General features: G+C 68.1%; 57 protein-coding genes (2 of these 57 only partly in view). 15 read left to right on the top strand and 42 right to left on the bottom strand.

The window, feature by feature from the left end:
* Positions 1-1,284, bottom strand: the 5' portion of a protein-coding gene (locus tag AC3FMM_RS27040) for a M16 family metallopeptidase (RefSeq protein ID WP_115708033.1). Its footprint begins 99 nt before the window's first position; only the first 1,284 of its 1,383 coding nucleotides appear in the window; the start codon lies at positions 1,282-1,284; its stop codon lies off the left edge, out of view.
* Between the two features lie 10 nt (positions 1,285-1,294).
* Positions 1,295-2,842 (bottom strand): M16 family metallopeptidase, encoded by a 1,548-nt coding sequence (locus tag AC3FMM_RS27035; protein ID WP_326347020.1) that lies wholly within the window; start codon positions 2,840-2,842, stop codon positions 1,295-1,297.
* 227 nt (positions 2,843-3,069) lie between these two features.
* Between AC3FMM_RS27035 and ftsY the strand changes: the two genes are divergently transcribed.
* On the top strand, positions 3,070-4,263 hold the full coding sequence (ftsY, locus tag AC3FMM_RS27030; RefSeq protein WP_116312106.1) for a signal recognition particle-docking protein FtsY: 1,194 nt from the start codon (positions 3,070-3,072) through the stop codon (positions 4,261-4,263).
* 69 nt (positions 4,264-4,332) lie between these two features.
* On the opposite strand, the gene maiA is transcribed toward ftsY, so the two are convergent.
* Both maiA and AC3FMM_RS27020 read right to left on the bottom strand, forming a co-directional pair.
* Positions 4,333-4,980: a maleylacetoacetate isomerase gene (maiA, locus tag AC3FMM_RS27025; RefSeq protein WP_116312105.1), complete on the bottom strand. Its 648-nt coding sequence runs from the start codon at positions 4,978-4,980 to the stop codon at positions 4,333-4,335.
* A gap of 3 nt (positions 4,981-4,983) precedes the next feature.
* Positions 4,984-5,685, bottom strand: a complete 702-nt coding sequence (locus tag AC3FMM_RS27020) for a fumarylacetoacetate hydrolase family protein (protein ID WP_488687722.1) — start codon at positions 5,683-5,685, stop codon at positions 4,984-4,986.
* A 207-nt stretch (positions 5,686-5,892) separates the two neighbouring features.
* On the opposite strand from AC3FMM_RS27020, the gene AC3FMM_RS27015 reads away from it, so the two are divergent.
* From AC3FMM_RS27015 to ybiB, 5 genes are all read left to right on the top strand, one after another.
* Positions 5,893-6,537 carry an ANTAR domain-containing response regulator gene (locus AC3FMM_RS27015; protein ID WP_115708025.1) on the top strand — a complete coding sequence of 215 codons (645 nt, stop codon included), beginning with the start codon at positions 5,893-5,895 and terminating at the stop codon, positions 6,535-6,537.
* 374 nt (positions 6,538-6,911) lie between these two features.
* Positions 6,912-8,240, top strand: coding sequence for a CmpA/NrtA family ABC transporter substrate-binding protein (locus AC3FMM_RS27010; protein ID WP_414249815.1), 1,329 nt, complete (start codon positions 6,912-6,914; stop codon positions 8,238-8,240).
* 31 nt (positions 8,241-8,271) lie between these two features.
* Positions 8,272-9,162: a nitrate ABC transporter permease gene (gene ntrB / locus AC3FMM_RS27005; RefSeq protein ID WP_115708022.1), complete on the top strand. Its 891-nt coding sequence runs from the start codon at positions 8,272-8,274 to the stop codon at positions 9,160-9,162.
* Positions 9,163-9,180: 18 nt separating this feature from the next.
* Positions 9,181-9,984 (top strand): ABC transporter ATP-binding protein, encoded by an 804-nt coding sequence (locus AC3FMM_RS27000; protein WP_116312101.1) that lies wholly within the window; start codon positions 9,181-9,183, stop codon positions 9,982-9,984.
* 85 nt (positions 9,985-10,069) lie between these two features.
* Positions 10,070-11,062, top strand: a complete 993-nt coding sequence (gene ybiB / locus AC3FMM_RS26995) for a DNA-binding protein YbiB (protein WP_116312100.1) — start codon at positions 10,070-10,072, stop codon at positions 11,060-11,062.
* A 19-nt stretch (positions 11,063-11,081) separates the two neighbouring features.
* Here ybiB and AC3FMM_RS26990 read toward each other — a convergent pair whose 3' ends face one another.
* Positions 11,082-11,957, bottom strand: coding sequence for a pirin family protein (locus tag AC3FMM_RS26990; protein ID WP_115708016.1), 876 nt, complete (start codon positions 11,955-11,957; stop codon positions 11,082-11,084).
* A 345-nt stretch (positions 11,958-12,302) separates the two neighbouring features.
* Here AC3FMM_RS26990 and rpoH point away from each other — a divergent pair, with 345 nt between their 5' ends.
* Positions 12,303-13,232: an RNA polymerase sigma factor RpoH gene (gene rpoH / locus AC3FMM_RS26985; protein WP_488687721.1), complete on the top strand. Its 930-nt coding sequence runs from the start codon at positions 12,303-12,305 to the stop codon at positions 13,230-13,232.
* 104 nt (positions 13,233-13,336) lie between these two features.
* Here the strand turns inward: rpoH and AC3FMM_RS26980 are convergent, their stop codons facing one another.
* The 5 genes from AC3FMM_RS26980 to AC3FMM_RS26960 form a co-directional block, all read right to left on the bottom strand.
* A complete protein-coding gene (locus AC3FMM_RS26980; RefSeq protein ID WP_115708014.1) occupies positions 13,337-13,957 on the bottom strand; it encodes an SCO family protein in 621 nt (206 codons plus the stop codon).
* Positions 13,958-14,070: 113 nt separating this feature from the next.
* Positions 14,071-15,015: a heme o synthase gene (cyoE, locus tag AC3FMM_RS26975; protein ID WP_473703499.1), complete on the bottom strand. Its 945-nt coding sequence runs from the start codon at positions 15,013-15,015 to the stop codon at positions 14,071-14,073.
* Positions 15,012-16,115, bottom strand: a complete 1,104-nt coding sequence (locus tag AC3FMM_RS26970; RefSeq protein ID WP_488687720.1) for a COX15/CtaA family protein — start codon at positions 16,113-16,115, stop codon at positions 15,012-15,014. The genes cyoE and AC3FMM_RS26970 overlap by 4 nt, the downstream gene beginning before the upstream one ends.
* Positions 16,116-16,124: 9 nt before the next feature.
* Positions 16,125-16,775 carry an SCO family protein gene (locus AC3FMM_RS26965; RefSeq protein WP_116313223.1) on the bottom strand — a complete coding sequence of 217 codons (651 nt, stop codon included), beginning with the start codon at positions 16,773-16,775 and terminating at the stop codon, positions 16,125-16,127.
* A 71-nt stretch (positions 16,776-16,846) separates the two neighbouring features.
* Positions 16,847-17,602 carry an SURF1 family protein gene (locus tag AC3FMM_RS26960; RefSeq protein ID WP_116312099.1) on the bottom strand — a complete coding sequence of 252 codons (756 nt, stop codon included), beginning with the start codon at positions 17,600-17,602 and terminating at the stop codon, positions 16,847-16,849.
* A 90-nt stretch (positions 17,603-17,692) separates the two neighbouring features.
* Between AC3FMM_RS26960 and AC3FMM_RS26955 the strand changes: the two genes are divergently transcribed.
* A complete protein-coding gene (locus tag AC3FMM_RS26955; RefSeq protein ID WP_012351630.1) occupies positions 17,693-17,902 on the top strand; it encodes a twin transmembrane helix small protein in 210 nt (69 codons plus the stop codon).
* A gap of 144 nt (positions 17,903-18,046) precedes the next feature.
* Here AC3FMM_RS26955 and AC3FMM_RS26950 read toward each other — a convergent pair whose 3' ends face one another.
* The 8 genes from AC3FMM_RS26950 to AC3FMM_RS26915 form a co-directional block, all read right to left on the bottom strand.
* Positions 18,047-18,907: a cytochrome c oxidase subunit 3 gene (locus AC3FMM_RS26950; protein ID WP_115705699.1), complete on the bottom strand. Its 861-nt coding sequence runs from the start codon at positions 18,905-18,907 to the stop codon at positions 18,047-18,049.
* 144 nt (positions 18,908-19,051) lie between these two features.
* On the bottom strand, positions 19,052-19,276 hold the full coding sequence (locus tag AC3FMM_RS26945) for a DUF2970 domain-containing protein (protein ID WP_062796590.1): 225 nt from the start codon (positions 19,274-19,276) through the stop codon (positions 19,052-19,054).
* A 37-nt stretch (positions 19,277-19,313) separates the two neighbouring features.
* Positions 19,314-19,937, bottom strand: coding sequence for a cytochrome c oxidase assembly protein (locus AC3FMM_RS26940; RefSeq protein WP_414249818.1), 624 nt, complete (start codon positions 19,935-19,937; stop codon positions 19,314-19,316).
* A gap of 17 nt (positions 19,938-19,954) precedes the next feature.
* Positions 19,955-20,086 (bottom strand): cytochrome oxidase small assembly protein, encoded by a 132-nt coding sequence (locus tag AC3FMM_RS26935; protein ID WP_217449847.1) that lies wholly within the window; start codon positions 20,084-20,086, stop codon positions 19,955-19,957.
* Positions 20,087-20,161: 75 nt separating this feature from the next.
* The gene (ctaD, locus tag AC3FMM_RS26930; protein ID WP_018008672.1) at positions 20,162-21,769 is read right to left on the bottom strand and encodes a cytochrome c oxidase subunit I; all 1,608 of its coding nucleotides are present in this window, start codon (positions 21,767-21,769) and stop codon (positions 20,162-20,164) included.
* 38 nt (positions 21,770-21,807) lie between these two features.
* Positions 21,808-23,070 carry a cytochrome c oxidase subunit II gene (coxB, locus tag AC3FMM_RS26925; protein ID WP_115708004.1) on the bottom strand — a complete coding sequence of 421 codons (1,263 nt, stop codon included), beginning with the start codon at positions 23,068-23,070 and terminating at the stop codon, positions 21,808-21,810.
* Between the two features lie 58 nt (positions 23,071-23,128).
* A complete protein-coding gene (locus AC3FMM_RS26920) occupies positions 23,129-23,638 on the bottom strand; it encodes a DUF2244 domain-containing protein (protein WP_018008670.1) in 510 nt (169 codons plus the stop codon).
* Between the two features lie 269 nt (positions 23,639-23,907).
* Positions 23,908-24,861: a methyltransferase domain-containing protein gene (locus AC3FMM_RS26915; protein WP_172581716.1), complete on the bottom strand. Its 954-nt coding sequence runs from the start codon at positions 24,859-24,861 to the stop codon at positions 23,908-23,910.
* Here AC3FMM_RS26915 and AC3FMM_RS26910 point away from each other — a divergent pair.
* Together AC3FMM_RS26910 and trmL are read left to right on the top strand one after the other, a co-directional pair.
* Positions 24,850-25,707, top strand: a complete 858-nt coding sequence (locus tag AC3FMM_RS26910; protein WP_414249819.1) for a ComF family protein — start codon at positions 24,850-24,852, stop codon at positions 25,705-25,707. The genes AC3FMM_RS26915 and AC3FMM_RS26910 overlap by 12 nt on opposite strands.
* Before the next feature lie 86 nt (positions 25,708-25,793).
* On the top strand, positions 25,794-26,264 hold the full coding sequence (gene trmL / locus AC3FMM_RS26905) for a tRNA (uridine(34)/cytosine(34)/5-carboxymethylaminomethyluridine(34)-2'-O)-methyltransferase TrmL (protein WP_115708000.1): 471 nt from the start codon (positions 25,794-25,796) through the stop codon (positions 26,262-26,264).
* A 15-nt stretch (positions 26,265-26,279) separates the two neighbouring features.
* Here trmL and AC3FMM_RS26900 read toward each other — a convergent pair whose 3' ends face one another.
* From AC3FMM_RS26900 to AC3FMM_RS26880, 5 genes are all read right to left on the bottom strand, one after another.
* Entirely contained in the window at positions 26,280-27,257 is a 978-nt protein-coding gene (locus tag AC3FMM_RS26900) for a Bug family tripartite tricarboxylate transporter substrate binding protein (RefSeq protein ID WP_414249820.1), read from the bottom strand.
* Between the two features lie 39 nt (positions 27,258-27,296).
* Positions 27,297-28,313, bottom strand: a complete 1,017-nt coding sequence (locus AC3FMM_RS26895) for an NAD(P)H-dependent glycerol-3-phosphate dehydrogenase (RefSeq protein WP_115707996.1) — start codon at positions 28,311-28,313, stop codon at positions 27,297-27,299.
* Positions 28,314-28,427: 114 nt separating this feature from the next.
* Entirely contained in the window at positions 28,428-28,949 is a 522-nt protein-coding gene (gene secB, locus AC3FMM_RS26890; RefSeq protein WP_062796574.1) for a protein-export chaperone SecB, read from the bottom strand.
* 205 nt (positions 28,950-29,154) lie between these two features.
* The gene (gene grxC / locus AC3FMM_RS26885; RefSeq protein WP_012351615.1) at positions 29,155-29,412 is read right to left on the bottom strand and encodes a glutaredoxin 3; all 258 of its coding nucleotides are present in this window, start codon (positions 29,410-29,412) and stop codon (positions 29,155-29,157) included.
* Between the two features lie 79 nt (positions 29,413-29,491).
* A complete protein-coding gene (locus tag AC3FMM_RS26880; protein ID WP_115707994.1) occupies positions 29,492-29,905 on the bottom strand; it encodes a rhodanese-like domain-containing protein in 414 nt (137 codons plus the stop codon).
* A 200-nt stretch (positions 29,906-30,105) separates the two neighbouring features.
* On the opposite strand from AC3FMM_RS26880, the gene gpmA reads away from it, so the two are divergent.
* The 3 genes from gpmA to AC3FMM_RS26865 all read left to right on the top strand — a co-directional run bounded on the left by gpmA (position 30,106) and on the right by AC3FMM_RS26865 (position 33,468).
* Entirely contained in the window at positions 30,106-30,852 is a 747-nt protein-coding gene (gene gpmA / locus AC3FMM_RS26875; protein WP_115679271.1) for a 2,3-diphosphoglycerate-dependent phosphoglycerate mutase, read from the top strand.
* 179 nt (positions 30,853-31,031) lie between these two features.
* Positions 31,032-32,639 (top strand): S41 family peptidase, encoded by a 1,608-nt coding sequence (locus AC3FMM_RS26870; protein ID WP_326347025.1) that lies wholly within the window; start codon positions 31,032-31,034, stop codon positions 32,637-32,639.
* A gap of 31 nt (positions 32,640-32,670) precedes the next feature.
* Positions 32,671-33,468 (top strand): HesA/MoeB/ThiF family protein, encoded by a 798-nt coding sequence (locus AC3FMM_RS26865; protein WP_115705679.1) that lies wholly within the window; start codon positions 32,671-32,673, stop codon positions 33,466-33,468.
* A gap of 83 nt (positions 33,469-33,551) precedes the next feature.
* Here AC3FMM_RS26865 and mnmH read toward each other — a convergent pair whose 3' ends face one another.
* From mnmH to AC3FMM_RS26805, 12 genes are all read right to left on the bottom strand, one after another.
* Positions 33,552-34,658, bottom strand: coding sequence for a tRNA 2-selenouridine(34) synthase MnmH (gene mnmH, locus AC3FMM_RS26860; protein ID WP_326347026.1), 1,107 nt, complete (start codon positions 34,656-34,658; stop codon positions 33,552-33,554).
* Between the two features lie 11 nt (positions 34,659-34,669).
* Positions 34,670-35,713, bottom strand: coding sequence for a selenide, water dikinase SelD (gene selD / locus AC3FMM_RS26855; protein WP_115707988.1), 1,044 nt, complete (start codon positions 35,711-35,713; stop codon positions 34,670-34,672).
* A gap of 185 nt (positions 35,714-35,898) precedes the next feature.
* Positions 35,899-36,378, bottom strand: a complete 480-nt coding sequence (gene bfr / locus AC3FMM_RS26850) for a bacterioferritin (protein WP_012351604.1) — start codon at positions 36,376-36,378, stop codon at positions 35,899-35,901.
* A 123-nt stretch (positions 36,379-36,501) separates the two neighbouring features.
* Complete coding sequence (locus tag AC3FMM_RS26845) at positions 36,502-36,807, bottom strand: (2Fe-2S)-binding protein (RefSeq protein WP_026164535.1); 306 nt, start codon at positions 36,805-36,807, stop codon at positions 36,502-36,504.
* Between the two features lie 214 nt (positions 36,808-37,021).
* The gene (gene ptsP / locus AC3FMM_RS26840) at positions 37,022-38,734 is read right to left on the bottom strand and encodes a phosphoenolpyruvate--protein phosphotransferase (RefSeq protein ID WP_488687719.1); all 1,713 of its coding nucleotides are present in this window, start codon (positions 38,732-38,734) and stop codon (positions 37,022-37,024) included.
* A gap of 49 nt (positions 38,735-38,783) precedes the next feature.
* Positions 38,784-39,053 carry an HPr family phosphocarrier protein gene (locus tag AC3FMM_RS26835; RefSeq protein ID WP_115679265.1) on the bottom strand — a complete coding sequence of 90 codons (270 nt, stop codon included), beginning with the start codon at positions 39,051-39,053 and terminating at the stop codon, positions 38,784-38,786.
* Entirely contained in the window at positions 39,022-39,477 is a 456-nt protein-coding gene (locus AC3FMM_RS26830; RefSeq protein ID WP_012351600.1) for a PTS sugar transporter subunit IIA, read from the bottom strand. Before AC3FMM_RS26830 ends, AC3FMM_RS26835 begins: the two co-directional genes overlap by 32 nt.
* Before the next feature lie 78 nt (positions 39,478-39,555).
* The gene (gene gshB, locus AC3FMM_RS26825; protein ID WP_115707984.1) at positions 39,556-40,521 is read right to left on the bottom strand and encodes a glutathione synthase; all 966 of its coding nucleotides are present in this window, start codon (positions 40,519-40,521) and stop codon (positions 39,556-39,558) included.
* Between the two features lie 8 nt (positions 40,522-40,529).
* Positions 40,530-41,825 (bottom strand): glutamate--cysteine ligase, encoded by a 1,296-nt coding sequence (gshA, locus tag AC3FMM_RS26820; RefSeq protein ID WP_062802025.1) that lies wholly within the window; start codon positions 41,823-41,825, stop codon positions 40,530-40,532.
* 557 nt (positions 41,826-42,382) lie between these two features.
* Positions 42,383-43,942 carry an ammonium transporter gene (amt, locus tag AC3FMM_RS26815; RefSeq protein ID WP_115707983.1) on the bottom strand — a complete coding sequence of 520 codons (1,560 nt, stop codon included), beginning with the start codon at positions 43,940-43,942 and terminating at the stop codon, positions 42,383-42,385.
* A gap of 32 nt (positions 43,943-43,974) precedes the next feature.
* Complete coding sequence (locus AC3FMM_RS26810) at positions 43,975-44,313, bottom strand: P-II family nitrogen regulator (protein WP_115679261.1); 339 nt, start codon at positions 44,311-44,313, stop codon at positions 43,975-43,977.
* A 52-nt stretch (positions 44,314-44,365) separates the two neighbouring features.
* Positions 44,366-45,148 (bottom strand): TorF family putative porin, encoded by a 783-nt coding sequence (locus tag AC3FMM_RS26805; protein WP_115707981.1) that lies wholly within the window; start codon positions 45,146-45,148, stop codon positions 44,366-44,368.
* A 389-nt stretch (positions 45,149-45,537) separates the two neighbouring features.
* Here AC3FMM_RS26805 and AC3FMM_RS26800 point away from each other — a divergent pair, with 389 nt between their 5' ends.
* Complete coding sequence (locus tag AC3FMM_RS26800; protein ID WP_012351595.1) at positions 45,538-45,816, top strand: accessory factor UbiK family protein; 279 nt, start codon at positions 45,538-45,540, stop codon at positions 45,814-45,816.
* A gap of 88 nt (positions 45,817-45,904) precedes the next feature.
* The gene (locus tag AC3FMM_RS26795) at positions 45,905-47,446 is read left to right on the top strand and encodes a YifB family Mg chelatase-like AAA ATPase (protein WP_116313221.1); all 1,542 of its coding nucleotides are present in this window, start codon (positions 45,905-45,907) and stop codon (positions 47,444-47,446) included.
* Between the two features lie 30 nt (positions 47,447-47,476).
* On the opposite strand, the gene AC3FMM_RS26790 is transcribed toward AC3FMM_RS26795, so the two are convergent.
* The 7 genes from AC3FMM_RS26790 to AC3FMM_RS26760 all read right to left on the bottom strand — a co-directional run.
* Positions 47,477-48,613 carry a porin gene (locus AC3FMM_RS26790; protein WP_414249823.1) on the bottom strand — a complete coding sequence of 379 codons (1,137 nt, stop codon included), beginning with the start codon at positions 48,611-48,613 and terminating at the stop codon, positions 47,477-47,479.
* A 194-nt stretch (positions 48,614-48,807) separates the two neighbouring features.
* Positions 48,808-49,308, bottom strand: coding sequence for an aromatic-ring-hydroxylating dioxygenase subunit beta (locus AC3FMM_RS26785; RefSeq protein WP_326347032.1), 501 nt, complete (start codon positions 49,306-49,308; stop codon positions 48,808-48,810).
* Positions 49,305-50,639: an aromatic ring-hydroxylating dioxygenase subunit alpha gene (locus AC3FMM_RS26780; RefSeq protein ID WP_115707978.1), complete on the bottom strand. Its 1,335-nt coding sequence runs from the start codon at positions 50,637-50,639 to the stop codon at positions 49,305-49,307. The genes AC3FMM_RS26785 and AC3FMM_RS26780 overlap by 4 nt, the downstream gene beginning before the upstream one ends.
* A gap of 16 nt (positions 50,640-50,655) precedes the next feature.
* The gene (locus tag AC3FMM_RS26775) at positions 50,656-51,645 is read right to left on the bottom strand and encodes a PDR/VanB family oxidoreductase (protein ID WP_488687718.1); all 990 of its coding nucleotides are present in this window, start codon (positions 51,643-51,645) and stop codon (positions 50,656-50,658) included.
* On the bottom strand, positions 51,642-52,979 hold the full coding sequence (locus tag AC3FMM_RS26770) for an aromatic ring-hydroxylating dioxygenase subunit alpha (RefSeq protein ID WP_488687717.1): 1,338 nt from the start codon (positions 52,977-52,979) through the stop codon (positions 51,642-51,644). The genes AC3FMM_RS26775 and AC3FMM_RS26770 overlap by 4 nt, the downstream gene beginning before the upstream one ends.
* Positions 52,976-53,518: a V4R domain-containing protein gene (locus tag AC3FMM_RS26765; RefSeq protein WP_473703505.1), complete on the bottom strand. Its 543-nt coding sequence runs from the start codon at positions 53,516-53,518 to the stop codon at positions 52,976-52,978. The genes AC3FMM_RS26770 and AC3FMM_RS26765 overlap by 4 nt, the downstream gene beginning before the upstream one ends.
* Before the next feature lie 16 nt (positions 53,519-53,534).
* On the bottom strand, positions 53,535-54,361 hold the 3' portion of the coding sequence (locus AC3FMM_RS26760; protein WP_115707971.1) for an MFS transporter. It continues 511 nt past the right edge of the window; the window shows 827 of its 1,338 coding nt (coding positions 512-1,338); its start codon lies off the right edge, out of view — the gene reads right to left on this strand; its stop codon occupies positions 53,535-53,537.

Below are 54,361 nucleotides of genomic sequence, written 5' to 3'. Positions count from 1 at the left end.
CTGTTCGCGCGTGACCTTGCCGATCTGCGCGGTCCAGGTATCGAGGTAATCGAGCGGCAGCCCGTACCAGCCGATATTGGCGACGTTGGTCAGCAGCTTGCGGTTGTTGTCGATGCGCAGCGGAAAGCCGTTGATCAGGTTGTCCTTGGCCGCGCGCAGCTCCTTTTCGCTCGGGCCTTCGGCGACAAAGCGCGTCAGCACCTGGCGCACCAGCGCCAGCGCCTCGTCGGTCTGGGCCTTCTTGGTCTGCAGGCTGATGCCGAACGGCCCCGGCTGCTTGGACGGTGCGAAGTAGCTGTCCACGCCGTAGGTCAGGCCGCGCTTCTCGCGCACTTCGTCGGTCAGGCGCGAGCTGAAGCCACCGCCGCCCAGCACGTAGTTGCCCACCAGCAGCGCGAAATAGTCGGGGTCGCCGCGCGCGATCGCCGGCTGGCCCAGCGCCACGCTGGACTGCTGCGCCGGGTGCGGCAGGCGCTGCTCGCTGGGCGCGATCTTCAGTTTCACCTGCGGCAGCGCCGGTGCGGCGCGGCCGGGCGGCAGCCCGCGCGTCAACTGCTCGGCGATGGCCTCGGCCTGCTTGCGGTCGACCGCGCCGATCAGTGTCACCACCGCGCGCTGCGCGCCGTAGTTGTCGCGCCAGAAACCGACGATGTCGTCGCGCGTGATCGACGCCACGCTCTCGGGGGTCGCGGCGACGCCGTAGGGATGGTCGGGATACATGGCCCGGGCCAGCGCCTTGTCGGCGATCACGCCCGGCTTGGTGTCGGCTTCGCGGATGGCGGTGATCAGGCGCTGCTTCTCGCGACCGACCACGGCATCCGGGTAGGTCGGCGCCTTGATCAGCTGCGCGGCCAGCGCGACCGACTGGTCCAGTTCCGGCTGCGCGGTCAGGGTGCGCAGCCCGATGCCGCCGCGGTCGCCGCCGGCCGCGCCGCCGAAGGCGGCCCCGGTATCGGCAAAGGCATCGGCGATCCTGGCCTCGTCGCGCGCCGGCTGGCCGTCCTGCGCGGCCGCGCCCTTGTCCAGCAGGGCCGCGGTCAGCGTGGCCAGCCCGGCCTTGCCCTGCGGGTCATAGCGGCTGCCGGCGTCGAAGTCGATATTGATATCGAGCATCGGGATTGACGGGCTGTGCACGAGGAATACCCGGGCGCCGGTGGATGCGGTCCAGTGTTCGATCGGGATCGCTGCCTGCGCCAGTTGCGCGGCCAGCAGCACCACGGCGCCCAATGCGGCGCCGGCCAGTTTGCGCAGCGGACGCGGCGCGGAAGTGACGGACTGGGTCATCGCCTTGTTCTCAGTGGCGCAGGCCCGAAGGGGCCTGCGACTTGGGCTTGTTCGGATCGATCGGCTGCGGCACCAGGGTGGCCACGGTCAGGTTGTCGTCGTTGAAGTACTTGGCGGCGACGGCTTGCACCTGCGCCGGCGTGACGGCCTTGATCTTGTCGAGCATGCGATCGATCTGGCGCCAGGAGATCTCCGAGATCTCGGACACGCCGATCTCCATGCCCTGCCCGAATACCGAATCGCGCTTGTAGATCTGGCCGGCCACCACCTGCGCCTTGACGCGCTTGAGCTCCTCCGGCGACACGCCCTCGCGGGCGATGCGCTGGATCTCCGCGCGCAACGCGCGCTCGATCTCGTCGGTGTTGTGGCCCGCCGCCGGCGTGCCGTCGAGCACGAACAGCGACTCGCCGCGGTTGATGCTGTCGTAGCCGACATTGACGTCGTCGGCCAGGCGCTGCTCGCGCACCAGTTCGCGGGTCAGGCGCGCGTTGTCGTAGCCGTTGAGCACGGCCGCCAGCACCTCGAGCGCATAGGGGTCGACGTCTTTCTCGACGTCGCGCAGGCGCGGCACCTTGTAGGCCATCACCATGTACTGGTTCTCGGCGGGTGCCTTGACCCAGATGCGCTTGATGCCCTTCTGCGCCGGCTCTTCCTGGTCCTTGCGCACCGGCAGCGCGCGTGGCTTGAGCTTGCCGTAGTAGCGCTCGGCCAGCGCCCTCACTTCCTCGGCCTTGACGTCGCCCGTGACGATCACCGTGGCGTTGTTGGGCACATACCAGTGGCGATACCAGTCCTTGACGTCGTCCACGCGCATGTTGACCAGGTCGTCCATCCAGCCGATCACCGGGTGCCGGTAGGCGGCCGCGGTGTAGACCGTCGCCAGCAGCTGCTCATAGACCGTACCGCGCGCGGAGTCGTCGGTGCGCAGGCGGCGTTCTTCCATCACCACCTTCATCTCGCGCTCGAACTCGTCCTTGGTGATGACGAGGTTGGCCATGCGGTCGGCTTCCAGCTCCATCATCTTCGGCAGGTACTGCTTGCCGATCTGCTGGTAGTACATGGTGAAGTCGCGGTTGGTCATGGCGTTCTCGCGCCCGCCCAGGGCCGCCACCTGCTTCGAGAACTCGCCCACGCCGACCTTGGGCGTGCCCTTGAACATCATGTGTTCCAGCATGTGGGCCACGCCAGTGGTGCCACTGACCTCGTCGATGCCGCCCACGCGGTACCAGACCTGGTGTGCCACGGTCGGGGCGCGGTGGTCTTCCTTGACGATCAGCCGCAGCCCGTTGGACAGGCGGTACTCGGTCGTGCCGTGGGCGGTGGCGCCGGCGGGCGCGGTCTGCGCCGCCGGCATCGGCGAGGCCACCACGCCCTGCGCCGCCGCGGGCAGCGACCACGGCAGCAGCGCCAGCAGCAGCGTGGGAATGACACGCCGCGCCAGTCGCGCGGCGGGGGTGGATGGCGCCTGCAAGGGCGGTGCGTGGCGTTGGCTGCGCGTTTGGGCGGTGGCGTTGCTGCCCGGTACGCCCGTTGCGGTCATGACAGCGCAATGGTTCATGCGACCCCGTCTGCTAAAATTTTGCCGATCGATTCGCGTGCGCGACGCTGCGCGCGAATCTGCCATGTAGTGAACTCATGTAGCGAACTATACGCAATCGCCGGCGGGGACCACAACGGTTTCTCCCCTGCCATCGCGAAGCCTGCGTAACCCATTGATTAATCACCGGTTGCCTGCGGCAGTGGCTGCCGCCAGGGTTTCGGCCCCGGTATTGACCCCGTTCCCCAATGTTTAGTTTCTGGAAGAAGCGCAAGGCCGAGCCGGCGCCCGTCGAGGCGCCAGTGGAGGCCGCCGTCGAGGCGCCCGCGCCAGCCCCGGCCCCCGCGCCGGAGGTCCCCGCACCCGCCCCGGCACCGTCCCCGACACCAACGCCAACGCCCACGCCCACGCCCACGCCAGCCCCCGCGACCGTGCCGGTTCCCGTGCCCGTCCCGGTGCCGGCACAAGTGCCTCCGCCCGCGCCGGCGCCGGTGGCTGCCGAGGCGCTGGAACTGGTGCCGCCGCCCGCCCCCAGCGCAGAAGCCAGGCAGGGCTGGATGCAGCGCCTGCGCACCGGCCTGTCCAAGACCAGCCGCAACCTCGGCACGCTGTTCGTCGGCGTCAAGGTCGACGAGGACCTGTTCGAGGAACTGGAAACCGCGCTGCTGATGGCCGACGCCGGCGTCGAGGCCACCGAATACCTGCTGGGCGAACTGCGCAAGCGCGTCAGGTCCGAACGCATCGAAACCGCCGAGGGCGTCAAGGCGGCGCTGCGCGAGCTGCTGACGCAGCTGCTGCGCCCGCTCGAAAAGACCATGGCGCTGGGCCGCGAGCAGCCGCTGGTGATGATGATCGCGGGCGTCAACGGCGCCGGCAAGACCACCAGCATCGGCAAGCTGTGCAAGCACTTCCAGCGCTATGACCAGAAGGTGCTGCTGGCCGCCGGCGACACCTTCCGCGCCGCCGCGCGCGAGCAGCTGGCGATCTGGGGCGAACGCAACAACGTCACCGTGGTGGCGCAGGAAAGCGGCGATCCCGCGGCGGTGATCTTCGACGCCGTGAACGCCGCCAAGGCGCGCGGCATCGATATCGTCATGGCCGACACCGCCGGGCGCCTGCCGACGCAGCTGCACCTGATGGAAGAGCTGAAGAAGGTCAAGCGCGTGATCAGCAAGGCCATGCCCAGCGCCCCGCACGAGGTGCTGCTGGTGATCGACGCCAATACCGGACAGAACGCCCTGCAGCAAACCCGCGCCTTCGACGACGCGCTCGGGCTCACCGGCCTGATCGTGACCAAGCTCGACGGCACCGCCAAGGGCGGCATCCTGGCGGCGATCGCGCGCCAGCGCCCGGTGCCGGTCTATTTCATCGGCGTGGGCGAGAAGGTGGAAGACCTGCAGCCGTTCAAGGCGGAGGAGTTCGCCGAGGCGCTGCTGGGTTAAATCCCGACGTCCTCCAAGACAAAACACCCCGGCAGTGCCGGGGTGTTTGCGCTTTGCCGGGGTGCAATACTATTCCGCGTCAGGTTGCGACTTCGGCTCCGCCTTCTGGAACGCCGGCAGCGCCATGCACGCTTCATAGATCTTCGCGATCGCCGGATAGCGCGCCACGTCGATATTGAAGCGTTGAGCGTTGAACACCTGCGGCACCAGGCACAGGTCGGCCAGCGTGGGCGTGTCGCCGAAGCAGAAGCGCCCGGCCTTGCCGCTGCGCTCGAGGTTGGCTTGCAGCGAGGCGAAGCCCAGCTCGATCCAGTGGCGGTACCAGGCGTCCTTGACCTCGTCGGCCACGCCCACCGTGTGCTTCAGGTACTTCAGCACGCGCAGGTTGTTCAGCGGATGGATCTCGCAGGCGATCTCCTGCGCCAGGCCACGCACATAGGCGCGGTCCAGCGCCGTGCCGGGCAGCAGCTTCGGCTCGGGATGGACCTCGTCGAGGTACTCGACGATGGCCAGCGATTGCTGCAGCACGTGCTCGCCGTCGGCCAGCGCCGGTACCAGCCCGTCGGGGTTCACCGCGCGGAACTCCGGCTTGAGCTGCTGGCCGCCTTCCTTGAGCAGGTGCACCGGCACGTAGTCATAGGACAGGCCCTTGAGTTCCAGCGCGATACGCACGCGGAACGAGGCCGAACTGCGGAAATAGCTGTAAAGCTTGAGCATCGGTCAGACTACCTTGATGGTGAGATCGCCCACGCCGCCGACGTGGCACTGCATGACATCGCCCTTGACCACCGGGCCCACGCCCTCGGGCGTGCCGCTGAAGATCAGGTCGCCGGGCTGAAGCTCGAACAGCTTCGACAGGTACGACACCATCTCCGGCACCGACCAGATCAGGTCCGACAGGTCGCCGCGCTGCTTTTCGACGCCGTTGACCGACAGCGTGACCTCGCCCTTTTGCGGATGGCCGATGGCCGAGACCGGCACGATCGGGCCGATCGGCGCAGAACGGTCGAAGGCCTTGCCGGTCTCCCACGGGCGGCCGGTCTTCTTCGATTCGTTCTGCAGGTCGCGGCGCGTCATGTCCAGGCCCACGGCATAGCCGAACACGTGGCCGGCGGCCTGCTCGACCGGGATGTCGCGGCCGCCCTTGCCGATCGCCACCACCAGCTCCACTTCATAGTGGCAGTTGCTGGTGCCCGGCGGATAAGGGAACGCGCCCTCGGTGCCGTCGGCGACATAGCTGACGGCATCGGACGGCTTGCAGAAGAAGAACGGCGGCTCGCGGTCCGGGTCCGAACCCATTTCCCGGGCATGGGCGGCATAGTTGCGGCCGACGCAGTACACGCGCCGGACCGGAAAGCTGGCGTGGCTGCCGCGCACAGGCACGCCAACGGGCGCGGGCGGGGCGAACACGAATTCGGTCATGCATCTCTCCAGATAGGTCAGATCGGTGCTGCGACGGGGCCCGGTGCCGGGCGCAGCAGGCCAACAGGATACACCGCGCGCTGTGCCCTGCGTACGGCCGCATACAATGGATCCAGGCACGCTTGCAAACGCCGCCGCACCGGACTGGCGCACCATCCGAGGCCCCCCGGCGCGAATCTTGCATGGCGCACTGCAACAGAGCCAGCCATGACAAGACGCCATCCGCCCCCCTCGCCCACGCCAGCGAACCCGGCCACCCCCGCCGCCGGCCGGGTGCTGCGTATCCTGCTCGTGCGCGACCCGCTCGACGCCGATCCCCTGAACGTCGAGACCATCCGCAGCGGGCTGGTGAACGCTGGCTTCACCGAGATCCAGGTAGTCGACGCGGACCTGCGGCTGCCCGACGTGATCAACGCCAGCCAGCCTGACATGCTGATCATCGCGTCCGAGTCCGCGGCGCGCGACACCATCGAGCACGTGTGCGTCTCGACCCAGCATGCCCCGCGCCCGATCGTGCTGTTCACCGACAATGACGACAGCCAGCGCATCAAGGCCGCACTCAGCGCGGGCATTACCGCCTATATCGTCGACGGCCTGCGCGCGGAGCGCGTCAAGACCGTGCTCGACGTCGCCTATGCACGCTTCGAGCTGGACCAGCAGTTGCGCGCCGAACTCGACGCCACGCGGCTGAAGCTGGCCGAGCGCAAGGTGGTGGAGCGCGCCAAGGGCCTGCTGATGCAGGCGCGCGGGCTGAGCGAGGAAGACGCCTACAAGCGCCTGCGCAGCATGGCGATGGAACGCGGGCTGAAGCTTGTGGATGCCGCGCAGCGCGTGATCGACGTCATGGGCTGAGCCCTGCCATCGCCGTCGCGGTGCAACGCCGCACGCGGCTGGTGCGCTGCACCCTCCTGGCGCCGCCCTCCTTCCCGCCTCGCCGGTCCATCTCCGCCAGAGTGCGGCGGCTGTGTCCGGACCGCGTCACGTACGCACCGACCTCGCCCATTTCGCCCCGCTCCGGCACCACGTTCCCCGAAATGCTGCACCGCATGATGCTGGCATACGGCTTGCGTCATGCTGGTATCGGCCAACGGCGGCCGATCGACAATTCAGGCGGACATGGCCAACGCGGGCCGCGTCACGCCACGGACAACGGCGTCCCCGCAGCGCACCGGTCTTCTGGCGAAGCCGGCGGCGGCAGGGGACGCTTTTTTTCTTGGAGCCAAGCAATGCCCACTCGCCTCAGCCATGCCAGGCCGCTGCACGCAGCCGTCCAGAACGCCGACGCCGCTGCCGACGCGGTACCGGCCAGCAGCGGCCGGCGCCGTGCGCTGGCCACCATCGCCGGCGCCAGCGTGATGACGCTGGTCGATCCGCTGGTGCGCGCCGGCGCCTGGGCGGCGGGCTCCGACGCGCCGGAGAAGACCGAGGTGCGCATCGGCTTTATTCCGCTGACGGACTGCGCCTCGGTGGTCATGGCGGCCACGCTCGGGCTCGACAAGAAATACGGCATCAAGATCACGCCGACCAAGGAAGCCTCCTGGGCGGGCGTGCGCGACAAGCTGGTCAATGGCGAGCTGGACGCCGCCCACGTGCTCTACGGCCTGGTCTATGGCGTCCAGCTCGGGATCGGCGGGCCGAAAAAGGACATGGCCGTGCTGATGAGCCTGAACCACAACGGCCAGGCCATCACGCTGTCGTCCAAGCTGGCCGAGAAGGGTGTGCGGGACGGCGCCAGCCTGAAAGCGCTGATGGCAAAGGAAAAGCGCGACTACACCTTCGCCCAGACCTTCCCGACCGGCACGCACGCGATGTGGCTGTACTACTGGCTGGCGGCCAACGGCATCAACCCGATGCAGGACGCCAAGGCCATCACGGTGCCGCCGCCGCAGATGGTGGCCAACATGCGCGTGGGCAATATGGATGGTTTCTGCGTGGGCGAGCCGTGGGGCGCGCGCGCGATCGCCGACAAGATCGGCTTTACCGCCGAGACCACGCAGGCGATCTGGAAGAACCATCCGGAAAAGACCCTGGGCACCACCGCGGAGTTCGTGCAGAAGCATCCAAACACGGCGCGCGCGATGGTGGCGGCGGTACTCGAGGCCTCCAAGTTCATCGATGCATCGGCCTCCAACCGCCGCAAGACCGCCGAGACCATCGCCGCCAAGTCCTACGTCAACACCGACATGGACATCATCCTCGACCGCATGCTGGGCCGCTACACCAACGGGCTGGGCAAGACCTGGGACGACCCCGACGCGATGAAGTTCTACCAGGACGGCAATGCGAACTTCCCGTTCCTGTCCGACGGCATGTGGTTCCTGACGCAGCACAAGCGCTGGGGCCTGCTCAAGGCCCACCCGGATTACCTCGCCGTGGCCAGGCAGGTCAACCGCATCGACATCTACAAGCAGGCCGCCACTGCCGCGCAGGTGCCGCTGCCCAAGAGCGACATGCGCAGCTCGAAGCTGATCGACGGCGTGGTCTGGGACGGCAAGGACCCGAAAGCCTACGCCGACGGTTTCAAGATCAAGGCCGCCGGCACGCCCGCCGCCTGATCCGCTGTGCCCCTGACCAAAGGAGCCCGACATGAATGCCATTGCCTCCACCACGCCCGATGCCGCAGCCGACCCCGACACCAAGGAACGGACACGCCGGCGCGAACAGGAAATCTCCGCGCAGGCCCGGCGCGCGGCACGCCGCGAGACCGCTGCCGCGCTGGTGCTCAAGGCGGTGCCGCCGCTGCTGGGCTTCGCCCTGTTCGTACTGGCCTGGCACGGCATCGCCAGCATGATCCCGGCCATCCCCACGCCGGGCGCGACATGGAACGCCGCGGTGCCGCTCTTTGCCGACCCGTTCTACCGCAACGGTCCCAATGACCAGGGCATCGGCTGGAACGTGCTGGCGTCGCTGGCGCGCGTGGCAGCAGGCTTCGGCCTGGCCGCGCTGGTCGGCATCCCGGCCGGCTTCCTGATCGGGCGCTTCGCCTTCCTGAACGCCATGACCGCGCCGGTGATCAGCCTGCTGCGGCCGGTTTCGCCGCTGGCATGGCTGCCGATCGGGCTGCTGCTGTTCAAGGCGGCCAATCCGGCCGCGATCTGGGCGATCTTCATCTGCTCGATCTGGCCGATGGTGATCAACACCGCGGTGGGTGTCACGCGCGTGCCGCAGGACTACCTGAACGTGGCGCGCGTGCTCGACCTGTCGGAATGGAAGGTGTTCACGCGGGTGCTGCTGCCCGCGGTGCTGCCCTACATGCTGACCGGCGTGCGGCTGTCGATCGGCACCGCGTGGCTGGTGATCGTCGCGGCCGAGATGCTCACCGGAGGCACCGGCATCGGCTTCTGGCTGTGGGACGAATGGAACAACCTGAAGGTCGAGCACATCGTGATCGCGATCTTCGTGATCGGCATCATCGGGCTGCTGCTGGAGCACGCGCTGCTGGCGCTGGCCCGGCGCTTCAGCTACGGCACCAACTGATACGCGGGGAGAATCGCCATGGACAAGTTCGTCAGCATCGAAAACGTCGGCCAGACCTTCAAGACCCGCAAGGGACCGTTCGTCGCCCTGCGCGATATCAACCTGCATATCGCCGAGGGCGAGTTCATCACGCTGATCGGCCATTCCGGCTGCGGCAAGTCCACGCTGCTGAACCTGGTCGCGGGACTGGCCACGCCCACCGCGGGCGCGCTGATCTGCGCCGGGCGCGAGATCGCCGGGCCGGGGCCGGAGCGCGCGGTGGTGTTCCAGAACCATTCGCTGCTGCCGTGGCTGACGTGCTTCGAGAACGTCTACCTGGGCGTGGAGCGCGTCTTCGCCACCAGCGAGAGCAAGCCGCAGCTCAAGGCGCGTACGCACGACACGCTGGCGCTGGTGGGCCTGACGCACGCCGAGAACAAGTATCCGCACGAGATCTCCGGCGGCATGAAGCAGCGCGTGGGCATTGCCCGCGCGCTGGCGATGGCGCCCAAGGTGCTGCTGATGGACGAGCCCTTCGGCGCGCTAGATGCGCTCACGCGTGCGCACCTGCAGGACGAGCTGATCAAGATCGTGGCAGGCACCCGCAGCACGGTGGTGATGGTGACGCACGATGTCGACGAGGCCGTGCTGCTGGCGGACCGCATCGTGATGATGACCAACGGCCCGGCGGCCACCATCGGCGAAATCCTCAAGGTGGACCTGCCGCGCCCGCGCGACCGCGTGGCGCTGGCGGACGATCCGGCCTACCACCGCTGCCGCACCGCGGTGCTGGACTTCCTCTACCGCAAGCAGCGCAATCCGGCGCTGCTGCAAGCGGCGTAGCGGCGCGGTGGCGTGCCCGGCGGCCATGGGCGAGGCCGCCGCGCTCCGCTATCATGAACCCAGAACACACTACCCCCACGCCACCATGACCACGACCGCCGCCCCATTTCCCGCCGCCCGCTTTATCAAGGAGATCGGCCGCGGCGTCAACGGCGCGCGCGCGCTGCCGCGCGAGGACGCGCAGGCCCTGTTCGACGCCATGCTGGCGGGCCGCGTGTCCGACCTGGAGCTGGGCGCCATCCTGATGGCTTATCGCATCAAGGGCGAGGCCCCGCACGAGCTGGCCGGCATGCTGGAGGCCGCGCATGCGCACTGCGAGCCGCTGCCGGCGCCGCCGGACCGGCAGGTGGTGGTGATCCCCAGCTACAACGGCGCGCGCAAGCAGCCCAACCTGGTGCCGCTGCTGGCGCTGTTGCTGGCCCGCGAAGGCGTCCCCGTGCTGGTGCACGGCACGCGCGAGTTCGAGGGGCGCGTGACCAGCATGGCGCTGTTCGAGGCCCTGGGCGTGCCCCTGTGCGCGAGCACCGCCGAAGCCGCGGCCAGGCTGCGCGATGGGGACGGCAATGGCCCGCTGGCGGTGCTGCCGGTGGATGTGCTGTCGCCCGGGCTGTCGCGGCTGCTGGAGCGGCGCACCGTGATCGGCCTGCGCAATTCGTCGCATACGGTGGCCAAGATGCTGCAGCCGGTGGGCGAGCACTCGCCCGCCGAAGGCCTGCGGCTGTACAGCTACACGCACCCTGAATACCGCGAGACGCTGACCGACTACTTCTCCCACGAACCCGCCAACGTGCTGCTGGCGCGCGGCACCGAGGGCGAGGTGGTGGCCGATGCCCGGCGCACCGGCCGCATCGACTGGCTGCATGAAGGCCATCAGCACACACTGGTGGGCCAGGCCGGCGGCTCGATCGGCGATGTGCCGGAGCTTCCGCCGGGCAGCGATGCCGGCCTGACCGTGGCCTGGATCCGGCGCGTGCTGGACGGCGCGGTGCCGGTGCCGGCGCCGATCACCATCCAGATCGAGGCTATCCGCGAATGCCTGCGCCAGGGCACCCGCGTGACCTGGGCCAGTCCGGTCTGAGCCAGCCCCGGCACAACCGTCAGGGCTTGCGCGGGGGCAGCGGAATGCGCTCGGTCTCGCCGGGCACGCGCGGGAACTGGTCGTCCTCCCAGCGCTGGGCCGCGGCCTCGATCGCCACCTTGCTGCTGGCAACGAAGTTCCAGTAGATAAAGCGGTGCCCGTCGGTCGGGTCCCCGCCGAGCAGCATCACGCGCGACGGCGCCGTGGCCGTCAGCGTGGCCGGCTGGCCCGGCGTGAGCACCACCATGTGCTCGGCCGGCAGCGGCTCGCCGTCGAGCGCGACCGCGCCGTCGACCGGATAGATGCCGCGCTCGGCGTGGTCGGCGGGAATCTCCACGCTGGCGCCCGCGTCCAGCTCGATCGCCACGTACAGCGTGCGGCTGAAGACCTGGACCGGCGAGGTCTGGCCGAACGCATCGCCGGCAATCACCACCATGCGCAGGCCGGGCCGCTCGATGCGCGGCAGCGTCGCGGCGGGATGGTGGAAAAACGACGGTTCGGCGCCCTCGTGCTGCCGCGGCAGCGCCACCCAGGTCTGGATGCCGTGCAGGCGTGCGCCCTCTGGCCGCACGTGCTCGGGCGATCGCTCCGAATGCACGATGCCGTGGCCGGCGGTCATCCAGTTGACGTCGCCAGGGCGGATCGCCTGGTCGCTGCCAAGGCTGTCGCGATGGATGATCTCGCCCTCGAACAGGTAGGTGACCGTGGCCAGGCCGATATGGGGATGCGGACGCACATCGGCGCCCTGGCCCGGTGGCAGCTGCACCGGTCCCATATGGTCGAAGAAGATAAACGGCCCGACGGTCTGGGTTGCCGCGGCCGGCAGCAGCCGGCGCACGGTGAAATCGCCCAGGTCGCGCACATGCGGCTTGAGCAAGTGTTCGATAACAGACATAACTCCTCCGATCCGATAAGAGAGGCTCGCAAGCATGCCAGTGCGCTGCCCGCCGGTCGAGTGTAGTCGCTGGTGGAACAGAGCATTGCGACGGCCGGCAGAACCCCGTTGCCACCCCGGGCTCTAACTACCAGTGCGCGGCGGCAGCGGTATCGTTGCCGTCTCATTTCGATCCACCTGACTATCTGAACAGACAGATCGATACCTGGGAACTATCGGAGCCACCGGCACTCCAATTAGCACTCACCCGGCCAGAGTGCTAAGATGCGTTGCAGTGCCGCCGATTCCCCCAAGGGGCCGCGGCGCACCGGCAACCAAACCGCCGGACGCGAAAGGAGCCATTGAGTGAACGCAGTCTTGTCTGCCGACCAAACCCTGACGAACAACCGTCTGCCGACGGTGCCCCGGAACACGGGCAGCTTTGCGCGGACCTTTCCGGCGACCGTGGGCAACCTCGACAGCTACATCCAGGCTGTCCACCGCATTCCGCTGCTGACCGCGGAGGAAGAGCAACGCCTGGCGCGCGAGCTGCGCGACCACGATTCCGTCGATGCGGCCCGCCGCCTGGTGATGTCGCACCTGCGGCTGGTGGTGTCGATCGCCCGCCAGTACCTCGGTTACGGCCTGCCCCATGCCGACCTGATCCAGGAAGGCAATATCGGCCTGATGAAGGCGGTGAAGCGTTTCGATCCGGACCAGGGTGTGCGCCTGGTGTCGTACGCGATGCACTGGATCAAGGCCGAAATCCATGAATACGTGCTGAAGAACTGGCGCATGGTCAAGGTGGCCACCACCAAGGCCCAGCGCAAGCTGTTCTTCAACCTGCGCAGCCACAAGCAGGGCGGGCACACCTTCACGCCGGAACAGGTCGAGGCCGTGGCGCGCGAGCTGAACGTCAAGCCCGAAGAAGTGATGGAGATGGAAACCCGCCTGTCGGGCGGCGATCTGGCGCTTGAAGGCCAGGTCGACGACGGCGAAGAGGAATTCGCCCCCATCGCCTACCTGGCTGACAATCACAATGAGCCGACGCGCGTGATGGAAGCCAAGCGCCACGACCGCATGCAGGTCGAGGGGCTCGAAGAAGCGCTGGGCAAGCTCGACGAGCGTAGCCGCCGCATCATCGAGGCGCGCTGGCTCAACGTCGAGGACGACGGCTCCGGCGGCGCCACGCTGCATGAGCTGGCCGACGAGTTCGGCGTATCGGCCGAGCGCATCCGCCAGATCGAGGCGGCGGCGATGAAGAAGATGAAGGGCGCGCTGCAGGCATTCGCCTGATCCCCAGCCGCAACCATGCAAAAGGCCGGTCCCTGGACCGGCCTTTTTTGTTGCCCGCGAAGCGTTGGTGCGACGTTATGCCGCACCCGTGCGCCCCGCTTGCGTCAGGACATCAGCTGCTTCAGGTCGTGCGCGATGGGCTCCGGACCCTGGCCATGGCGGATGAACAGCCGCAGCTTGCCCTGCGGGTCGAACACATAGCTGCCGGCCGAGTGATCCACGGTGTAGTTGTTGGGTGAGCTGCCCGGCACCTTGGCGTAGAACACCTTGAAGTCCTTGGCCAGCTTCTGCAGCGCGGCCTCGTCGGCCGGGCGCAGCCCGACGAAGCGGGGATCGAAGGCGGGCACGTACTGCGCCAGCAGCGCCTGCGTATCGCGCTCCGGATCCACCGTGACGAACAGCACCTGCACGCGGTCCGCGTCCGGTCCCAGCTGCTCCATCACCGCCTTCAGTTCGGCCATGGTGGTGGGGCAGACATCCGGGCAGTGGGTGTAGCCGAAGAACATCACCACGGCCTTGCCCTTGTAGTCCGCCAGGGTGCGCACCTTGCCGGTATGGTCGGTCAGCGAAAAGTCCTTGCCGAAGTCTGCGGCGCCGGTGATATCGACATTGCGGAACGAGGCCTTCTGCTGTCCGCAGGCGGCTACGGCCAGGGCCAGCGCGGCCAGCAGGGAAAAGCGGCGGAAGGCGGCGAACAGGCCGGAAACGGGGCTGAGGCGTGGCATGCGGGGGACCGGTCAGGAATGAGAAGGAGACAGCATGCAGTATCGCCGATCATGCTGCCGCGCTCGCGCCGGCGCGGCAAGATGCCGCAGCCGGGACACGCGAAAAGAGCAGGTCAGACCTGCGGCACGAACTTGAAGTAGTGGTCGACCAGCAGCGCCGCGAACAGCAGCGACAGGTACAGGATCGAGAAGCGGAAGGTGCGCTGCGCCAGTTCGTCCGAATAGTTCCGGTACAGCTTCCAGGCATAGGCGAGGAAGCCCGCCCCAAGCGCCAGCGCGGCCGCCAGGTAGATGTAGCCGCTCATGCCGTAGACAAAGGGCAGCAGCGTCGCCGCGATCATGATCAGCGTGTACAGCAGGATATGCAGCAGCGTGTAGCGCTCGCCGTGCGTCACCGGCAGCATCGGCAGCCCGGACTTGGCGTAGTCGGCGCGGCGGTACAGCGCCAGCGCCCAGAAGTGCGGCGGGGTCCAGGTGAAGATGATCAGCACCAGGAACCAGGCCTCGGCCGGCACCTCGCCCGCCACCGCGGCCCAGCCCAGCGCCGGCGGCATCGCCCCGGACAGGCCGCCGATGACGATGTTCTGCGGCGTGGCCGGCTTGAGCAGGATGGTGTAGACCACCGCATAACCCAGGAAGGTGGCAAAGGTCAGCCACATGGTCAGGTCGTTGGCGTAGACGTGCAGCAGCCACATGCCCGCGCCGCCCAGGATGGCGGAGAACACCAGCGTCTGCCGCGTGGTGATCTCGCCGGTGGCGGACGGGCGCCAGGCGGTGCGGCGCATCAGTGCATCGATCTTCTGCTCGACCAGGCAATTGATGGCGAAGGCCGCGCCGGCCAGCAGCCAGATGCCGGCGGCGCCGCCGATCAGCACCGACCAAGGCACCATGCCGGGCGTGGCGAGGAACATGCCGATGATGGCGCAGAACACGGCCAGCTGCGTCACGCGCGGCTTGGTCAGGGCGGCATATTGCCGGGCCAGGTGCCGTATGCGGCTCAACTTGCCCAGGGAATGGGGATGGGTAGCGGTAACCACGGAAGGGGTCTTGTCTTTCATGTGGCGCGGGCGGCAGTCGGCACGGCAGCGGGGGCGCCGGCGGCCCGGGTCGTCAGCCCGATATTGTAGTGGAGACGGACCAGCAGCAGCAGCAGCACCGCGGCGCCGCCGTTATGCGCGACCGCCGCCACCAGCGGCCAGTCGAACACGATATTCGACATCCCGGTGGCCAGTTGCAGCACCAGCGTCGCCAGCAGCCAGCCGGCGGCGCGGCTGAGCCCTTCGTGCCGGCGCGCACGCAGGGCGAACCATGCCAGGTAGCCCAGCACGATCACGGCAAAGCCGCGATGCACCCAGTGGATCGCCACCAGCGCCGCGTGCGGGATGTAGTCGCCGTCCGCGGTCATGCCCAGCTGGCGCCACAGCGTAAAGCCATGGCGGAAGTCCATCTCCGGCACCAGCTGGCCATTGCACAGCGGGAAGTCGGTGCAGGCCAGCACCGCGTAATTGGTGCTGACCCAGCCGCCCAGGAAGATCTGGATCACCAGCAGCAGCAGGCCGATGCGCACCGGCCAGCGCAGGCGCGCCGCCTGCGGCGCGACCGGGTGCGGCGGGTCGTTGCGCGAGCCCAGCTGGATCAGCACCGCCAGCAGCGCCATGCCGAGCATCAGGTGCGTGACGACGATGATGGGCTGCAGCTTCAGGGTCACGGTGAAGGCGCCGAAGGCGCCCTGCACGCACACCAGCAGCAGCACCCCGGTGGCGAACCACGGCGACTGCTTCAGTTCGCGCCGCTTGACCCACGCCAGCACCATCAGCGTGATGATCAGCACGCCGACGGCCATGGCGAAGTAGCGGTGGATCATCTCGATCCATGCCTTGGCCAGCGTCACCGGTCCGCTGGGCATGGCGGTCTCGGCCGCGCGGATCGGCTCCATGGCGGCATGCGGGTTGGAATGCCCGTAGCAGCCCGGCCAGTCCGGGCAACCCAGCCCGGAGTCGGTCAGCCGCGTGAAGCTGCCGAACATGATCAGGTCCAGCGTCAGGAACGCCGTGATCCAGGCAAGCTTGCGGTACTTGTTGCGGTCACCCTTCACCATCACGTAGGACAGCGGAAACAGCGCGATCAGGACGCCGATAATGGCCAGTTGCAGCAGCATGCCGTCCCCTCAGCCGATGCGCGAGACCTTGAGCAGCTTCTTCAGGTCGCCGCTCATTTTCTTGGGATCCGGGTCCTGCGGGAAGCGCATCATCAGGTTGCCCAGCGGGTCGACCAGGAACAGCGTGTCCTCGGCGCGCTTGCCCGGCTCGGCCGGCAACCACTGCTGCGCGGCCTGGCGGTCGATACGCAGGAAGCGCACGCCCGCGTAGGGCTCGTTGTAGGCAGAGACCAGGCGTTCGTCGATCTTGCCGTCGTCGGTCACCAGCCACACCGGCACGATGCGCAGGCGGTCCTGCCCCTGCCCGGCGCGGATCTGGCGGATGGTGAACAGCTTCTTCGCGCAGGCCTCGTCGCAGGCCGACGGATCGGCGCTGACCAGCAGCCACTTGCCGCGGAACTGCTCCAGCGGCACGGCCTGGCCCTGCTCGTCGGTGACGCGCACCGGCGGCATCGGCCGCTGCGGGTCGACCAGCGCGCCGTAGTTGGTGGCGCCGCCGCGCGGCTTGATCACGTAGTAGGTAAAGTACGAGGCAATCACCGGCGACGCGCATACCAGCAGCAGCATCAGCATCTGCAGGCGGCCACGGCGCGTGCGCGCGTCGATGCGGGGGTCGCGCGGCGAAGCCGCGGCGGCCGGAGCGGAGTCTTGCTGTGCCATGGAGTACGTCTGTCCTTTGTTCGGCAAGCCCATGCACCGGTACGCGGCGCAAGGGCGGTCAATTCATTCGATCAGGGTGCGGCCAGCCGCCGTGCGCGGCGCCAGCCCAGCACAACCACCAGCACCACCGTCAGCGCGGCCAGCCCGAACCACTGGAAGGCATAGCCATAGTGGCGCTCGGCGCCGACGTCGGCTGGCAGCCAGTCGCGCGCCAGGCCGTCGCCGCTATCGCTGCGCTGCTCGATCACCAGCGGGTGCAGGGCCAGCCCGGTTTCGGCGGCATACGGCGCGATCTCGAGGTTCTGGCGGATCCGGCTGCCGGCCGCCTCCTGGCCCAGGCTATAGACCCGCGGCACACCGGCCAGTGCCGTGCCGGTGATGGTCACCTCGCCCTCGGGCGTCGGGAACGGCGCGATCCGGGTGCGGTCCTGTGCATCGCGCGGCAGCCAGCCGCGCAGCACCAGCACCGCGCGTTGAGCGCCGGCCTCATCGGGCGCCGCGCCGATCACCAGCGGCGTCACCACCAGGAAGCCGGCGCGGCTGTCGCCGCTGCGGCCGCCGGTGCCGTGGGGGCGATTATCCAGCAATACGGTGCGCGATGCGTCGAAGCGACCGGTCACGCGCACCACGCGATCGGTCACAACTTGTGACAGCGGCGCCGTGCCGAGCATGACGGGCGGCTGCGCGCCGAGCGCCTGCAGCCGCGCGGCGCGAGCTTCCTTCTCATGCGCGCGATCGAGCTGCCAGTGGCCCAGCGCGCAGGTCACCGCGATCACGACCATTGCGGCGGCCAGCGGCAAGGGGCTGGCGAAGCGGCGCCAGCTCATCGCCGCGGCGGCACTGCGCAGCGGGTGCCGGTGCGATAATGGCCCTGTGCGCCGCACGTCGCGCCGCGCCTGCCCCCAATCCGCCCCGCCATGCGCTTTGTCATCATCATCGCCTTCATCCTGATCATCGCCAGCCTGGCCTCGGCCCTGTTCTTCATGATGCGCGACCGCGGCAAGACGCCCAACATGATGCGCTCGCTGATGCTGCGCGTGGGCTTCTCGGTGGCGCTGTTCCTGTTCATCCTGTTCTCGAGCTGGATGGGCTGGATCCACAGCACTGGCATCCGCATGGCGCCTTGAACGGGCGCGCCGCGCCGGCTCCGACCGCAGCCCGCAAAAGACAAACGCCGCAGGCTGGCCAGGCCCCTGCGGCGTTTCTCTTTTGCGTTGGCGCCGGCGGCCCCGGTCAGTCCCGGGGCCCGCCGGCCGGTACGGCAGCCGGATTTACAGCCAGTACACCACGATGTAGAGGAACAGCCACACCACGTCAACGAAGTGCCAGTACCAGGCCGCGCCTTCGAAGGCGAAGTGGTGCTCGGGGGTGAAGTGGCCCTTCAGCACGCGGATCAGCACCACCGCCAGCATGATCGCGCCCATGGTCACATGGAAACCGTGGAAGCCAGTCAGCAGGAAGAAGGTCGAGCCGTAGATGCCCGAGCTCAGCTTCAGGTTCAGGTCCGAGTAGGCGTGCATGTACTCGTACACCTGGAAGCCCATGAAGATCGCGCCCAGCAGGATGGTCAGCGACAGGCCCTGGATCAGCTGGCTGCGCTTGCCGGCCAGCAGCGCGTGGTGCGCCCACGTCAGCGTCACGCCCGACATCAGCAGCAGCGCGGTGTTGATGGTCGGAATCGGCCACGGGCCCATGGTCTGGAAGTTTTCCACCACGCCGGCCGGGCCGGTGTTGGGCCATACCGCGGCAAAGTCGGGCCACAGGATCTTGTTGTTCAGGTCGCCGAGCCACGGCATGGCGATGGCGCGGGCATAGAACAGCGCGCCGAAGAACGCGGCGAAGAACATCACCTCGGAGAAGATGAACCAGCCCATCGACCAGCGGAACGACAGGTCGATGTTCTTGCCGTACATGCCGCCTTCGGACTCGCTGATGGCGTCGCCAAACCAGCTCTTGAGCACGAACAGGAACCACAGCAGGCCGAAGCCGCACAGGTACGGCGCCCAGGGCTGCCCGTTTACCCAACCGGCGGCGCCGGCGCCCGTCATCAGCAGGCCGAAGCTTGCGGTGATGGGGTGGCGCGACGGGCCCGGTACGAAGTAGTACGGAGCGTTTGCGCGATTCGCACTCATTCTTTTATCTCCAGCTCAGAGTCTTTGATTCAGTATTCGTTGTCCCCGCCTTGGCACTGCAGGCCAACCGCCTCCTCTGGTTGGCCCCGCCGCCGCGGTTGCTTTGTTCTGCGACTGCTTTTGTTGTCTACCCTTCCTGCCCTGCTACGCCGCCGCCTGGCTGACCACCATGCGCACGATCACGACCAGGACCGCGATGAACACCGCCGCCGCGATCAGCCCGGCGATCACCACATGCACCGGGTTCAGCCGGGCCATGTCGCGTTCGTGCTCCGCGCCCTTGCGCAAGCCGATGAACGACCACAGCACCGCGCGCATGGTCTGCGCAAACGACAGCTTGCGCTTGACCGCGTCCTTCATCTCATCCATCGCCCGTCCTCCGCTTGACCGGCCCCGGCCGCTCGCTTCAGATGCCCTTGCCGGCCGGTGCGGGCTGCGGCGCCAGCTGGCCTTCGGGCGCCTGCGCCACCGGCGCGCCCACCTCGAAGAAGGTGTACGACAGCGTAATGCTCTTCACATCCTTGGGCAGCGCGGGATCGATCACGAACACCACCGGCATCTCGCGCGCCTCGTTCGCCTTGAGCGTCTGCTGCTTGAAGCAGAAGCACTCCAGCTTCATGAAATACTGGGTCGCCTGCTTGGGCGCGTAGCTCGGGATGGCCTGCGCCGAGATATCGCGCGGCTGCCCGTTGGCCACCTCGTAGACGATCGTCGCCATCTCGCCGGGATGCACTTCCATGCTGTTCTTCACCGGCCGGAAGGCGAAGGGCCCGCGCGCGTTGGAGTCGAACTCCACCGTGATGGTGCGGCTCTTGTCGATCTGCGTGTTTTTCACCGTGCCATGCAGTTCGCGCGTGGTGATCACGTTGAGGCCGGTGATTTCACAGATCTTCTTGTACAGCGGCACCAGCGCGTAGCCAAAGCCGAACATCACGGCAACGATCACGACCAGCCGCAGCATCATGCCGCGGTTGAACCGCTTGTCCGCTTCCTTGTCCGCTTCCCTTCGCGACTGCTGCTCGATGCTCATCTCGCTACCCTGCCGCCTCAGCCAAGGAATTTCATCTTGGCGAAGAACCCCAGAAAGAAAACCACCACGATCGACAACAGGATCAGGCCAAGGCGCCGGTTGGCGGCCTTGTGGTCCGGGCGTGACGGGCTTTTGTCTGGAGACTGCATAACGGTCTTGATACCTGCCGGCGCGGAGGGACGAACGCAGCCGCCCCTCCGCGGCCTGGTTACGCGGGTACCGCCTTAGCGGACCTGCGGGGGAACTTCAAAGGTGTGGAACGGCGCCGGCGACGGCACGGTCCACTCGAGGCCCTCGGCGCCATCCCAGGGCTTGTCCGAGGCCTGCTGGCCGCCGCGGTACGACGGCAGCACCACGAAGAAGAAGAAATACACCTGCATCAGGCCGAAGCCGAGCGCACCGATCGACGCGATCGCGTTGAAGTCGGCGAACTGGGTTGGGTAGTCGGCATAGCGGCGCGGCATGCCGGCCAGGCCCAGGAAGTGCATCGGGAAGAAGGTCACGTTGAAGAAGATCAGCGAACCCCAGAAGTGGATCTGGCCGCGAGCCTCGTTGTACATGAACCCGCTCCACTTCGGACCCCAGTAGTAGAAGCCCGCGAACAGCGCGAACAGCGAGCCGGCCACCAGCACATAGTGGAAGTGCGCGACGATGAAGTAGGTGTCCTGCAGCTGGATGTCGATCGGGGCCACGGCCGGCATCAGGCCGGTGAAGCCGCCGATGGTGAACACGAAGATAAAGCCGATCGCGAACAGCATCGGGGTCTCGAAGGTCATCGAGCCGCGCCACATGGTGGCGATCCAGTTGAAGATCTTCACGGCCGTCGGCACCGCGATCAGCATGGTCGCGTACATGAAGAACAGCTGGCCGGTCACCGGCATGCCGGTGGTGAACATGTGGTGCGCCCACACGATGAACGACAGGATGGCGATCGACGCGGTGGCATACACCATCGAGCTGTAGCCGAACAGTCGCTTGCGCGCGAACGCCGGCACCACGTGCGAGATGATCCCGAATGCCGGCAGGATCATGATGTAGACCTCGGGGTGGCCGAAGAACCAGAAGATATGCTGGTACATCACCGGGTCGCCGCCGCCGGCGGCCGAGAAGAAGCTGGTGCCGAAGTGGCGATCGGTCAGCACCATGGTGATGGCGCCGGCCAGCACCGGCATCACGGCGATCAGCAGGTAGGCGGTGATCAGCCAGGTCCAGCAGAACATCGGCATCTTCATCAGCGTCATGCCGGGGGCGCGCATGTTGAGGATGGTCACGATGATGTTGATCGAGCCCATGATCGACGACGCGCCCATGATGTGCATGGCGAAGATGGCCATGTCCATGCCCGGGCCCATCTGCACCGACAGCGGCGCGTACAGGGTCCAGCCCGCGGCGGTGGCGCCGCCCGGCACGAAGAACGAGCCGGCCAGCAGCAGCGCGGCCGGCGGCATCAGCCAGAAGCTGAAGTTGTTCATGCGCGCGAACGCCATGTCGGAGGCGCCGATCTGCAGCGGGATCATCCAGTTGGCGAAGCCGACGAAGGCCGGCATGATCGCGCCGAACACCATCACCAGGCCGTGCATGGTGGTGAACTGGTTGAACAGCTCGGGGCGGAAGAACTGCAGGCCGGGCTCGAACAGTTCCAGGCGGATCAGCAGTGCCAGCACGCCGCCCGACAGCAGCATGATGAACGAGAACAGCAGGTACAGCGTACCGATGTCCTTGTGGTTGGTGGCGAACAGCCAGCGGCGCCAGCCATGCGGGTGATCGTGCGCGTGGTCGTCATGCGCGTGATCGTGCGGATGGGCGAGTGCGTCCGGGGTAGCAGTACTCATCGCAAATGCTCCTCTAATCCTGTTCTGTCTTCAGCGGGTCAGCCCGCGACGCGGTTGCCCGCGAGGCTGGCCTGCTTGTCAGCCTGAGCGGCCGGCTTGGCCTCGGCCTTCGGCGCTTCGCCGCCGGCCGCGCCGCCGCCTTCGGGGAACTTGCCCGCGCGGGCGCCCACGAATTCGCTCGGCTGGATCACTTCACCCGTCTTGTTGCCCCAGGCGTTGCGCGTATAGGTCATGACCGTGGCCAGCTCGGTGTCCGACAGCTGCTTCCACGACGGCATGCCGCCCTTGCCTTCCAGCAGCATGTGCATCTGGCCGGCCTTCGGGCCGGTCACGATCTTGGAGCCGTCCAGCGCCGGGAACGCGCCGCCGCCCTTGCCGTTGGGCTGGTGGCAGACCGCGCAGTTGGCCGCGTAGATCTTCTCGCCGCGCACCTTGGCTTCGTCCAGGGTCCAGGTCTTGTTGGGATCGTCGGCCTTGGCCGCCAGCTCCTTCTTCTTGCCGTCGACCCACTTGGTGTAGTCGGCGTCGGAGACCACGCGCACCACGATCGGCATGAAGGCGTGTTCCTTGCCGCACAGCTCGGCGCACTGGCCGCGGTACACGCCGATCTTCTCGGCCTTGAACCAGGTGTCGCGCACGAAGCCCGGGATCGCATCCTGCTTGACGCCGAAGGCCGGGATCATCCAGGCGTGGATCACGTCGTTGGCGGTGGTGACGATGCGGATCTTCTTGTTGACCGGCACGACCAGCTCGTTGTCCACCTCCATCAGGTAGGTGTTCGACTTGGCCTGCTCGTTGTTGATCTGCTCGCGCGGAGTGGTCAGGGTCGAGACGAAGGAGATGCCCTCGCCTTCGCCCTTCAGGTAGTCATAGCCCCACTTCCACTGGTAGCCGGTGGCCTTGATGGTGACGTCGGAGTTGGTGGTGTCCTTCATCGCGACCACGGTCTTGGTGGCCGGCAGGGCCATCGCGATCACGATCAGGAACGGGACGATGGTCCACACCACCTCGACGGTGATGCTCTCGTGGAAGGAGGCGGGCTTGGCGCCCTTGGCCTTGCGGTGCGTGAAGATGGAATAAAACATCACCGCGAACACCGCGATGAAGATCACCGTGCAGATGATCAGCATCATCCAGTTCAGCCAGTGAATCTGTTCGGCGATCTTGGTAACCGGCTCGGTCAGGTTGAGCTGGCGCACGGCGGGGCCGCCCGGCATGTCGCTGACCGCGGATGCCGCCTGGCTGGCAAGCAGGGACGCGCCGGCCAGACAAACTGCGGATGCCTTCTTCCACATTTTCATTTGTTATCTACCCAATTTACAGATTCAAATCTGTCCCCGCCGCCGCTTGTGCCGCCTCTCAGAGGCGGCGCAAGGCCGCTGCGAGCTCCTGCGCGAACTTGCGTCGCCGGTACGGGTCCACGTAACACCCCACCTGTACCGCACGCCTGCCCGAGCGCAGTGTCACCAGCGCGCGGAACGATTCACCCAGTTCGATCCGCACCCAGCACGGATTGAATTCCTGGCGCGTCACCCGTCCGGCGCTGGCTGTCTCCACGACCAGCGTGCCGTCGGTGATGCTGACGCGCTCATAGTCTGTCGCATGGCGCGCATACACAAGCAGGGCGATGCCCAGCCCGATCAGCTCGATGCTGGCAAAGGGCAGCACGAGCCACGACCCTTGCCAGGCGAAAAACAACGCGATGGCAAGCGAAACCGTGAGGATCGAGAGGTAAAACCAGCCGACCTGGCGTGGACTCAGCGAGCAGTTCCGCTTCATCAGCCAGTCGTGGGGCGAGGAGGAAGGTCCGTCGAGATTTCCGCCGGAGTCACCACCTGCCGTCTGGAATGCGATACCCAAGTCTTGCATCGCCAACCACTCTGCATCGGATGCACACCCGGGACGATGGCGTCCGGACCGCACAGTGCGTGCAAACCAGGACGTTCTTGTGCCAGGGGACCACTGCGACAAACTGGCGCATTATAGGGCGCTTCCCATACACGGACAAGGGCGCACCTTGACCGCCAGGCTTGCGCGCCGCCCGATTCTGTGCATGGACCAAAATGCTGCCATCGCCCCGCCCGCCGCGCCGGCTCTATGTTTGCGGCAATCCGCCACCGGCGCAAGTTAACTCAGTTTTAACCTGCGCGACGCGGTTTTGCACGGCCGATCTGGTCCAGCGGCACCACCGCGCGGCCCTCGCCGTCGCGCGCCTGCGCGCCGCGCGGCGCCAGCTTCCAGGCATGGCCGTAGACGATCTCGAAACTCAGCGGGATCACGCCCTCGGCGTTGCGCCGCCGCTCCAGCGCCTGCGTCAGCGCCTGGTACCAGCCGCGGCCGCGCAGGCCCTGCGGCGGCGCCCCGGCCGGCGCGCGCAGGCCGCCGAAGGCCTGCACCTCGCGCAGCAGCGTGGCGGGCGACTCGTAGGTCACGGTCAGGGTCTCCATGTCCATCACCGGGGTCGACCAGCCGCTGTGCACCAGCATGTCGCCGATGTCGTGCATGTCGACAAAGCGCAACGTATGGGGCACGTCGTCGACCTCGGCGAAGGCCGCGCGCAGCTCCTTCAGGGAGTCGGGGCCGAACAGCGAGAACAGCACCAGCCCCTCGTCGCGCGCCACCCGGTGCCACTCCGGGAACACGCGGTGCGGCTCCGGATGCCAGTGCAGGGCCAGGTTGGACCACAGCAGGTCGAAGCTCGCGGGCGCAAAAGGCAGTGTGGCAAGATCGCCCTGGACCAGGTCGAACAGCGGCCGCTTGCCCAGCATGCGGCCGATCCAGCCGGGCCGGCGCTGCGGATCGCGCTGGCCGGCCTCGGCCAGCATCGCGCCGGAGATGTCCAGGCCGGCGATCTGCGCATCCGGAAAGCGTGCGCGCAGCCCGGCCAGGCCCTGGCCGTGGCCGCAGCCGATATCGAGCGCACGCTGCGGCGCCAGGCGGATCACCTCCATGCGCTCCTGCATGCGGCGCCCGATCTCGCCCAGCAGGAAATCGAGCTGGCCGAAGCCGCGGCTGCGCCGGTCGAAGGCGAGCCGGGTCAGGCGCGCGGGCGGCAGGAAGGCATCGGGAGAATCGGCGGCATGCAGGGACACGGGCAGACAGGGCAGCAAGGAAAACAGGAACCGGCGCGCGGGCGGGCTCTGCCCAAGGCGCCGGACGAACAAGGCCGCCGCGCCCGATGGGCCGCGACCGGAGGGCAAGTATACGCGCGCGCCGCGCAGGCTGCCGGCGCTGCCGGCCGCGCCTGGTCCAGTGCGCGCGAACAGTTGTTGCCGAGCGCCTGCGCGCTGTGCGGGACGGTGCAGCGGCAGGTGGTGTGCGCGCCCTGCGCCGCCGACCTGCTGCGCCCGGTGCGGCGCTGCCCGGTGTGCGCGCTGGCGCTGGGGCGGCATTTCCACTGCCCGGCCTGCGGCGCCTCGCCGCGCGCCTTCGACCATGCCCATACGCTGGGCGACTACGCCTCGCCGCAGGACCAGCTGGTGCTGGCGCTCAAGTTCGGCCACGCCCTGCCGCTGGCGGCGTGGCTCGCCGCCAGGCTGGCGGAGGGCTTGCCCGGGGCCTGGGCCGCGGCCCGGCATGCCGCACCCGACCTGATCGTGCCGGTGCCGCTGTCGCCGCAACGGCTGGCCGCGCGCGGCTTCAACCAGGCCTGGGAAATCGCGCGGCCGCTGGCGCGCCGCCTGGGCCTGCGCGCCGACCCGGTGCTGCTGCAACGCCAGCGCGACACCGGCAGCCAGCGCGCGCTGGACCTCGCCGCGCGGCAGGTGAACCTGCGCGGTGCGTTCGCGCCCACGCGCGCCACGCGGCTCGACGGCCTGCACGTGGCGCTGGTGGACGATGTGATGACTTCCGGCGCGACCCTGCACGAGGCCGCCGCCGCGCTCAAGGCGCGGGGCGCGGCCCGGGTCAGCGTGATCGTCGCGCTGCGCACGCCATAGCGGGCGGGATGACAGGGGCACAGGCGCGCGGTAAGCTGCGCACCGTTCTGACGAAGGGCGCCCCAGCGCCCGCCATCGCCCGCATCATGTTCAACGTCGTCCTGGTCGAACCGGAAATCCCGCCCAACACTGGCAATGTGATCCGCCTGTGTGCCAACACCGGCGCGCAGCTGCATCTGGTCAAACCCCTGGGATTTCCGCTGGAAGACGCACGCATGCGCCGCGCGGGACTGGATTACCACGAGTACGCCACCATGCGCGTGCACGACAGCTGGGATGCGCTGATGGCCAGCGAACAACCCGACCCGACGCGCATGTTCGCCCTGACCACGCGCGGCTCCACCCCGTTCGGCCAGGTGGCGTTCCGGCCGGGCGACTGGTTCGTGTTCGGCTCCGAGACGCGCGGACTGTCGCCCGAGCGCCGCGAGTGGTTCCCGCCCGCGCAGCGCATCCGGCTGCCGATGCGGCCGGACAACCGCAGCCTGAATCTGTCCAATACGGTTGCCGTGGTGGTGTTCGAAGCCTGGCGGCAGAACGGCTTCGCGGGCGGCAGCTGAAGCTGCCGCGGCGGCTTACTCCGGCTGCACGCCGGCTGCGCGGATTACCTTGTCCCAGCGCGCCTTCTCGCTCGCCATGGTCTGCCGCAGCGATGCCGGCGCGGTGCCGGCCGGCACGAAATACTGCGCGCGCATCTTGTCGCGCACGTCGGCGCTACCGATGATTGCCACCAGTTCGCGATAGAGCCGGTCGATCACCGCCTGCGGCGTGCCCGCGGGCGCCAGCACGGCCTGCCACGAAATCGCCTCGAAGCCGGGGTAGCCGGATTCCGCCACCGTAGGCACCGAGGGCAGCACCGCGGTGCGCCCCGTGGTGGTCACCGCCAGCACGCGCAGCTTGCCGGCGCTAACCTGCGGCATTGCGATCGCCGGCACCATGAAGGCCGCCTGCACCTGCCCGCCGACCATCGCCGTGGTGACCTGCGGGAAGCCGGGATACGGCACGTGCTGCAGGTCGACGCCCGCCATCGCTTTCAGCTGCTCCATCGCGAGGTGCGAGGCGCTGCCGTTGCCGGGCGAGCCATAATTCAGCTCACCCGCCCGGGACCGCGCCAGCGCGACGAACTCGCGCAGGTTGTGCACCGGCAGCCTTGCATCGACCACCAGCACATTGGGCGAGGTCGCCACCAGCGTGACCGGCGCCAGCTGGCGGAACGGGTCGTAGTTGAGGTTGCGCGACAGCGTGGGCGCGGTCACGAGCGGACCGTTGATGGTGAACAGCAGCGTGTAGCCGTCCGGCGCGGCGCGCGCGACCATGCCGGTGCCGATGTTGCCGCCGGCGCCCGGGCGGTTTTCCACCACCACCGGCTGGCCCAGCGCGGCGGCCAGCTTTTCGGTCAGGATGCGCGCGATCAGGTCGGGCGACGAGCCCGGCGGGAACGGCACCACCATGCGCAGCGGCCGCGCCGGCCAGGGTTGGGCGAAAGCGCTGCCGGAGGCCCCGGCGGCGCAGGCGGCAGCGAGCGCGATCAGCGCCTGGCGTCGTGTTGACATGCGATGCAGAAGCTCAGGAATCAGTGGATACGCGGCCTGTCATTCGTCGCGCGCGTCGCGTTGCAGCAGCTGCGCCACCGCGTCGGCGGCGCTGAGCCCGTCGAACAGCACCGCGCAGACGGCGCGCGCGATCGGCATCTCGATGCCGTGCGTGGCGGCCAGCTCGGCCACCGCCTGGGCACAGCGCACACCTTCGGCAACGTGCCCCAGCCCGGCCAGGATCTGCTCCAGGCTCTGCCCCGCCGCCAGTTGCTGGCCCACCTTGCGGTTGCGCGACAGGTCGCCGGTGGCGGTCAGGATCAGGTCGCCCACGCCGGCCAGGCCCATGAAGGTCTCGACCCGGCCGCCCAGCGCCAGCCCCAGTCGCGTCATCTCGGCCAGCCCGCGCGTGACCAGCGCGGCGCGCGCGTTCAGCCCCAGGCCCAGCCCGTCGCTGGCGCCGGTGGCAATCGCCAGCACGTTCTTGACTGCCCCGCCGACTTCCACGCCGGTCAGGTCGTCGCTGCCATAAATACGCATGGCGTGATGGTGGAAAGCCGCCTGCGCGCGGTCCGCCAGCGAGGGCTCGGTGCCGGCCACGGTCAGCGCGCACGGCAGCCCCAGCGCCACCTCGCGGGCGAAGCTGGGGCCGGTCAGCACGCCATAGGCAAAGCCCTCGGTGCGCCCGACGGCATCGAGCTCGGCCCGCACCATCTGGTGCGGCAGCAGGTGGGTGCCGGCCTCGAAGCCCTTGCACAGCCACAGCATCGACACCGGCTTCGCGCTGCGCGCGGCCAGCCGGCGCGTCATCTCGCGCAGGCCCGCCACCGGCGTCGCCACCACCACGATGCCGTCCGCATCGTCGGCGGCGTGCGCCACCGCCTGCTCGAAATCCGCCTGCACCGCCAGCCGTTCGGACAGTGTCACGCCGGGCAGGTAGGCAGCATTCTCGCGCGTGGCCGCGAGCGCCGCGAGCTGCGCCGGGTCGCGTCCCCACAACACCACGTCATTGGTGGCCGCGGCATGGCTGGCGAGGGCGGTGCCCCACGCCCCGGCACCCAGGAAGGTCAGTTTCATGGCAGCTCGAACAGTAGTTGGCGCAAGCGCTTTGTCCGCTTGCGCCAACGATGGTAGCCCAAAGGCAAAACGGGGCCGCAGCCCCGTTTCAGTGGATGGCGCAGAACGCCGGGATCAGTGGCGAGCCTGGCTGCCGTCGGGCATGACGATGCCGCTGTTGCCGCCTTCGGCACCACCCTGCGCCTCTTCCATGGCGGCCTGCAGCCGTTGCTCGTACAGCGCCTGGAAGTTGATTTCCGACAGGTGGATGGCCTGGAAGCCGGCGCGCGTGATCACGTCGGCGATATTGCCGCGCAGGTACGGGTAGAGGATGGTGGGGCAGGCAATGCCCAGCAGCGGGTCCAGCTGCTCGACCGGCACGTTGCGGATATCGAAGATACCGGCCTGGTGCGCCTCAACCAGGAAGGCAACCTTGTCCTGCACCTTGGTCGTCACGGTGCCGGTCACCACCACTTCGAAGATGCCTTCCTGCAGCTGCGAAGCGCCGACGTTGACCTGCACTTCGACCGACGGGGCTTCCGATTCCAGGAAGATGGCCGGCGAATTGGGCTGCTCCAGCGACATGTCCTTCAGGTAGACGCGCTGGATGTTGAAGAAAGGTTGATCGTCCTGCTGGGTGTTTTGCTGGTCGCTCATGAAAGGCTTCCGGGAGGATGGGCTGGATGCGTGTCGGGGTACGGCGACGGCAACGCCTGCATCGTGCAGGGCCGGCCGGTGCCCGGTTGGAAAACGCATATGGTACATGACGCGAGTGGCGAATTCACCCGCGCCGGAGGGGATGGCGGGACCAGCCCGCGCGAAATCAGACGATTCTGCGCAGGGGCCGTCCCAATGCGCTGCCTCAGGCGGCCAGCAGCGGCACCAGGCCGCCCTGGCGGTCGAGCGCCGAGAGGTCGTCGAAGCCGCCCACGTGGGTGTCGTCGATGTAGATCTGCGGCACGGTGCGGCGGCCGGTGCGACTCATCATCTCTTCACGCTTGCCCGGTTCGCGGTCGATCAGGATCTTCTCGATCGTTTCCACGCCGCGGGACTTGAGCAGGCGTTCAGCCATGACGCAATACGGGCACACCACGGTGCTGTACATGACGACGCGGGCCATGTGGGTTCTCCTTGAATGGCAGTGGGCGCGCCCTGGCCTGGCCGGGAAACGCCGTGACGGTTACGACGGGTTACCGCGCTTACTTCACCAGCGGCAGGCCGGCCTGCTGCCAGGCGGCAATGCCGCCCTCGAGCGCGTAGATCTCACTGTAACCGGCTTCCTTCAGCGCTGCCTGGGCCTTGCCCGAGCGCTGGCCGGTCTGGCATACCACGATGATGGGGGCAGCCTTGTCCTTTGCAAGCCCGGCCGCGCGCGAGGGCAGGTCGGCCAGCGGCGCGCTCTTGGCCTGCGGCAGGTGGCCCTTGGCGTACTCCGCGGGCTCGCGGATGTCGACCACGACCGCGCCACGCTTGTTGATCATCTGGGTCGCGGTGGCCGTATTGACCGACTTGCCGCTCGCGCTGCGCGAGATCGCGGGCCAGGCCAGCAGGCCGCCCGACACCACGGCGAGGGCGATCAGGGCGAGGTTGTTGTAGTCGGCGAAGAAATTCACGTTGGCTTTCCGGTAGGTTGGGTCGGCGGCATTATAAAATACGCGGTTTGGCGTCCAGGCCCTGCCGTTGCACGGCCATCCGCCATTGTCGCCTGTCCGAGACATGGGATGTTTACCGAATCCCGTCCTGGCCCTTCTTACGGCCCCTCCAGGTGACGGCGCGGACGCATGCAGGTTACCTACTCTCTGGAAGCAGCAGCATGTACAAGCTTGTCCTCATCCGCCACGGCGAATCCACGTGGAACCTCGAAAACCGCTTCACCGGCTGGGTCGATGTCGACCTGACCGAAACCGGCGCCGCCCAGGCGCGCCAGGCCGGCAAACTCCTCAAGGAGGCTGGCATGGGCTTCGACGTGGCCTACACCTCGGTGCTCAAGCGCGCCATCCGCACGCTGTGGCACGTGCAGGATGAAATGGACCTGATGTGGATTCCGGTGCGCAACGAATGGCGCCTGAACGAGCGCCACTACGGCGCGCTGGCCGGCCTGAACAAGGCCGAGACCGCGGCCAAGTTCGGCGACGAACAGGTGCTGGTCTGGCGCCGCAGCTACGACACGCCGCCGCCGGCGCTGGAGCCGACCGATCCGCGCGCCTCGTACGACGATCCCCGCTACGCCAATGTGCCGCGCAACGAAATCCCGCTGACCGAGTGCCTGAAGGACACCGTGGCCCGCGTGATGCCGTTGTGGAACGAATCCATCGCCCCCGACATCCAATCCGGCAAGCGCGTGGTCATTGCCGCCCATGGCAACAGCATCCGCGCGCTGGTGAAATACCTGGACCAGATTTCGGATGACGACATCGTCGGCCTCAATATCCCCAACGGCACCCCCCTCGTCTACGAGCTGGACGCCGACCTGCGCCCCCTGCGCCATTATTACCTGGGTGACCAGGAAGCCATCGCCGCGTCGCTCGCGGCCGTGGCCAGCCAGGGCAAGGCGCGCTGAGATCCGCCCGGGCGGCCGCGCACGGATGTGCGGCCGCCCACCCTGAGCCGGGACGGGACAGGTCCATTTCTCCACTCGCACTTATACTGTCGGACAAACCGCCCGGCGCCGGGCGGCCGCAGCCGGCATAATCCCCATACCGTACACCCGTACTTCGCGTACAAGTTCAGGCAGCCCTCATGCGCAAGACGCTCAAGAACATCAGCCTAGTTTCTGTCGGCCTCGTCGCCGGCGTGCTCGCCACGCTGCAGATTTCGGCGACCGCGCAGAATTCATCGGGGCCCCTGCCGCTGGACCAGTTGCGGCTGATGGCCGATATCTTCGGGCAGATCAAGCGCGAGTATGTGGAGCCGGTCGATGACAAGAAGCTGCTGACCGAAGCCATCAAGGGCATGGTCGCCAGCCTCGACCCGCATTCGTCCTACCTCGACGAGAAGGATTTCAAGGAGCTGCAGGAAGGCACGCGCGGGCGCTTTGCCGGCCTGGGCATCGAGATCTCGCAGGAAGAAGGGCTGGTCAAGGTGATCAACCCGATCGAGGACACGCCCGCCTTCCGCGCCGGCATCCAGCCCGGCGACCTGATCACCCGTATCGACGACAAGCCCGTGCGCGGCCTGCCGCTGGAGCAGGCGGTCAAGCGCATGCGCGGCGAGCCCGGCACCAAGGTCACGCTGACGATCTATCGCAAGAGCGAGGAACGCACCTTCCCGGTCTCGATCACACGCGCCGAGATCCGCGTGCAGTCGGTCAAGGCCAAGATGCTGGACAACAATATCGGCTGGATCCGCCTGACCAGCTTCCAGGAACGCACCATCTCCGACCTGTCCCGCAAGCTGACCGAGCTGGCGCAGAAGAACCCCAACATGAAGGGCCTGGTGCTGGACCTGCGCAACAACGGCGGCGGCGTGCTGCAGGGCGCGGTCGGCGTGGCCGCGGCGTTCCTGCCGGAAGATGCCACGGTGGTGTCGACCAACGGCCAGGTGCCCGATGCCAAGCGCGTGTACAAGGCTACGTACAACAACTACCGCCTGTCGTCGCTGGAAGATGATCCGCTCAAGGACCTGCCCGCGCTGTACAAGAAGATCCCGATGGTGGTGCTGACCAACGCCTACTCGGCCTCGGCGTCCGAGATCGTGGCCGGCGCGCTGCAGGACCACCACCGCGCGCAGATCATGGGCAAGACCACCTTTGGCAAGGGCTCGGTGCAGACCGTGCGCCCGCTCACCAACGACACCGGCATCAAGCTGACCATTGCGTACTACTACACGCCGAGCGGCAAGTCGATCCAGGCCAAGGGCATCCGCCCGGATATCCCGGTCGATCAGAACCCGGAAGGCGATCCGGACGACGCGCTGATCACGCGCGAGATCGATACCGAGCGCCACCTGCACAACAAGCAGGAATCGGAAGAACCGGAAATGACCGAGCGCGAGCAGCGCCGCGTCGAGGAACTGCGCCGCCTGGAAGAAGAGAACGCCAAGAAGACCCCGGAAGAGCGCGAGAAAGAGCGCCGCAAGAAGCCGGTGGAATTCGGCTCGGCCGACGACTTCATGCTGCAGCAGGCCATCGCCCAGCTCAACGGCCAGCCGGTCAAGCGCTCCAAGTCCAAGCTCGAAACGAACCCGCCCGCCGACAACGGCAAGGCGGCGAAGCCTTCGGGCAAGAGCGGCGCCAGGGGCGCCAGCGCACCGGCCGCCAAGCCGGCGGCACCGGCCCCCGGCAAGCAGCCGCCGGCCAGCGCGCCGATCGGCGAGCCGCTGGGCACGCCGACCGGCAAGGCACCGTAAACTCCAGACGCCTTTCATTGAGGCTGCCGGCATGAGCGACGCGATTCACGCAGGCCCGCAGGACGACCCGTCCGACGGCCTCGACGACGAACAACTGCTGCGCTATTCGCGCCACATCCTGCTCGACGAGCTGGGCATCGAAGGCCAGCGGCGCCTGCTGGCCGGCCACGCGGTGGTGATCGGCGCCGGCGGCCTCGGCGCCGCCGCCCTGCCATTCCTGGCCTCGGCCGGCGTCGGCCGCATCACCGTGGTCGACAACGACGAGGTCGACCTGACCAACCTGCAGCGTCAGATTATCCACACCACCGCCAACGTGGGCCGGCCCAAGGTCGACTCCGCCCGCGAAGGCATGCTGCGCATCAACCCTGGCCTGGACATCGTCACCGTGCCGGCGCGCGTGGGCGATGCCGAACTGGACCAGCTGGTGGCGTCGGCCAGCGTGGTGCTGGACTGCTGCGACAACTTCGCCACGCGCCAGGCCGTCAACCGCGCCTGCGTGCGCCACAAGGTGCCGCTGGTCTCCGGCGCCGCGCTGCGCTTCGACGGCCAGATCAGCGTATTCGACCGCCGCCAGCCCGACGCGCCCTGCTACGCCTGCCTGTTCCCGCCGGCCGAACCCGCGCCGGAAGTCGCCTGCGCCACCATGGGTGTGTTCGCGCCACTGGTCGGCATGGTCGGCACCGTGCAGGCAGCCGAGGCCCTCAAGCTGCTTGCCAATGTGGGCGACAGCCTCGCCGGCCGGCTGCTGATGGTCAATGCGCTGTCGATGGAATGGACCACCATGCGGCTGGCGCGCACGCCGGATTGCCCGGTGTGCGGCGGGCACTGAGCCCGGCGGGCTGATCCACACCCCGATGAGTGGCGGTGCCGGTCTTGCCGGCCAGCCGCACTCGCTTGCAGCCCCGGATCTCCCTATTCCCCTTGCCGCGCCGTGTGCGCCAGCAGCCAGTCCGTCACGGCATCGCGGTCGCCGCGGAAGACGATGCGCGCCTCGCGCTGGGCGCGCTGGAAGTCATACATGGGGTCGTAGTAATCGCGCAGCAGCACTTCGATCCAGCCGCGATGCAGCGCTACCTCGCCGGATTCGGCCTGGCACGCCAGCGCCTGGTCCAGCAGCGCCGACAGCTTGCCGTAGCGCGCGCCGCCCAGCCGCGGCGCGATCGCGGCCATGGCTTCGCGCAGGCGCGTGGCGTAGGCGCCGAAGCCTTCGGCGCTGCCCTTCGTGTCGATGAATTCCGCCGCCAGCCCCTGCACGTAGTCGCGCAGCACGCGTTCGACGCGGGCGTCGAACGGCGCTTCCAGCCATACCAGCGGACTGGCCTGCATGCGCTGCGACAGCGCCTGCGGCACGTCGCGGCTGCCGATGAAGCGGCCTTCGTCTTCCACCACCAGCGCGCGCCAGCCGGCGTCGAGATGACGCAGCACGTCGATGGCCAGGGCGTTCTCGAAGTCGATCTGCGGCGGCTGCGGCAGCGCGCGGCGGCCGAAGGCGGAGCCGCGGTGGCGCGCATGGCCTTCCAGGTCGATCGACGCGGGCACGTCGGCCAGCACGTCGGTCTTGCCGCTGCCGGTCAGCCCGCCCACCACGAACCACGGCTGCGCTGCCGCCGCGGTATCGATGGTTTCGATCAGGAAGCCGCGCATGGCCTTGTAGCCGCCGGTCACGCGCGGATAGTCGACACCTGCCTCGCGCAGCCACTGCTGCACCAGCTGCGAGCGCAGCCCGCCGCGGAAGCAATACAGGTAGCCGTCCGGATGGGCGCGCGCAAACTCCGCCCAGGCGGCGATGCGCGCCGCCTTGCGCTGACCGGCCACCAGTTGGTGGCCGAGTTCGATCGCTGCCTGCTGGCCCTTCTGCGCATAGCACAGGCCGACCTCGTGGCGCTCGGCATCGTCCATCAGCGGCAGGTTGACCGCGCCGGGGAAGGCCCCGCGCGCGAACTCCAGCGGCGCGCGCACGTCCAGCATGGCGACGCCACTGAGGAACAGTTTGCGGAAGTCGGCGGTATCTGGACGCATCAACGGGCGCATCAGCGGATCTCTACGGCCAGCGCGGCGCGGGCCACCATCTCGCCGATCGGGGCGAGCGAAAGCCCCAGGCGCTGGCATTCGGCCAGGAACGCGGCTTCGCCGGCAGGCTCGACCGCGACCAGCAGGCCGCCGCTGGTCTGGGGATCGCACAGCAGCGCGCGTTGCGCCTCGGTAAGCGGCGCGATGCGGTGGCCGTAGCTGTCGAAGTTGCGCTGGGTGCCGCCCGGCACGCAGCCCTGGCCGATGTAGTCGGCCACGTCATCCAGCACCGGCACCGCGGCATAGTCTATGCGCGCGGTCAGGCCGCTGCCCTCGGCCATTTCAACCAGGTGGCCCAGCAAGCCGAAACCGGTGACGTCGGTCATCGCGCGCACGCCGGGCAAGCGCCCGAAGGCGGCGCCGGGCTTGTTGAGCACGCACATCCAGTCGCGCGCCAGATGGCGGTTGTCGGCGCGCAGCAGCCCCTTCTTTTCCGCCGTGGTCAGCACGCCGATGCCGAGCGGCTTGGTCAGGTAGAGCCGGCAGCCGGGCGTGGCGGTGTCGTTGCGCTTCATGTGCGCGCGCTCGACCAGCCCCGTCACCGCCAGGCCGAAGATGGGCTCGGGCGCGTCGATCGAATGACCGCCCGCCAGCGGAATGCCGGCGTCGTCGCAGGCGCGGCGCCCGCCCGCCACCACTTCGCGCGCCACCTCGGGCGGCAGCACGTTGACCGGCCAGCCCAGGATGGCGATGGCCATCAGCGGGTCGCCGCCCATGGCGTAGATGTCGCTGATCGCATTGGTCGCGGCGATGCGGCCGAAGTCGAACGGATCGTCGACGATGGGCATGAAGAAATCGGTGGTCGAAACCACGCCGCGCTGCCCGTCGGCGCCATCCAGCGCATACACCGCCGCATCATCGCGCGAGGCATTGCCGACCCACAGGCGCGGGTCCAGGTGCTGCGCGCCGCTGCCGGCCAGGATCACGTCGAGCACCTTGGGGGAAATCTTGCAGCCGCAGCCGGCACCGTGGCTGTACTGCGTCAGGCGGATGGGACTGGTCATGGGCGTGGGCTCCGCGCGGCGCGCCGGCGGGTCAGGAGCCTTGGCCCCGCCGGCAACGCCTGGATGAAGAGAGGAATTGGAATGAGAAGGGTTACTGCCTGCAGGCGAGCAACCAGGCGGCACCGATCGGCGCCGCGCGCTGGGGCGGGCCGCCCCGTCGGAGCGGCCGCGCCGAAGACGGCGGCTTATTGCTCGCCCGGCTCCATCTGCGACTGCAGGTAATTCTGCAGCCCGACCTTGTCGATCAGGTCCAGCTGCGTTTCCAGGTATTCGATATGTTCCTCGGTATCGGTGAGGATATCGACCAGAATTTCGCGGCTGACGTAATCGCCGACCGATTCGCAATAGGCGATGCCTTCCTTGACGGTGGTGTGCGCGGTCTGTTCCAGCTTCAGGTCGCACTTGAGCATCTCGGGCGTGTCTTCGCCGAGCAGCAGCTTGTGCAGGTCCTGCAGGTTGGGCAGGCCGTCCAGCATCAGGATGCGGTCGATCAGGCGGTCGGCGTGCTTCATCTCGCCGATCGATTCCTTGTACTCCACGTCGCCGAGCTTCTTCAGGCCCCAGTGGCGATACATGCGGGCGTGCAGGAAATACTGGTTGATCGCGGTCAGCTCGTTCTTGAGCTGGGCGTTCAGATGCTGGATGACCTTCTTGTCACCTTTCATTGGCGGCTCCTGTTGCATCGGGCCCGCGCAGAAATACGAAACGGCGCCAATGGCGCCGTGCAGTCAGAAAAAAGGAATGCGCAAAAACGCGCCGTGAACTGAACTTTCAGTTCATGGGCGCGTTCAGGCCACCAGCGCCTTGCGCTGGTCGTTCGCGACTGCCGGGTCCCGAGTGTCCATTATGGTACATGGGCCCGAAGCGGAACAGGAAGAAATCTCCACAACCTGGATGCTGGCGAGGGTCGCCACCGTGACATTGCGTACCGCGGCCACGCCTTCCTGCAACACCTGCTGCGCGCACTCGCGGCAACGGCCGCAGCACGTGCCGACGCCGAGCGTTTCAGCCAGTTCGTCGAGGGTTTCGACGCCCAGGTGCGCAGCACCGTGAATCTCACGATCGGTGATCTGGTTGCAGATGCAGACGTACACAAGTCCCTCCGTTGGGGCGCGGGACACCGGCATGTCCCTGCGAATGAACGTCAGAATATCAGAGATCAATAATGATAACAATTCCCATTAAGCCACATCACGGAAGGTCGGGAAGACGTCACTGGACGCAAAAAGAAGGCGGCTGGCGCGGCACTTTTCTGCTTAAGGAAGTGCCGCGCCAGCCGCCTTTTTGCCTCAGAAAACCCTGACGCCGTCAGGGTCGTGCGATCTGCCGCAGCACCGCGGCCTGTTCCTCGGGGTCGTAGGCCTGCAGCAGCTGGTCGACCAGCGGTTCCAGCCGTTCGCAATTGGCGTGCAGGATTTCCTGCTTGACCCGCAGCAACTGGGCGGGGTGCATGGAGAATTCGCGCAGTCCCATGCCCAGCAGCAGCCGCGTCATCGACGGGTCGCCCGCCATCTCGCCGCACACCGCCACCGGCACGCCGGCGCGATTGGCTTCGCGGATGGTGCGCGCCACCAGCTGCAGCACCGCCGGATGCAGCGGGTCGAACAGGTGCGCCACGGCGTTGTCGGCGCGGTCGATCGCCAGCGTGTACTGGATCAGGTCGTTGGTGCCGATGGACAGGAAATCCATCTTGCGCAGGAACAGCGGCAGCAGCAGCACCGCTGCCGGGATCTCGATCATGGCCCCGACCTTCAGGCCGGGGTCATACGGTTCGCCGCGCTCGTCCAGCTGGCGCTTGGCCTTGGCGATCAGCGCCAGGGTCTGGTCGATCTCGCTGGCATGCGCCAGCATCGGCACCAGCAGCCGCACCGGGCCGAAGGCCGACGCGCGCAGCAGCGCGCGCAGCTGGGTCAGGAACATGCCTGGCTCCGACAGCGACCAGCGGATCGCGCGCAGCCCCAGCGCCGGGTTCAGCGCGGTCTCGAAGTCATCGGCGCGGCCGTCCCCGCGGGCGTCGAGCGGCTTGTCGGCGCCGATATCGATGGTGCGGATGGTCACCGGCAGCTCGTCGCGCCGGTTCATGAACAGGAACTCGGAGCGGAACAGGCCGACGCCGACCGCGCCGGCGGCCAGCGCGGCGCCGGCATCCTCTGCCATCTCGATATTGGCCAGCAGCTCGATCTCGATCCCGTCCAGCGTCACCGCCGGCGTATGCCGAAGGCGCTGCAGGCGCTTCTTCTCCAGCACGCGCTCGCTCTGCCGGTGGCGGTATTCCTCGAGGATGATGGCGGTGGGGTCGACGATCACCAGGCCGGCGTCGCCGTCGATGATGATCCAGTCATCCTGGCGGATCAGCTCGCTCGCGCTCTGCACACCGACCGCGGCCGGGATGTCCAGGCTGCGCGCGACGATGGCGGTATGCGAGGTGCGCCCGCCCAGGTCGGTGACAAAGCCGTGGAACACGGTGTGGCGGAACTGCAGCATGTCGGCGGGCGCGATATCGTGGGCCACCACGATCACGCCCGGCGCGGGCTCGCCGTCGGCGGCCAGCGCGGGCACCGGCGCCGGCACCAGCACCGGCGCGCCGGCCAGCGCCTTCAGGATGCGCTCCACCACCTGCTGGATGTCGGCCTTGCGCTCGCGCAGGTATTCGTCCTCGATCTCGTCGAACTGGCGCATCAGCTCTTCGAGGCGCGTGGTCAGGGCCCACTCGGCGTTGTAGCGCCGGCCCCGGATCAGCGCCTCGGGCTCGCGCGCCAGCGCCTCGTCGTCGAGGATCATCGCGTGCACGTCGAGGAAGGCGCCCATTTCTTCGGGCGCGTCGCGCGGCAGGTCGCGCTTGAGCGCGGCCAGTTCGGCCCGCACCGCGGCGCGCGCGGCGCGCAGCCGTTCCACCTCGGCGTCGAGCTGCTCTTCATCGACCAGGTAGTGCGACACGTCCAGCGCCGCGGGCGCAAGCAGGTGCGCGCGGCCGATGGCGACGCCGCGCGAGACCGGGATGCCGTGCAAGGCGAAAGGCATGTACCGCTCCGTCAGGAACGTTTATCAATTCGGGTCAAGGCCGCCGGCCTCACTCCCCTTCACCAAAGCGGTTGGCGATCAGTGCCAGCAGCGCGTCCATCGCCTCCTGCTCGTCGGGACCCTCCGTCTCGATCGTGATGGTCGAGCCGATCCCGGCGGCCAGCATCATCACGCCCATGATGCTCTTGGCATCGACCTGGCGTCCGTTGCGGGACATCTTGACCTGGCTGACGAAGTTGCCGGCGAGCTGGGTCAGTTTGGCGGACGCGCGTGCGTGCAGTCCGAGTTTATTGATGATGGTGGTGTCCCTCTGCAGCATATTTGTCGGGATGATTGGCGGTTTGATTCTGGACGGTGGTGGTGCCGACCTGCAGCACGCCCTGCGAGCCGCCGGCCAGCGCCTTGGTGGCGAGCTGGTCCAGCTTTTCGGCCCGGTAGCAGATGGCACGGACCAGCATGGGAAGGTTGACGCCGGCCAGCACGCGCACGCGGCCAGGCTCAGCCAGGCGCGCGGCGATATTGGCGGGGGTGGCGCCGAAGATGTCGGTCAGGACCAGCGCGCCGTTGTCTTCGCAGATGGCTTCCAGCCGGCGCCTGGCCTCGGCCAGCACGGCGGCGGGATCGGCATCGGGAAGGACGTCGATGGCTTCCAGCCGCTGCGGCTGGCCACAGTAGACGTGGGCGGCGCAATCGCGCAAGGCTGATGCCAGCGGGGTGTGCGCGATGATCAGGATGCCTGCCATGATGGTGAATCCGTTGGATTGCCCCGATTGTAGCAGGCGCCCCCCGGCGCTCCCGCTGCCCGCCCGGACCGCTGGCGCCTAGCTGCCGGCAGCGTCGACGGCGTGCTCGAGCGCGTCGATGAACATCGCCGCGACATGGAAGCCGGTCTGCTGCGTGATCTCCTGGAAACAGGTCGGGCTCGTCACATTGACCTCGGTCAGGTAGTCGCCGATGACATCCAGACCAACCAGCAGCAGGCCCTGCTCCCACAGCCCCGGCGCCAGCGCCTCGGCGATCTCGCGGTCGCGCCGGCTCAGCTCCTGGGCGCGGCCGGTGCCGCCCGCGGCGAGGTTGCCGCGCACTTCGCCGGCCATCGGCACGCGCGCCAGCGAATACGGCACCGGCACGCCGCCGATCAGCAGCACGCGCTTGTCGCCGTCCTTGATCGCCGGGATATAGCGCTGCACCATCAGCGAGCGGGCGCCGTCCTGGCCCAGCGTCTCGACGATCGCGGCCAGGTTCATGCCGTCGGCGCCGACCCGGAACACGCCCATGCCGCCCATGCCGTCGAGCGGCTTGACGATGATGTCGCGATGCTCGGCGTGGAAATCGCGGATGCGCGCCAGGTCGCGCGTGACCAGCGTCGGCGTGATGAATTCCGGATACTGGGCAATCGCCAGCTTCTCGGAATGGTCGCGGATCGCCCGCGGCTTGTTGAACACGCGCGCGCCCTGCCCCTCGGCCAGCTCCAGCAGCCAGGTGCTGGTCACGTATTCCATGTCGAAGGGCGGGTCCTTGCGCATCAGCACCGCGTCGAAGGCCGACAGCGGCTCGAGCGCGCTGTTGCCCTCGCGGTACCAGGCGCCATGTTCCGCGCCATCCTCGCCAGTCAGGTGCAGCCGCGTGGCCACGGTCTCGACCGTGCGCCCGGACAGCGCCAGCTGCGGCTGCAGGCACCAGTACAGCTCGTGGCCGCGCGCGGCGGCCTCGGCCATCATGGCGTAGGTGGAGTCCTTGTAGGTCTTGAAGGTCTCCAGCGGATCGGTGATGAAGAGGATGCGCATGGTGGCGTTCAGATGATCGGGTTGGGGTCGGTCTTCTCGAGCTCCAGCGACGCCGCCAGCAAGGCCAGCCGCGCCACCACGCCATACATGTAGAAGCGGTTCGGCACCGCCGCGCCAGGCTTGGCGTGGCTGTCCGGGATGCCGTTGGGCGCGAACGCCAGCGGCACGAAATGCATGCCCGGCGCGTTGAGGTTCTCGTCGTTGCCGCGCCCGGTGTGCACGCGGTAGAAGCCGCCCACCACGTAGCGGTCGATCATGTACACCACCGGCTCGGCCACCGCCTCGTTGACCTTCTCGAAGGTGTGCACGCCCTCCTGGATGATGACGTCGCTGACCTCCAGGCCCTCCTTGACCACGCTCATCTTGTTGCGCTCCTTCCGGTTCAGGCCCTTGATCTCGGACGGGTCGCGCACGGTCATGATGCCCATGCCATAGGTGCCGGCATCGGCCTTGACCACCACGTACGGCGTTTCCTTGATGCCGTACTCGCGGTACTTCTTGGCGATCTTCTTCAGCACGCCTTCGACCGCGTCGGCCAGCTCTTCCTCGCCCACGCGCTCGTGGAAATTCACGCCGGTGGTACGGGCGAAGTACGGGTTGACCATCCACGGGTCGATGTCGATCAGCTTGGCGAACTTCTTCGCCACTTCGTCATAGGCGGAAAAGTGGCTGCTCTTGCGACGCGTGGACCAGCCGGCGTGCAGCGGCGGCAGCAGGTACTGCTCGTTGATGTTTTCCAGGATCGGCGGAATGCCGGCCGACAAGTCGTTGTTGAGCAGGATCGAACAGGGGTCGAAGTCCTTCAGCCCCAGCCGGCGGCCCTTGGTGCCCAGGCGCGCCAGCGGCTCGACCACCAGGGTCTGGCCGTCGGGCAGCTCGATTGGGGTCGGTTCGGTGATTTCCTCGGAAAGCGAGCCCAGGCGCACGTTCAGCCCGGCCTGGCGCATGATCAGCGACAGCCGCGCCACGTTCTGAAGGTAGAACATATTGCGGGTGTGGCGTTCCGGAATCAGCAACAGGTTCTTGGCATCCGGGCAGATCTTTTCGATCGCCGCCATCGCGGCCTGCACCGCCAGCGGCAGCATCTCGGGGGCCAGGTTATTGAAGCCGCCGGGGAACAGGTTGGTATCGACCGGCGCCAGCTTGAAGCCGGCGTTGCGCAGATCGACCGAGCAATAGAAGGGGGGCGTATGCTCCTGCCATTCCAGCCTGAACCAGCGCTCGATGGACGGGGTCGCGTCCAGGATCTTCTTTTCCAGTTCGAGCAGCGGACCGTTCAGCGCGGTGATGAGATGCGGGACCATATCCATCCTATAGATCGTCTTAATCGTTCGCCCCGATTGTAGAGGAACGGCCAACCGGGCGCTGGCACACCCTTTATAAGGATATGCAGCGCCTGGCATAAGGGATAACCATATGGGGATGGGCGGCGCGAAATAAAGAGGGCCGCGCCGGCGTGGCGTGCGGGCAAAAAAAAAGCGCGGCGATGCCGCGCTTTTAAATGGCCTGACAGATACGGGGAGCGTTCTGCAGGTGGAGGAAACTGCCTCAATGGCAATGTATGTGCGCCGCACATTAAAGACAATTGAAGCTTTTTAAGATCGGAGTTAAGCACTTTGCGAAAAGCCCGCGCGCGGCGCGCGGGATTGCCGGCTGGCCCGCGCCAGCACTGGCTTCGCGGGTGTCGCTGGCAATCCGGGCAGGCGTCGCGACGGGCTTGTCCGCGTCGCCATGCGTGATCGCCGCAGGCAAAATGTCTGCAACCCCGGTCAACGCAACAAAGAAAAAAGCCCGGCACGCGGCCGGGCAAAACTCCTGAGAGCAGATTCCCAATCAGCCCTCCAGCACAACACCTTTGCGATCAGCCTTCGTACGCGGTCTCGCCGTGCGAGGTGATATCCAGGCCTTCGCGCTCTTCGTCTTCCGGCACGCGCAGCCCGATCAGCATGTCCACCAGCTTGTAGGCGACGAAGGCCACCACGCCGGACCACACCACGGTGGTGAGCACGCCTTCGAACTGCACCCACAGCTGGCCAGCGATCGAATAGTCGTCGGCCACCTTGTTGGCGACGTAGTCGTAGATGCCGGTGCCGCCCAGGCTGGGCGCGGCGAACACGCCGGTCAGCAGCGCGCCGACGATGCCGCCCACGCCGTGCACGCCGAACACGTCCAGCGAGTCGTCCATGCCCAGCATGCGCTTCAGTCCGGTCACGCCCCACAGGCACAGCAGGCCGGCCACCAGGCCCATCACGATCGAGCCCATCGGGCCGACGAAGCCCGCGGCCGGGGTGATCGCCACCAGGCCGGCGACCGCACCCGAGGCGCCGCCCAGCATCGACGGCTTGCCCTTGCCGATCCACTCGCCGAAGGTCCACGACAGCACCGCGGCGCAGGTCGCCAGCAGCGTGTTGACGAAGGCCAGCGCGGCCGAGCCGTTGGCTTCAAGCGCCGAGCCGGCGTTGAAGCCGAACCAGCCGAACCACAGCAGCGAGGCACCCACCATGGTGAAGGTCAGGCTGTGCGGACGGATCGCCTCGCGGCCGAAGCCGATGCGCTTGCCGAACATGAAGGCACCCACCAGCCCGGCCACCGCGGCATTGATGTGCACCACGGTGCCGCCGGCAAAGTCCAGCGCGCCCTTCTGGAACAGCCAGCCGGCCTTGGCCGTTGCGGCGGTGCCGGCGGCGGCGTCGGTGTAGGCGTCAGGGCCCGGCCAGAACCACACCATGTGGGCGATCGGCAGGTAGGCGAAGGTGAACCACAGCACCACGAACACCAGCACCGCCGAGAAGCGCGCGCGCTCGGCGAAGGCGCCGATGATCAGGCCGCAGGTGATGCAGGCGAAGGCACACTGGAAGGCAAAGTAGCCCAGTTCCGGCAGCACCACGCCCTTGCTGAAAGTGGCGGCCACGGCGTCGACCGTCAGCCCCTTCATGAACAGCCGGTCCGTGCCGCCGAAGAACGCATTGCCCTCGGTGAAGGCAAAGCTGTAGCCGTAGATGGCCCACAGCAGCGACACCAGCGAGAAGATCACCAGGCACTGCATCAGCACCGACAACATGTTCTTGGAACGCACCAGGCCGCCATAGAACAGCGCCAGGCCAGGCAGCGTCATCAGGATCACGAACGCGGTCGAGACCAGCAGCCAGGCAGTGTCGCCCTTGTTGGGCACGGGCGCAGCCGGCGCAGCGGCGGCTTCCGCCGGCGCGGCCGCGGCGGGCGCTGCTGCAGGGGCGGCGGCGGGCGCCGCAGCCGGGGCTGCCGCAGCCGCTGCAGCGGCCGGCGCGGAAGTGGCGGCGGCCGAGGCCTCGGCTGCCGGCTTGTCCTGCGCGGCGGCCGGGCTCGACATGCCGACGCCGGCGGTGCCGACGGCCAGCGCCATCGCGCCCGCCGCCAGGAATCGCTTGATCCAGGTTTTCATGGGATTCACCTTTGTCTCTATGCTGTCTTGGGTCACAGGGCATCGCCGCCGGTCTCGCCGGTGCGGATGCGGATGACCTGCTCGATCGGGGTCACGAAGATCTTGCCGTCGCCGATCTTGCCGGTGCGGGCCGATTTCTCGACCGCCTCGATGGCGCGCTCGACCACGTCGTCTGGTACCGCCACCTCGATCTTCACCTTGGGCAGGAAGTCGACGATGTATTCGGCGCCGCGGTACAGCTCGGTATGGCCCTTCTGGCGGCCAAAGCCTTTCACTTCGGTCACGGTGATGCCGGACACGCCCACGTCCGACAGCGCTTCGCGCACCTCGTCGAGCTTGAACGGCTTGATGACTGCGATGATGAGTTTCATCAGGATTCTCCTGGGAGCGGACCGGCATCAGCCCGCCCGGGCTGCGTCAGAGTTAGAAAGTCTTGGTGATCGAGGCCCACGCCGCGGCCTTGCCCAGGTAGCGGCCGCGGTTGGCGCTGGTGTAGGCCACTTCCTTGGCGTTGGTGTCGACATAGGCGACCGCCAGCGCAAAGCCCTTGCCCAGGTCCTTGGTCAGGCCGATCTTCCAGTCGGTGTACGAGGCATCGCTGTTGTGCTTCACGCCCTGGTAGCCGACGTGCGCGTTCAGCGTCAGGTCCCAGAAGTTCAGCGGCACGTTGGCACTCAGGTCGACGTAGTAGCTGTTCTTGCTGTCGGCCCAGCCGAACAGGTTGGTGACCGAGTGCGAGTACTTCAGCATGACCGGGCCCCAGCCGATCCCCGCATACAGTTCGGTGGTGTACGGGCGCGGATTGTTGTAGCCGCCCGGGTAGTAGTACTCGAGCACGCCCAGGTCATAGGCGAATTCGGTGCCGGCCACCTTGAAGGTGTTCTTGAAGCCGCCGTAGAAGTCCATTTCCACGGGCGCCGAGACCGCAGGGTTGGCGTCTTCCAGCCAGCTGATGCTGGAGTTCCAGTTGCCCAGGTAGAAGCCGCTTTCGTGCGCGTAGTCGAAACCGCCCTGAATGGCCGGTCGCAGATTGGTCTGGCTGATGCCGCGATAGCGGTAATCCGTGACCAGCGACACGTTGGCCGTGAACGTATGCGGCGAGGCCGGCGCGGCAGCCGCGGCCGCGGCGTCGGTGCTCTGCGCCAGGGCGCCGCCGGCGGCACTGGCCAGGACCATCGCGCTGACTGCAAGGGCCAACTTCTTCATGGGATTTTTCTCCTTTTCCTGATGGCTCGGATTTCGTTTATTTGGATTCCGGTAAAGCTTTGAGGCAGCTCGCCCTCACTACTGCAACTGCCGTGCCACCCCATGAAAAGCGGCGGTCCGTGCGCTGCGACGCGTGGCGGACCGGAGCCCGGGCAGCCTGGAAACCGCCGCGCAGCAACGCCAGATCGGGTTAAAAGGTGTGAACGGCGCGGCGCCGATGCTTTCGCCGGCGTGCCGCTGGGGCGATAATCGAGGTCTGACGGTGGCTGCATATGGCCCGCGCGCGCAGGAACCGCCCGCATTCAGGGCGCCCAATTCCTGTGCGAAAGCGCGCCATACGCCAGATGCCCACCCGGATTGGCACCACTCAGGTGCGCAAAGGAGAAACCATGAAACCGACCGACCTCTTCAACGACCTGCAGAACAAGGTCAGCGAGGCGCTGCGCAATTCGCCGGCAAGGGATATCGAGAAAAACGTGCGCAGCATGATGACCCAGGGCTTTGCCCGGCTGGACCTGGTCACGCGCGAGGAATTCGACGTCCAGTCGCAGGTGCTGGCGCGCACCCGCGCCCGCCTGGAGGAACTGGAAAGCCGCGTGGCCGAGCTGGAGCGCCGCGCCGGCATCCCGCCCGGCGCCGGCTCGGTGGACTCGACCGGGGGCGCGTGAGCCCGCCGGTTCCGCCGCCATCCCGCCTGTATGAAGGCCGCCAGTGCTGGCGGCCTTTTTCGTTAACAGTTCCGTGCGGTTCGACGCCATGAGCCTTGCCGTCCTACGCAGCCGGGCCCTGACCGGCATCGCCGCGCCGCCGGTGCGGGTCGAGACCCACCTCGCCAACGGCCTGCCCGCCTTCACCATCGTCGGCCTGGCCGACACCGGGGTGCGCGAAAGCCGCGAGCGCGTGCGCGCCGCCATCCTCAACAGCGGCTACGAGTTTCCCAACCGTCGCATCACCGTCAACCTGGCGCCGGCCGACCTGCCCAAGGAGTCCGGCCGCTTCGACCTGGCCATCGCGCTGGGCATCCTGGCCGCCAGCGGCCAGATCCCGGCCGACGCGCTGGACACGCACGAATTTGCCGCCGAGCTGTCGCTGTCGGGCGAACTGCGCCCGGTGCGCGGCGCGCTGGCCATGGCGATGGGGCTGGCGCGCGACAACGCCGCCCGCGCCGGCTCGGGCGAGGCGCCGCGCGCCTTCCTGGTCGCCGCCGGCAACGGCGCCGAAGCCGCGCTGATCGAAGACCTGGCGGTGCACGCCGCCACCACGCTGCGCCAGGCGTGCGACCACCTCGGCCCGCTGGCCGAGGCGCGGCTGCCGCGCGCCATGCCGCCCCTGCTGCCCCCCGCCGCGGAGCGCGGCGCCGACATGCGCGACGTGCGCGGCCAGGCGCAGGCGCGCCGGGCCATGGAGGTGGCGGCCGCCGGCCAGCATTCGGTGCTGCTGGTGGGCCCGCCTGGCACCGGCAAGTCGATGCTGGCCCAGCGCCTGCCCGGCCTGCTGCCGCCAATGTCGCTGCAGCAGGCGCTGGAAGCCGCCGCCGTGATGAGCCTGACGCCAGGCGGCTTCCGCGCCGAGGCATGGGGGCTGCGCCCGTGCCGGGCCCCGCACCACACCGCGTCGGGCCCGGCCATGGTCGGCGGCGGCGGCAATCCGCGCCCGGGCGAAATCTCGCTCGCGCACCACGGCGTGCTGTTCCTCGACGAGCTGCCCGAGTTCGACCGCCGCGTGCTGGAAGTCCTGCGCGAGCCGCTGGAATCCGGCCGCATCACCATCGCGCGCGCCAACGGCCACGCCGACTTCCCCGCCTGCTTCCAGTTCGTGGCGGCGATGAACCCCTGTCCGTGCGGCTACCTCGGCCACCCCGACCGCCCGTGCCGCTGCACGCCCGACCAGGTGCGGCGCTACCAGTCGCGCATCTCCGGCCCGATGCTTGACCGCATCGACCTGCAGGTCGAGGTGCCCGCGCAGGACCAGGGCGAAATGCTCGACGGCCCGCCCGGCGAAGCCAGCGCCGTGGTGCGCGCGCGCGTGCTGGCCGCGCGCGAGCGGCAACTGGCGCGGCAGGGCAAGCCCAACAATGAGCTGGGCGGGCGCGAGATCGAGCAGCACTGCGCCATGGACCCGCAGGCGCAAGCCTTGCTGCGCGGCGCGATGACACGGCTGGCGTGGTCGGCGCGCTCGTACTTCCGCGTGCTGAAGGTGGCGCGCACCATTGCCGACCTGGCCGGCGCCGACCTGCTGAATGCGGCGCACGTGGGCGAGGCGATCCAGTACCGGCGCGCGCTGCGCATGGCTGGCTAGGGCGATTCGCCGGCAGCGGGGGCATGGCCGTCAGAACTTGTGGCGGATGCCCGTGACGAACACCAGCTGCCCGCCGTTGCTGGAGGGCGCGAACAGGTAGATGTCCGCCCTGGCCGACCGCGCGCGCTGGTAGACGCCATAGACATAGACGTCCGTGCGCCGCGACAGCGCATAGTCGAGGCTGAGCTGGCCCATGTGCCATCTGGGCCGGGCTTCCGTGCCGGTGTAGTGGCCGTCGGTGAAGACATAGGCTGCGCCCAGTTCCAGCGCCGGCGTCAGGCGGTAGCCGAAATTGACGTCGTAGTTGTTCAGCCGCATGGCGGTGCCGTCCTGGTAGCGGTACCGGGCCGTCGTGACCATCGCATTGACGCGGGCCGCACCAACGCTGTAACCCGCCGCGACGCCGCCCACGCGTTGCCGTGCCACGCCGGCCGCCGGCGTCAGCGGGCTGCTGTGGAACAGCACGAAGGGCGCGCCGGCATAGTCGTCGGTCACCGCGCCGGCGGCGTTGTTGCTGGCGAGCAGGCCCGGGTGGTCCAGCTGCATGTAGGCCGCGGCCAGCTTCAGCGGGCCGCTCGCGTAGCTGGTGCCGAGGCTGAATGAACGGTTGTTGGCCGACTGGCCGGTATCGGACAAGGCATAGGTCGCTTGCGCGCGCAGGCCGCCCCACGACGGCGAGATGTACTTGACCGCGTTGTTGTGGCGGAAACTGCCGAACACATTGTCGTTGTCCCCCACATGCGTCGCCAGCCCGCCCGCCGCCACCGGCGCCGACATCGCGCCGAGCGTGTCGAACACGGCATCGTACTGGCGCCCGAACGTGACCGTGCCGTAGCGGTCATGGCTGAGGCCGACATAGGCCTGGCGGCCGAACAGCCGTCCCCCCTGCTGGGACTTGCCGTCGTCAAGGCCAAAGCCGCTTTCCAGCACGAAGATGCCGCGGGCCCCGGCGCCCAGGTCTTCGGTGCCGCGCAGCCCCCAACGGTTGTTCTGCATGGTCCCGGGCACCATCCTGGTGGCGGCGTGGCCGCCTTCGTTGTTGACGTAGGCCACGCCAACGGACAACAAGCCGTACAGCGTGACCCCCTCCTGCGCGTAGGCCGAACCCGCCAGGCCCAGCGCGCCGGCGCACAGCCGCGCCAGCTTTCGTTTTCCACTGCTTGTCATGCCATGTCTCCTGTAGTTTTTATGCGCACGGAACCCCCCACTGCTTGCCGCTTCCGGCAACGCAGGCATGAGCGCGCCCCGTGCCCGGCGCGCGGGCACTTCCCCCTTTTTCCCTTCCCTGATATGCCGGCGCCGCGGCAGCGGCGCCCGGCGCGTGGGCTAGCAGCCGACGCGCTGCGGCATGCCCGTGGCGGTCACATGAACAGCTGGACCGAAGGCAACGCCGCGTCGCAGTTCAGCAGGTCGACCCGCTTCTGGCGGATCTTCAGCCGGCCGTCCTGCTGCGACAGCGTGTGCTCGGCCGTGCAGGCGTAGACCTGCTGCATCTCCCCGGCGGTCTCCACATAGATGTAGCGGGTACGCGTCAGGTAGGTGTTTTCGTGGTGCGCCATGGCGACGATCTCGGGACACTGCAGCACGTGCAGGCAGCGCGGCTCCGGCTGCAGCGAGAACGCGCGCGGGTTGCGCATGCGCTCGATGCGCAGCTGCAGCAGCAGCCGGTCTTCATACATCAGCGAGGCGTGGTCGATGCCGTCCTGCTGGCCGGGCACCAGCGGAATCCAGTAGTGCCCGTCATCGGCGAACAGCGCCAGCCATTGGTCGAAGCGCTTCTCGTCGATCAGCCTGGCTTCCTCATAGACCAGCGCGACCAGGTCATCCCGGCCCGGCGGCATGGCTTGCTGGGTTGCATTCATGTTGCGTCTCCCGTGTTGAAATCCGGCGCCATGTAGCGGATCCATGCGCGGAACTGGTTGCGCATCGAGATCTCGCTGGTGCCATTGGCAGTGGTGTCGTGCTGGCCGAGTTCATTCGCGTCGAAGTTGCGGTGCAGGCTGACCCACTCATTGCCATCGGCGCGCAGGCCCTGCTGCATCGCCCGGTAGGCGTGCAGGTCGTCATGGCCGACCACCGACATCGGCGAGTTGATCAGCCGCGTGTACATCAGCGTGCGCCGCAGCAGCGTGTCCGGCGCCCCCTTGGGCCGGAAGGTCCACGACTCGACCACGGTCTGGTCCGCCGCCAGCGGGCGCACCACGCGGATCGCCTGGATCGCGCCCTTGAGGGTCAGGCTGGGGTAGAGCACGGTGTTGTGCCGCACCGTAGCCAGGATCTGCGCCGCGCGCTCGGCGCCATACGCCTGCGCCATGCGCGCCTCGTACTCGGGCAGCCCCACATAGCCGGCATGCAGCGACACCGCGCCGACGCCGGTATAGCTGTGGCCGTTGGCCAGCACCCTGACCCCCATCTCGTCCGAGAAGGCATAGCCCGAGGTGAACGGCACCAGCTGCTCGATCGCCATCGGCTTGGGCGCGTCCTCGGGCTGGTCCGCCCACAGCTCCTTGGCCGTGCCCGCCGATGACTCGTGCGCCACCATCGGATGCATGGTGTCGTTCAGGTTCTCGACGAACATCTTCCAGTTGCAGTCGTGGCGATAGCGCAGCACGCCGCCGGCGATTTCCAGCTCGCCGTCGGGAGAACGCTCGACCATGTTGTCGATCGAGGATAACGTCGCGCCAAAATAATCGCGGAAGCCCGGCCCCTCATCGGACAGCCGCACGAAGACAAAGCCGCGGTAGTTCTCGACGTGGCGCAGCGCGCCCATGCCCTGGCCGGCGGGACAGGCCTCCAGCCCGGTGCCCGCATAGCCCTGCCGCAGCGGGATCGACAACAGCGCGCCGTCGGTCTTGTAGGTCCATGCGTGGTAGGGGCAGCGGAAGAAGCGGCCGGTGTTGCCGCTCGGTTGCGACACCAGCCTGGCGCCCTTGTGCGCGCAGCGGTTGCGCAGCACCTTCACGGTGCCGTCGGGCTGGCGCACCATCACCACCGGCTGTCCCGCGATATCGGCCGTGATGTAGTCGCCGGCCGCCGGCACCTGGCTGTCGTGCCCCACGTACACCCACGCCCGCGCCCACAGCCGCTCCATCTCCAGCGCGAACACTTCCTGGTCCAGGTACACGTCGCGGTGCACCTGCCGGTCTTGCACCAGGCTGCGCAAGGCCTCGGCATTGTCCCGGTATCTGCTCATTGGTCTTTCCTCCCGTTCATGCATCGAGCACCAGCCGTCCGCTGCTGGCGCGCGACACGCAGATCTGCATGACGTCGCCAGCGCAGCGCTGCGCCTCGGACAGGCAGTAGTCGCGGTGGTCGATGTCGCCGGCCAGCACCGGCACCTGGCACACGCCGCACTCGCCGCGCTTGCAGTCGTAGAGCGGGTCGAGCCCGGCCGCGAGCATCGCGTCGAGAATCGTCTGCCCGGCAGGCACCGCCAGCACCCGCCCGGACTGGCGCAGCTCGACCTCGAAGGCGCGGTCCGCGGCGCCGGGCGCCGGTGCGGAGAACAGCTCGAAATGGATATCGTCGCGCGACCAGCCGCGCGCCGAAGCCAGCGCCAGCACCGCGTCGATCATGCCGGCGGGGCCGCAGGCATAGATCGGCTGGGTCGGCGCCAGGCCGTCCAGCAGCGCGGCGAGATCCAGCGCCGGCATCGGCTCCTGGTCGGCATATAGCGACAGGTTGCCCTCCGCCAGCGCCATCAGTTCATCGACCAGTGCCAGCTGGTCCGGATGGCGCGCGCTGTAGTGGACGCGGTAGCGGCGCCCGGCGGCCGTCAGCGCTGCGGCCATCGATACGATCGGCGTCACGCCGATGCCGCCGGCGATCAGTACCGCGTCCTCGGCGCGCTCATCGAGCGCGAACGCGTTGACCGGTGCGCTGGTGACCAGCCGGCTGCCGGCCTTCACCTGCGTGTGCATCCACAGCGAACCGCCCTGCCCGCCGTCGTCGCGGCGCACCGCGATGCGATAGACGGATGGTGCGGCCGTGGCCCCGGCACGCCCGTCGCCGTTGACCAGCGAGTAATGGCGCCAGGCCGCCGTGCCGCCGGGCGCCACCTGCACGCGCAGGTGCGCGCCCGCGGCAAAGCCCGGCAAGGCCTTGCCGGCGGGGTCGCGCAAGCGGAACTCGGTGATCGCGTCGGTCAATGCGATCACGTCTTCCACCACCAGTTCCAGGGTCTTGTGGTCGGGGCTCATGCGTGGCCTCCGCCTTGCGCCAGGGCATCCCCGGCGTGCATCAGCGCGGCCCACGCGCGAAACTGGTTGCGCATCAGCAACTCGCTGGTGCCGCTTACATCCTGTATCGGCTGCAAGCGCTCGTCGTCGCGATACTCGCGATGCAGGCTGACCCACGGGTTGCCCTGCGCGGCCAGCGAGGCCTGGATGCCCTCGAAGATATGCACGTCGTCATGCGCCACCACCGACATCGGCGAGAAGGTCAGGCGGTTGTACGTCAGCGTTTGCCGCAGCAGTTCCGGCGGCGCGCCCTTGGGCGCCAGCCCCCAGATCTCCACCAGCGTGCGGTCCACCGCCAGCGGCCGGATCACGCGCAAGGTTTGCGGCGAGCCCTTGAACGCCAGCGACGGGAACAGCACCACGTTCTGCGGCGCAAAGCCCAGCACGTGCTGCGCCCGCTGGTCGCCGTGGACCTGCGCCAGCGCCTGCCGGTAGGCCTCGGGCACGGCGTAGGCGGAATGAATGCTGGCCTGGGTGCCGAGCACGCTGTGGCCATGCGGAAATACGCGCGCGCCGGTGCTGGCGAAGAAGGCGTAGCCCGAGCCGAATGGCAGCAGCTGGTCCAGCGCCATCGAGGCCGGCGCATCGGCGGGCCGGGCGCCGTGGATGGCGCTGGCGGTGGCCGACACCGATTCGTGCGTCGACACCGGATGCACGGAGTCATTGATGTTCTCCAGGTACATCTTCCAGTTGCAGCGCACCACGCTGCGCAGGCAGCCGCCGGCAACCTGCAGCGCACCCTCCGGCGAGCGGTCGGCGAGGTCGTCCAGCGCGGGCAGCACGGCGCCGAAGTAGTCGTCGAACCCCGGGCCGTGTTCGGACAGGCAGGCAAAGACAAAGCCGCGGTACACCGCCACCCGCGGCGCCACCAGCCCCGCGCCCGACTCGCAGGCGTGCAGGCGCGTGTGCTCGTAGCCTTGCTTCAGCGGCACGGCGAGCGGCGTGCCGTCGGTGCGGTAGGACCAGGCATGGTAGGGGCAGCGGAAGAACTTGCCGGTATTGCCCCGGACCTGGCACACCAGCCGCGCGCCCTTGTGAGCGCAGCGGTTCATCAGCACGCGCACGCTGCCGTCGACATGGCGCACCATGATCAGCGGCTGGCCGGCGATATCCGTGGTGTAGTAATCGCCCGCATCGGGCACCTGGCTTTCGTGGCCAACGTAGTTCCAGCTGCGCAGGAACAGGCGCTCGCGTTCGAGCTGGAACAGCGCCTCGCTCAGGTAGACGTCGCGATGCACGCGGTCTTCCTCCACCAGCGCGGCAATCGCGCCGGCTTCGTTGCGGTAGTCGGTCATGGTGAGACTCCTTGCGCGGCCGGCCGGGCCACGAAGCGGCATGGTTCATGCCCGCCCATGGCGGCGCATGCGGTTTCCTCGACTTGCACCGGGCAGGCCAGCACGGTCTCGGCGATGGTGCGGAACATGCCGGCAATCGGCGCGCACACGGGCTGCGCGGCGGGGCCGTAGCCGGCGGCGAACGGGCTGTTGGCAACGGCGAGGACCAGCCCGTTGCCGCGCCGTGCCAGGTCCCAGCAGCCCCATCCGAGCGCCGGCGAGGTGCGGCGGATCAGGTCGAGCAGCGCCTCGCCGGCGTCCGGCCCCAGGCCGGCAACGTAGGCCAGGATGCTGCGCCGCCCGTGCACCGCCGCGGACTCGGCGAATGCAGCCAGCACGCACGCGCGGGTCGCGTCATCGAGCAGGCGCAGCGTTCCCATCAGCACGTCGGGGCGCATCAGCAGATAGCGGCGGTCCTGGTCGCGCACCTCGCCGCGCTGCGCGTCGAACTGCAGGCGCTGCGCCAGCGGCGTTTCCAGGCGGGCGGCAACGGTGGTCATGGCAGGCTCCATCGGCTCAGGCCCGGTCCACGCCACGCGCCTCGCGCGGCAGCGTTTCCGGCGTGAACAGCAGCGCGATCACGGTGACCAGCCCCAGCAGGATCAGGTAGATCGCCACCGGCGTGCCGGAGTGGTATCTGGCCAGCAGCGCGGTCGCGATCATCGGCGCGATGCCGCCGCCGATCACCGAGGACAGTTCGCGTCCGATGCCCATGCCCGAATAGCGCACCTCGGTCCTGAACAGCTCCGCCATATAGCTCGGCTGCACGCCCACCATCGCGGCCAGCACCACCGAGTCGGCCAGCACATAGGCCAGCAGCACCAGCGACGGCTCGCGGGTATCGATCAGCCAGAAGAACGGGAACGCCACCAACATCAGCCCGATGGCGCCCGCCATATAGACCGTGCGCCGGCCGAGCCGGTCCGACAGGTGCCCGTAGCACAGCGCCGTGACCGTGACGAGCATCATCGAGATGGTCAGCCCCTCGAGCATCACGTGGTTGGGGATGCCGCGATAGGCGCCGTACGCCAGCGAGAACGCGAAGAAGATATAGGACGCGCCGCCTTCGGCCATGCGCAGCCCCACCACCATCAGGATCTGCTTCGGCTGCTGGCGCAGCACTTCCACCACCGGCATGCGCACGTCGTGTCCGCTGCGCCTGGCCGCGACGAACTCCGCGCTCTCCGGAATCCGGCTGCGGATGTAGTAGCCCGCCACCACCAGCACCATGCTGGCCAGGAAGGGCACGCGCCAGCCCCACGCCATGAAGTCGTCGGCAGGCAGCTTCTGCACCGCCCAGAACGCCGCCGCCGACAGCACGAAGCCGATGGTTGCGCCGCTGG

The sequence above is a fragment of the Cupriavidus sp. 207A1 genome (assembly GCF_057798955.1).
The sequence above is the reverse complement of the archived record's forward strand: the minus strand, read 5'-3'. Positions and strand labels throughout refer to the sequence as shown.

What these genes read in the sequence shown, in the direction of transcription:
- AC3FMM_RS27035 (WP_326347020.1), bottom strand. Translation starts at nt 2,842, where the DNA reads ATGAACCATTGCGCTGTCATGACCGCAACGGGCGTACCGGGCAGCAAC.
- ftsY (WP_116312106.1), top strand. Translation starts at nt 3,070, where the DNA reads ATGTTTAGTTTCTGGAAGAAGCGCAAGGCCGAGCCGGCGCCCGTCGAG.
- maiA (WP_116312105.1), bottom strand. Translation starts at nt 4,980, where the DNA reads ATGCTCAAGCTTTACAGCTATTTCCGCAGTTCGGCCTCGTTCCGCGTG.
- AC3FMM_RS27020 (WP_488687722.1), bottom strand. Translation starts at nt 5,685, where the DNA reads ATGACCGAATTCGTGTTCGCCCCGCCCGCGCCCGTTGGCGTGCCTGTG.
- AC3FMM_RS27015 (WP_115708025.1), top strand. Translation starts at nt 5,893, where the DNA reads ATGACAAGACGCCATCCGCCCCCCTCGCCCACGCCAGCGAACCCGGCC.
- AC3FMM_RS27010 (WP_414249815.1), top strand. Translation starts at nt 6,912, where the DNA reads ATGCCCACTCGCCTCAGCCATGCCAGGCCGCTGCACGCAGCCGTCCAG.
- ntrB (WP_115708022.1), top strand. Translation starts at nt 8,272, where the DNA reads ATGAATGCCATTGCCTCCACCACGCCCGATGCCGCAGCCGACCCCGAC.
- AC3FMM_RS27000 (WP_116312101.1), top strand. Translation starts at nt 9,181, where the DNA reads ATGGACAAGTTCGTCAGCATCGAAAACGTCGGCCAGACCTTCAAGACC.
- ybiB (WP_116312100.1), top strand. Translation starts at nt 10,070, where the DNA reads ATGACCACGACCGCCGCCCCATTTCCCGCCGCCCGCTTTATCAAGGAG.
- AC3FMM_RS26990 (WP_115708016.1), bottom strand. Translation starts at nt 11,957, where the DNA reads ATGTCTGTTATCGAACACTTGCTCAAGCCGCATGTGCGCGACCTGGGC.
- AC3FMM_RS26980 (WP_115708014.1), bottom strand. Translation starts at nt 13,957, where the DNA reads ATGCCACGCCTCAGCCCCGTTTCCGGCCTGTTCGCCGCCTTCCGCCGC.
- cyoE (WP_473703499.1), bottom strand. Translation starts at nt 15,015, where the DNA reads ATGAAAGACAAGACCCCTTCCGTGGTTACCGCTACCCATCCCCATTCC.
- AC3FMM_RS26970 (WP_488687720.1), bottom strand. Translation starts at nt 16,115, where the DNA reads ATGCTGCTGCAACTGGCCATTATCGGCGTCCTGATCGCGCTGTTTCCG.
- AC3FMM_RS26965 (WP_116313223.1), bottom strand. Translation starts at nt 16,775, where the DNA reads ATGGCACAGCAAGACTCCGCTCCGGCCGCCGCGGCTTCGCCGCGCGAC.
- AC3FMM_RS26960 (WP_116312099.1), bottom strand. Translation starts at nt 17,602, where the DNA reads ATGAGCTGGCGCCGCTTCGCCAGCCCCTTGCCGCTGGCCGCCGCAATG.
- AC3FMM_RS26955 (WP_012351630.1), top strand. Translation starts at nt 17,693, where the DNA reads ATGCGCTTTGTCATCATCATCGCCTTCATCCTGATCATCGCCAGCCTG.
- AC3FMM_RS26950 (WP_115705699.1), bottom strand. Translation starts at nt 18,907, where the DNA reads ATGAGTGCGAATCGCGCAAACGCTCCGTACTACTTCGTACCGGGCCCG.
- AC3FMM_RS26945 (WP_062796590.1), bottom strand. Translation starts at nt 19,276, where the DNA reads ATGGATGAGATGAAGGACGCGGTCAAGCGCAAGCTGTCGTTTGCGCAG.
- AC3FMM_RS26940 (WP_414249818.1), bottom strand. Translation starts at nt 19,937, where the DNA reads ATGAGCATCGAGCAGCAGTCGCGAAGGGAAGCGGACAAGGAAGCGGAC.
- AC3FMM_RS26935 (WP_217449847.1), bottom strand. Translation starts at nt 20,086, where the DNA reads ATGCAGTCTCCAGACAAAAGCCCGTCACGCCCGGACCACAAGGCCGCC.
- ctaD (WP_018008672.1), bottom strand. Translation starts at nt 21,769, where the DNA reads ATGAGTACTGCTACCCCGGACGCACTCGCCCATCCGCACGATCACGCG.
- coxB (WP_115708004.1), bottom strand. Translation starts at nt 23,070, where the DNA reads ATGAAAATGTGGAAGAAGGCATCCGCAGTTTGTCTGGCCGGCGCGTCC.
- AC3FMM_RS26920 (WP_018008670.1), bottom strand. Translation starts at nt 23,638, where the DNA reads ATGCAAGACTTGGGTATCGCATTCCAGACGGCAGGTGGTGACTCCGGC.
- AC3FMM_RS26910 (WP_414249819.1), top strand. Translation starts at nt 24,850, where the DNA reads ATGCAGGGACACGGGCAGACAGGGCAGCAAGGAAAACAGGAACCGGCG.
- trmL (WP_115708000.1), top strand. Translation starts at nt 25,794, where the DNA reads ATGTTCAACGTCGTCCTGGTCGAACCGGAAATCCCGCCCAACACTGGC.
- AC3FMM_RS26900 (WP_414249820.1), bottom strand. Translation starts at nt 27,257, where the DNA reads ATGTCAACACGACGCCAGGCGCTGATCGCGCTCGCTGCCGCCTGCGCC.
- AC3FMM_RS26895 (WP_115707996.1), bottom strand. Translation starts at nt 28,313, where the DNA reads ATGAAACTGACCTTCCTGGGTGCCGGGGCGTGGGGCACCGCCCTCGCC.
- secB (WP_062796574.1), bottom strand. Translation starts at nt 28,949, where the DNA reads ATGAGCGACCAGCAAAACACCCAGCAGGACGATCAACCTTTCTTCAAC.
- grxC (WP_012351615.1), bottom strand. Translation starts at nt 29,412, where the DNA reads ATGGCCCGCGTCGTCATGTACAGCACCGTGGTGTGCCCGTATTGCGTC.
- gpmA (WP_115679271.1), top strand. Translation starts at nt 30,106, where the DNA reads ATGTACAAGCTTGTCCTCATCCGCCACGGCGAATCCACGTGGAACCTC.
- AC3FMM_RS26870 (WP_326347025.1), top strand. Translation starts at nt 31,032, where the DNA reads ATGCGCAAGACGCTCAAGAACATCAGCCTAGTTTCTGTCGGCCTCGTC.
- AC3FMM_RS26865 (WP_115705679.1), top strand. Translation starts at nt 32,671, where the DNA reads ATGAGCGACGCGATTCACGCAGGCCCGCAGGACGACCCGTCCGACGGC.
- mnmH (WP_326347026.1), bottom strand. Translation starts at nt 34,658, where the DNA reads ATGCGTCCAGATACCGCCGACTTCCGCAAACTGTTCCTCAGTGGCGTC.
- selD (WP_115707988.1), bottom strand. Translation starts at nt 35,713, where the DNA reads ATGACCAGTCCCATCCGCCTGACGCAGTACAGCCACGGTGCCGGCTGC.
- bfr (WP_012351604.1), bottom strand. Translation starts at nt 36,378, where the DNA reads ATGAAAGGTGACAAGAAGGTCATCCAGCATCTGAACGCCCAGCTCAAG.
- ptsP (WP_488687719.1), bottom strand. Translation starts at nt 38,734, where the DNA reads ATGCCTTTCGCCTTGCACGGCATCCCGGTCTCGCGCGGCGTCGCCATC.
- AC3FMM_RS26835 (WP_115679265.1), bottom strand. Translation starts at nt 39,053, where the DNA reads ATGCTGCAGAGGGACACCACCATCATCAATAAACTCGGACTGCACGCA.
- AC3FMM_RS26830 (WP_012351600.1), bottom strand. Translation starts at nt 39,477, where the DNA reads ATGGCAGGCATCCTGATCATCGCGCACACCCCGCTGGCATCAGCCTTG.
- gshB (WP_115707984.1), bottom strand. Translation starts at nt 40,521, where the DNA reads ATGCGCATCCTCTTCATCACCGATCCGCTGGAGACCTTCAAGACCTAC.
- gshA (WP_062802025.1), bottom strand. Translation starts at nt 41,825, where the DNA reads ATGGTCCCGCATCTCATCACCGCGCTGAACGGTCCGCTGCTCGAACTG.
- amt (WP_115707983.1), bottom strand. Translation starts at nt 43,942, where the DNA reads ATGAAAACCTGGATCAAGCGATTCCTGGCGGCGGGCGCGATGGCGCTG.
- AC3FMM_RS26810 (WP_115679261.1), bottom strand. Translation starts at nt 44,313, where the DNA reads ATGAAACTCATCATCGCAGTCATCAAGCCGTTCAAGCTCGACGAGGTG.
- AC3FMM_RS26805 (WP_115707981.1), bottom strand. Translation starts at nt 45,148, where the DNA reads ATGAAGAAGTTGGCCCTTGCAGTCAGCGCGATGGTCCTGGCCAGTGCC.
- AC3FMM_RS26800 (WP_012351595.1), top strand. Translation starts at nt 45,538, where the DNA reads ATGAAACCGACCGACCTCTTCAACGACCTGCAGAACAAGGTCAGCGAG.
- AC3FMM_RS26795 (WP_116313221.1), top strand. Translation starts at nt 45,905, where the DNA reads ATGAGCCTTGCCGTCCTACGCAGCCGGGCCCTGACCGGCATCGCCGCG.
- AC3FMM_RS26790 (WP_414249823.1), bottom strand. Translation starts at nt 48,613, where the DNA reads ATGACAAGCAGTGGAAAACGAAAGCTGGCGCGGCTGTGCGCCGGCGCG.
- AC3FMM_RS26785 (WP_326347032.1), bottom strand. Translation starts at nt 49,308, where the DNA reads ATGAATGCAACCCAGCAAGCCATGCCGCCGGGCCGGGATGACCTGGTC.
- AC3FMM_RS26780 (WP_115707978.1), bottom strand. Translation starts at nt 50,639, where the DNA reads ATGAGCAGATACCGGGACAATGCCGAGGCCTTGCGCAGCCTGGTGCAA.
- AC3FMM_RS26775 (WP_488687718.1), bottom strand. Translation starts at nt 51,645, where the DNA reads ATGAGCCCCGACCACAAGACCCTGGAACTGGTGGTGGAAGACGTGATC.
- AC3FMM_RS26770 (WP_488687717.1), bottom strand. Translation starts at nt 52,979, where the DNA reads ATGACCGACTACCGCAACGAAGCCGGCGCGATTGCCGCGCTGGTGGAG.
- AC3FMM_RS26765 (WP_473703505.1), bottom strand. Translation starts at nt 53,518, where the DNA reads ATGACCACCGTTGCCGCCCGCCTGGAAACGCCGCTGGCGCAGCGCCTG.